Consider the following 50,409-nt stretch of genomic DNA (forward strand, 5'->3'; position numbering starts at 1 on the left):
ACTATTTCCCATCGATGCGTTATTTTTGAAATCACCCAAGTTTAGGATTTAAATACGAGAGGATATAACAACATTTCTATTCAGTCTTATCATCTCGTATACAAAGTCACTGTACTAGCATTACAAAGAAAACGAAGTCTGTTTAGACTTTGTCTACAATCTGAGAGACATCTTATAGATGTCTCTCAGATTGTAGCTAAAGTTGAATTCAAATTCGTTTCTCTTTAACACTAATTCAAACCCACTATTCAGGCTGATCTAAACACTTTTTTTTCAGTCGCTTTAGCGGGTGTTTGTAAATAGGCTTCAACCGCCTCTCGCATAAGCGATGAGGCCGTCTTCTGTTCTTTTTTCGCACGTGCAGTTAAGGTCGCTATTTCTTCCTTCGATAATGTTATCGAAACGACTGGCATCTTAAAAACCTCCCTATTTTGGTATTTTTTCAAACGCTAATTGTTTAATAATCGATTCATGTGCTGGATACTCCGCCAATAATGCTTGCTGCGTGAATAACTTGAAATCGCGGTAATCAAAACCGGGTGAAACCATACAACTGACGAGGCTATAACTATCCGGCGTGTTGACACTTGATCCAAAGATACTGCCCGCTTTAACGACGTATTGTAACACTTCTCCATCATTGGTATTCGGACCGATTTTAGTAGTCGTGTATGTGCCATTGTGTAACTCATGTACCGTTAACGGCTCGCCGGCATGATAATACCACACTTCATCTGACTTAAGCTGATGAAAATGCGATGGATTATTTGCAGTCAATAAAAAATAAATACTCGTGTACAGTGGTCTTTCGGCACCGTTCACCTTAGTTATATAAGATGACGCCAGCTTTTCAACATAATAGCCACCTTCAGGATGTGGTTTTAAACCTAATTCTTTAACCCATTCTTGTTCTGTTTTCATTCATTCTCCCCCTCAATTAACTCACACCCATTTTATCGCAATTTTCACATAATTGCTTGTAATCTAATTTAATAATTACAACTTAAGTTGCAAAAAAAGACAGTTATACCCAATGGTATAACTGTCTGACTATACTCAATACTATGCTTTTTCAACACGCTCTTTTAGTTTATCAGCCACGAATTCAACATCGGTACCGACAATGACTTGGAAGGCTGTTTCGTTAATCTTAACCACACCTTTAGCACCCGCACGTTTCAAAGCATCTTGATCAACATTATTAGTGTCTTTTAGTTGCAAACGTAAACGAGTCGTACAGTTATCAATGACGCTAATATTTTCTGCGCCACCTAAGGCTGCTAAGTACTTATCACCAATCGCATCGTATTTATCGCCTGTAGTTGGCGTTAGCTCTGCTTCATCTGCTTGTGCATTTTCATCAATATCTTCACGACCTGGTGTTTTAATATCGAATTTCAAGATAGCGAAGTAGAAAATAGTAAAGTAGACAGCTGCGAACACAAGTCCGACTAAAATCAAGAGCAACGGTTTTGTTCCTAACCCATAGTTTAAGCCAAAATCAATCGCACCGGCTGAGAAGGTGAACCCCATTTTGATGCCAAGGAAGTTGACGATAAAACCAGAAATACCCGCAAGAACTGCATGTACCACATAAAGTGGAAACGCAATAAACATAAATGAGAATTCAAGTGGTTCGGTAATTCCTGTTAAAAAGGCTGTTAATGCGAGGGATAACATCATCCCAAAGGTTGCTTTACGACGATGTTTCTTAGCAGTTGCTACCATCGCCATTGCGGCTGCTGGTAAACCAAACATCATAATTGGGAAGAACCCTGTTTGGAATGCACCTGCACTCGGATCCTTAGCAAAGAAACGGTTAATGTCACCATTAACAACGACACCCGTAGCGGCATCTGTAAAGCTGCCATAACCAAACCAGAGATAAGAGTTTAACACATGATGTAATCCGGTTGGAATAAGGAGACGGTTAGCAAAGGTGAACACACCTGAACCGACTGCACCTGCACCAACAATAAAGCTGTTTAAATGGTCTAAACCGACTTGAACAGTTGGCCAAATCAACCCAAATACAATCACCAAAATCAAGGTTGCAATCGCATTTAAAAGCAAGGCCAGATGACGTCCGTTAAAGAAGGCACCTTTATCGAATTTATCATATACGCGGTTATAAATAAGTGGTGAACATAAACCTGCAACAAACCCAGCAAACACACCCATGTTAATGCTGTCGTTAATGCCGATAACACCAAAGTTTAAAATAAAGTACATGATAGCACCACTAAGCGCCGCAAGACCACTGTTATCTTTGGCTAAACCAATTGCAATCCCCATTGCAAACATTAAGGGTAAGTATGTAAAAATAGCATTTCCACCGGCATGCATAAATGGAATATTTAACACATCGGCTGCACCTAAACGGTTAAGTAAGCCGGCTGCTGGTAAAACAGCAATTGGAAGCATTAAGGCTTTCCCTACTTTTTGTAATTGAGCTAACATTGTTTAATTTCCTCCTTTTTATAAATGCGGCAACATAATATTGGCAATAAATGAGCCAATAAATAAAGCAACAACACTTGTGATGATAGGTACAAAGCGACGCCCACCGAAGAATGCTAACCATTCTGGCATCTTAATGTTATAAAACTTGTTGTACATAAGTCCACTCGCGATTCCCATGACGAACCCACAAATGATAAAGAAGATTTGTGTGCCAAAGATACCGCCAAAGACAGCGATTGGTTCAGTAACCATAAAGGCTACTTTTGCATCGATTAAAATCGAAAACGACGCCCCAAATACAAGATACCCCACAGCGCCAGCCAAAGCTGCGGCCCCACTATGATCGAAGCCAATTCCGACTGCAAACGCAATTGCTACAATCAATGGAAAAATCAATTGATAGGCATTAAAGATTCCTTCTAAACCTGATTGACCAGTTAAGCTTGCTGCCCAAAAAAACACTAATAAGACAAGTGCAATCGCTACATATGATAGCGAAACACCTAAACGTTTTACTAAACTTTCTTTTTTCATAATCGTTCCTCCTCAATAATAAAATGCTTTTTTATAATTTCATGAACAACTCGTGCACATTTTTCAATCATACCATGACTTTTAGACAGAGTCTATGCTATTGACAATCAATTTCTGCACCAGCGACGTCTGAAATTGGTCTATATCAATCAAAAAAAGAGTAACCGACTTAATGGCTACTCTCCTTTTCAATAAAAAAGTGAATCAACGTATCTTAAAGCTTAGATTACCGTATTCAGTGAAATAAGCATGTCCTTTAAAACGCCACATAAATTTAGTCGGTATTAATCGACTCCGAACATTTCCAACACGATGACGTTGATAAAACTGTGAGGCATTTGCTGCAACAAATAAATCATAGGTTTCTCCTGCTTGCTTATTAGCAAAATCGAACGGAAATAGCAGTTCGATTTTGTCATCCTGTCGTTTCCTTACTTCAATCGGTACACTCGTATATTTAGCCGTTTCCTTATTAGACAGAGTAGAACGTAAATAAAAGGACGCTTCAAATAGTAATGCTTCTAACTGTACCGGCTGTTCGCTCGTTACTTCGACAGTACAGCTCAGTAAATAGCCTCGCCTCGTCCGTTTTACTTTTTCTAATTTAAAGGCAACATCTGTAATAGGGCTCAGCTGCATATCGGTCACCTGATTAAATAAAGTCACCCAGTTCATCACGAACATTTTTTCCGAAAAAGCGTTCATCTTCTCGAGTGCTTTGACTCTCATCTGTTCATATGTAGACTTATCTAGTTCCATCATTTCAACCATTCGCTTCGCTAAGTCCACTATATTACCATTTTGAACCAAATAGCCGTTACTGCCATTATCAATCATATCAGCAGGACCGTATTTAATATCGTACGCTATAACAGGTGTTCCCACAGCCAAACTTTCTTGAATAACCATGCCGAAACCTTCATATAATGATGTTAGAACTGAAAAATCAGCTGTTTGTAACACTTTTTTTGGCTCATTCGTATGGCCTTCAAGAAAAACGGCAGCCTCTAATTGTAAATCTTTAATTAACAGTTGCAGTTTTTTTTCGTTCAGGACCGTCACCATATATATGTAATGTGGCTTTGGGTTCTCGTATGACGACTTCTTTAAATGCTGTAATAGCATCTTCTAAGCGTTTTTCTTGATGCAAGCGCGAAAGGATCACCACCGCAGATGTCCGTTCTTTTATTGGCAACGATTCCGACGTCAACTTAATTGAATGCGGAATCACAAAGTAATTCGACCTGTTACCAAAGCGATGTTGAACATCTTTTTTTTGCTGTTTCGTTAAAAAAACAACACCATCAATTTGATTAAGTGCACCCATAACAACACGATTACCTGCTCGTATAATATCTGTTTCTGGTCGAATATGAATACTATGAGTCATAAAAAACTTTTTTTGATGTATGACTGCTTCATATCCAATAACAGGCGATCCTGCGATCGTGTTTCACTGACAATAATCGTTGGTTCTGTTTTCACGATTTCTTCTAAAATAAAAGCTGTTTTAAAGGCTTCTATGCTTTCGAAATTCCGAATGTTATCATCTTCTTGAAACAAACGTAGTTTTTGAATCTTATCTTTTTCAAATAGACGTTCAATAATAGCTTTTCCATCCGGACGATAGATTATTTGACGATGCACCTTCGTACTGCCCTCTTGATAAAAGCTCCGCATGGCAATACACCCATCTGTATCATAGATCCATTTTTCGTATAACCGTTTTGAATCAGTGAAAAATTCATCTTGCAACACACGGTTATCTATTACACTTCGTTTAACGCGTAATTTATCATTCTCATAATATGTCAATTTTTTCCCACTAGGACGTCCATTCACCAGTGCGCTCGCATCAAAAATAGCTCGTTTAACCTGATGGTTATTGGAAAGTTTACGACAATAATGTTGATTCATATTTATTATTTTCACTCTGTTGTCGAGTTGATAACGTTCTCGGATATTTTCAATCACATCTGGATAGTTCGCATCAAAATTAAATGTCAGTATAAGTATTTCTTCATTCATCTCTTGTGACAATATCCGTGCCTTATTGAGTAATGATGCGGTTAGTCCACCATGTACAGTCTTAATTTCAGAGGTAATAAAAACTTTTTTCATACCATCTACTTCCTTTCAGATTTATTTTTATATCTTTCAAAAACACCCCATCCAGTTGCTTAATTATATCTAATAATTAATTGAAACTAGTTTCAAAATCAGCACTCATTTCGGCGTTTTATGATTTCATTCACCATTAAGGCCTTAAACATTCTCCTTTTCAAGAAACACTTCACTTAAGTTCTGACTTCATTGATGTATCAAAAAAAGCCTTCAATCCGAGGATTAAAGACTTTTCCATGCTATCTTTTTCTTTATTGTTTCTTCACATTGCTCTGGTGTGCAGATATAAAGCTACCATCGCTCAATTTCAATCTTGGCGTCCAATTTGCGGAATAAGTCACCGCTGTAACATTTAAGACAGCCCCTTTTTTATGCAGCTTGCCTCGGGTCCCTGTGTTAAATTCGGTTGTTTTATAGGCATAGTCATCTTTGACCATAATAATTTTTTTAGGATTCGTTGTGTAGTAGTTCGCAATGTTTGACATAGCTTTCACAACATTACTCGTATGGGCACTGACAAATGTTCCATCGTTCAGTTTTAAACGCGGTGTCCAATTTGCTGAATACACAATCCCTGTCACTTTTAAAACAGTGCCTTTTTTCTGTAGTTTTCCACGTGTATTTGTGTTAAACTCGGTTGTTTTATAGACATAATCATCTTTTTTCATGATGATGGTGCTCGGATTAGTCGTATAGTATTTACCGATAGTATCCATTGCCTTCACAACATTACTCGTATGGGCACTGATAAATGTACCATTGCTGAGCTTCAATCGTGGTGTCATATTTGCCGAATACACGATACCTGTCACTTTTAAAACAGTGCCTTTTTTCTGTAAGGCACCGCGAGTACTCGTGTTAAACTCGGTTGTTTTATAGGCATAATCATCTTTTTTCATGATGATTGTTCCTGGATTACTTGTATAATAATTATCAATATTAGACAGTGATTTCACGACATTACTTTGGTGAGCTGACACGTACAAGCCGTTTGTCAGCAGTAAACGTGGTATCCAATCTGATGAATACTCAATTGCTTTAACATTGAGCAAAGTCGACGCAGCATATTGTTTCACCTTCGTTTTAGCGTTGAATTCTGGACTCGAGTAAGCATAATCCGCTCGTTTCATATTGATTTTTTTAGGATTAGTCGTATAGTACTTGGCAATCGTATCCATTGCTTTCACGACATTACTTGTATGTGCGGATACATACGTTCCGTTGCTTAGTTGTAAGCGAGGTGTCCAATTTGCTGAGTAAACAATTGCTTTAACAGTTAAGACCTGTCCTTTTTTCTGTAAGGCACCTCTCGTACCTGTATTGAATTCTGTTGTTTTATAAACATAGTCATCCTTTTTCATGATGATTGTCTTAGGATTAGTCGTATAGTATTTCGAAATAGTTGCCATTGCTTTGACAACATTTGACTGATGGGCAGTTAAATACAAGCCATTTGTGAGTAAGAGTCGCGGTGTGCCATTAGCAGAATAAGAAATACTTTTGACATTGAGCACGGCACCTTTTTTATACAATTTATTTCTTGTTCCAGTGTTAAACTCTGTTGTATTGTAAGCATAGTCATCTTTTTTCATGATGATTTTACTCGGATTAGTGGTGTAATAATTAGCCACATTTGATACCAGTTGCTGGACATTGCTGCGATGCGCCGTAAAATAAGTGCCATCTGACAATTGTAGACGAGGCGTACCATTTTTAGATTTTTCAATCGCTGTCACCGTCAAAATGGTACCCGACGCGTAATTTTTAACCCGATTAGCTGTTGTAAATTCAACACCCTTATAAGAGTAATCCGCTTTTTTAGTGACGACTTTTTTAGGATTGCTTGTATAGTAGTTGGCTAAATTAACGGTATCTTCAAACGCCTCTTTATCCCAAGCGACTAAGTTATTATATTCAATCGTACTTTGTAATTTACCAGGGTAATCTGGATCTGTTGCATAGCCCGCTTCCCAAATAAGTTGCGTCGCTTTTTTATAATCTTTTTGACCTAGCACTTTAGCATAACGACTATTGTCGACTAAAAACTTGCCGTGATCTTCCATACTTTCTTTCCAAGAAGGGTACTTTCGGAACTCTGCATTAACAGTCACCCATTGTCCATTAATGTATTCAGCAGTTGGCCATAATTCGTATTGATTATTGTAGCGGCCTTTAATGCCGAATAAGTTATTGGCACTCGTTGATAAGCCTGATGAGCCCCAACCACTTTCTAGTACAGCCTGTGACCCGGTTAGTGACGGCAGTACCTTATATTTTTTCCAGCCCGAGATGGCACCAGCTTTAATTTTATTTAAAAAAGCTTGCGTATTCGTGACGGCCGTTGCCGACGTTGTACTCACGCTTCGCTTAGAGCGACTGTTCGTTTCAACCTCATAATAGCCTGGCCCCCGTGTCGGGTCCAATTCCATCTTGGGTAAATCGCGCATCACATCTGCCACCGCTTGAGCGAGTGCATCTTCTGATTCCTCAGTCATCCGTGTTTCAGCTTGCGTGCTATTTTCTGACTCTGTACGTTCTGTCTGACTTGTTGTGGGTGGTTTTTCTACTTCGGTTGACTCACTTGTGACCTGGTTTTCCGAAGTACTACTTTCAGTTTCATTTTGTGAAACACTTTGTTCGCTCTCTGACTGACTATCAGAATCAGTCATTGAACTATTCGCATATACTGGTGGCATGACGGTTAAAGACATTGTCGTTACCATCGCCAAGAGCATAATTTTTTGTCGCATCCACTTCACCTCAACTTAATTTATTATCATACCGACCATTATACCATCGCCAATTATTCTTTTTCGTTCATCTTTTTCACTAGGATAGACTTTTTTGACCAATCCCCCACACCTCTTACCTATCATACAATAGATACGACGCCTTTAGCTATTTTTAATCGTTTTGTAATAAAGATGTAATACGCTAGAACTAGTCTTTTGTCAAACAAAGTGAAAAAAGAAGCCGCTGAGGCGGCTTCTTTCAGATTGTAGACAAATTCTAAACAGTATTCATTTTCTTTAAAATGCTATTACAGTGACTTTTCCTACGAGATGATAAGACTGAATAGAAACGTTGTTATATCCTCTAGTATTTAAATCCTAAACTTGGGTGATTTCAAAAATAACGCATCGACGGGAAATAGTCGAGACGTTATTTTCTCCAATCACTGCAGTTTAGAACGGCTTTAAATTCTTTTGTTCTAGGAAACACGAGTCTTTGAGGCTTTTTTTTATTTCTCTGTCAGCATTATTCGACTCATACTCACTTGTGTTAATAACATTAACTCCGTATTCACATAATGAACCTAATCTAACTCTAATGCGAGTTCTTTAATCAATGCTTTAACTTGGTGTTTAATTTCAGGATGATCCAGTGCAAAACGTAAAGTTGTGTCAACAAAACCGAATTTATCACCGACATCATAACGTGTGCCTTCAAACTCAAACGCTAACACCTGTTGTGTTTTGTTCAAACGATCGATTGCATCCGTCAATTGAATTTCATCACCCGCACCAGCTTCTTGTGTTTCAAGCAACTCAAAAATTGCCGGTGTTAATAAATAACGCCCTAAAATCGCTAATTGACTAGGAGCATCTTCCACCCGCGGTTTTTCAACAAAACCTTTAACACTGTAAAGATGTTCCGCAATTTCAGTGATTGGATTAATGATACCATAGCGTTGCGTATCTTCCTTTGGAACGGTTTGAACTCCAATAATTGAACGCTGTGTTTTATCATACTGTGTGATTAATTGTTTCACACACGGCTCCTCTGATTTAACAATATCGTCACCTAGCAACACAACAAACGGTTCATTCCCCACAAACCCTTTCGCTTGTAAAATCGCATCACCTAAGCCACGTGGACTTTTTTGACGAATAAAATGGATATTAATTTTAGACGTTTCTTGCACCATCGCTAACATTTCCAACTTGTTTTTATCTAACAAGTTTTGTTCTAACTCAGGTGCCGTGTCGAAATGATCTTCAATTGATCGTTTCCCTTTACCGGTCACAATTAAAATTTCTTCAATGCCAGAAGCAACTGCTTCTTCAACAATATATTGAATCGTTGGTTTATCAATGATTGGTAACATTTCTTTAGCGGTTGCCTTCGTTGCAGGTAAGAAGCGCGTACCTAAACCTGCCGCTGGAATAACTGCTTTTTTTACTTTCATGATGAATTCCCTCCTTATTGTCGGTCTTAACTTTTAAAAATAGCCGTAAATTCTTCACGTGATTGTGCTTTTGGTGCTTCAAAATCAAACGCATTCAAGTCGATACTAGCCCCTAAATAATCAGTTATGCCTTGAGTAATTCCCATTTCCGTATTTTCAACAATTAGTGCTTCATTATTTTGCAATAAGGTAATTGTCTCTGTCAAATTCACCGTTATGACATCAGTCCCCACTGCTAATGCTTCATAAACAACCAAACCGAGACCTTCATAATGAGACGATAACACAAAGGCATCAATCGCTTTTAATAAGACATAAGGGTTTCTCATCCCACCAAGTATTATTATGTTCTCTCGGGCACTGCTTTGTCGAACTTTTTCGATTGTTTCTTTTTTCAATACGCCATGCGGACACACCAATACAAGTGCAATTTGATTGTTCTGCTCATAATTTCGTTCAAAGGCTTCTATCAAGCGGTCGTGGCCTTTTTGATAATCATAACGGCCGATATTCATAAAGACTGTTATCTGCTCATCCGCAATAAATTCAAGCAATCGCAGTTTTGAAATACGCAACTGATCGACGATGAACTTATTCGGGTAGTGCAAATCGGGCTGCTCCTCTTTTAATGCTTTAAGCAGTTTGTTCTCAGGGTTTAAAATGGTCGGAAACGTCTCTGCTAAGGTCTTTTCAAGGCCTGTTAATGCCTGTTCTACGTGTGTGAAAATTGTTTGCTCATTAGCGGTTAACGCTGCTTGCCCATTGAGCAGTAACTGACCGTTCTGTACATTGGTATGTGTTCCGACTAAATCATTTAATAACACTGCCTTCCGGTAGTTATCCGTTGCCATACGCTCCTCATTAAAAGAGTAATCGACTGGTACATCGACCAAACTTGCTATCAAACTCTCAGCAGCAAAGCGACGTACGCGTTCTTCACCTAAAAAATTATTAACCACGATAACTTTGTCGGCAATACCTGCTATTTTCTCAACAAGTTCTTCCCTTAAATTTTCATGGACTAAAACAACTTTTGAGGCCGACTGATATGCGCCAAAAACGACTTTCTTACTAAAATTTTGTTTGGCCTCATATTCTTGAAACATATCCGTATGCACGTACATAACCGTCTTATGGTTCATGTGACGTACCATTTCAGCATACTTTCGTTCAAAACCAGTGTAATGAATGAACCAGTCCACTTTAAGAGTACCAAAGACACGCTGATACTCCGCTTGATATATTTTCGCTAATATTTTATTGATAAATGGAAATTTAAACCATTCTTTCCACATATATTGTGAATTGATGAGACGTTGTATTAACGTACCATTCATCGAACCCGGAACAGGATAAAATTGTACATTTTCAGGAAGGTTTTTCAGCTTATAAAAATGTTCTTTTTTCACTTTGTTTTTTCCAAAGAAGCAAATGTAATTACGTTCGCTCGTGTCAATATTTTCCAATGTATTTAACAACGCTGATGTAATCCCATTATCCCAAAAACCACCTGATAAAATAACGACTGTTTCTTTTCCGTTATGTACCTTCGAACTGATTATCTTAGGACTGGTCTTATTCATCAGTATATAGTTCATTAAATCATGGCTACCATGTTGGTAGTCAAACTGACAAAAACGTTGAGACATTGCTTCGTAATTACCGATTGTTGCTTGCTTACTGAGTCGAGCCATCACGCCCTCAATCGTTGCTGTCTGATAGAAAGGATAGCTCGCCACATCTTCATATAAGCCACGAGTCAGTTGATAGTCTAACAAGTCATGCGTATACAGTATGATGTCTTTCTTTGTGTTTATAAAATCATACATAATCGACGAATAATCTGTAATTAGTACATCTACGATGGCAATGAAAGCATATAATTCGACGTCAGTAGGTAACAATCTTATTTGTGGAAATTCTGAAATGTCGATGTCACTTTGGAACGGGTGTAATTTGACATAGAACATAGTATTTTCTTCTAAATGAGCTGCAATGTAAGCTAAGTCCGCGGCTACTTTTTGATTATCATTATTGACGTTACCGACATCACCTCGCCACGTTGGCATATAGAAAATGATTTTTTTTCGTTTTCAACTTAAGCTTCGTGCGTAATTCAGTCTGATGCATCTGATCAAATAAAATAGCATTTCGAGGCGAGGGTGCAATCACAAATTCACCGCTGTAAACATTTTTTAGATGGTAGGTTTCGACTAATATATCCTTAGTATATTCATTGCTCACAACAATTTGATCAGCCATGTAAAAATTTCGTTGGACATTTGCGACATCAGTTACAACCGCCATATCTTTCCCCATGTGTTTTAAGGGTGTGCCATGCCAGACAATCACATATTTTTGACCTTCCTTTTTATTGAAGAACGGGAAAAACGATGTGTCATTCACTAACAATTCAACGGTTGTTAATAATCGATGGTACTCCGCTGACAGATGTTCCACGACAATCACGCGTGTAAAACCATTGTTTTTCAGAAAGGATCGATCAGCTACGACATTTTGTGATGCCACATACACTTTATATTCAGGGTGATTTTTTTCGATATCTTTCATCATATAAAAGATATGTCCATGAATACTACGGCCATGTGTCGATTCAAACAAGACCGTCTTTTTCTCTATTTTTTTTGAAAAATACCACTTTGCATAATTATATTTCACTTTGTTTTTTTCTGTATTTTTGCAGTAGTTTAGTCATTGCACTCTCCTATAACTCATCATTTTTAGTAAAAACACTCGCAACCACTCGTGCGGTCGCTAACCCATCTTCTAAGTAACAAAAACGGTCATAAAACGCTGTTGACGGCTCTTTTTCCAAGCGAATCGCCCGAATGAGATCAGCCGTTGTTTGCACCATTATGCCTGGTAAAGCAGCACTAATTTCAGGATAGATTCCACGTATTTCATTTTGATAGGCATCCCAATCCGGTGTAAAAAAGATAATGGGGCGTTTTAAAATAGCATAATCAAAAAAGACGGATGAATAATCGGTGATTAGGATATCACTAATTAAGAAATACTCATTTATATCGATTGTTTGAGGTACCTTAATCGCAAACTGATCGTACTCAGCTGGAATGGTTAAGTGATCGGCAATCAAATAATGCCATTTAATTAAGACAATGTAATCTTTTCCTAGCTCAGCATGCATTGTCTTTAAATCAAATTCTAAAAAGGCTTTATATTTTCCTCTACGATAGCTTTGATTATCCTTCCATGTTGGTGCATATAAAATAATTTTCTTATTACAAGGTAATTTCAAACGTTCTTTAATCGCCTTGACTTCCGCTACTTTATAATTTGACAAACGATCATTACGCGGATAACCAGTAGTTATAATACGATTTGAATCAACTTGAAAAGCTCGTTCAAACACATTGGCCGCGTAGTCATTTTGCGCCAGTAATACATCCCATTTTTTTGTATCACGTGTGAAATTCACTCGATAATTCGCAGTTGTTGTACCTGGCATCGTCACTTCTTCAATATCCGTTCCTAATTTTTTGAGAGGGGTTCCGTGCCATGTTTGTAAATACGTTGTCTGGCTGTTTTTAACAAGCCAATCCGGTTGACGCGTATTATTCACCCAGTAACGTGCCCTCGCCATTAGCATTATCCATTTAAATGAACCACGACGAACAAATTCGCAACCAGAAGCAACGAATACCGGTTCAAATGAAGCTTTCACTGACCAAATTAAACGGTAGTGTTGGTAAGCTTTAGCATTTTTCATGTAGTCATAAAGTGCTTTAGGACTATCACTCAGTTGTTTTCCAAAGAAACTTTCAAAGATAATAACATCCTTTGCCGACAAACGTGCCATTATTTTCATAATAAAACACGCGATTTTTTTTTTTCATTAAACGTCCTCCTCGACACCATAACAAGCCTCTAAACTAATGTTATATTACCATATCTCTCATCTAATTTAATATTATAAGCTGCTTTTTTGTATAGACAAATTGACTATATTAAAAAAGGAGGATAGTGAGGAATAATTAATCCTCACTATTCCCCTTTTTTATACTTGCAAGTCTTTTTTTATCATCGAAGTCGAAATACCTTCTGTTCGATCGAGATAAATCACTTCACATTGTTCCACTAAGAAGTCAAACTTCCCTTTCCAATCATCACCCATTACAAAGACATCAATGTCATGTTTTTTAATGTCCGTCTTCTTTTGCTCCCAATTATCTTCTGGAATGACCTCGTCGACATATTTAATCGCTTCGAGTATGTATTTACGGTGACTGTAATTATGATAAGCCTCCTTATGCTTCAGTAAATTGAACTCATCTGTTGATATCGCGACAGTCAGATGATCGCCTAAACTTTTCGCACGTTCTAATAAGCGGATATGTCCCCAATGTAATAAATCAAATGTCCCATATGTGATTATTTTTTTCATCGTTCATTCTCCTTTTAGTAGGTTATCCTCAGTTTTTTGTCTCAGTAAATAATCAATTGTATTGACGCTTGCTTTGCCAGGGGTCTCAGCAAACCATTTCTCTTTAAAAGAAACCACATGTGAAGCTACTTCTACATCACATTTGCTTAACCATTCACAAAGAGCTGCCTCTGTTTGTAAAATTTCGCCTGGCAGTTTTTCTAAAATATCATCATAAAAGCCGCGCTCACTTTGATAGCGTTCAATGTCCGGCATAAAAAAAGCCATTGGCTTAGCCAGGAGACTGTAATCGAATAAAATCGATGAATAATCCGTAATTAAGGCATCACTAGCCACGAGCAATTCACTTGTTGTCATATGCGAGCGATTGAGCTGCAGACGCTTACGATATTCTTGAGGAACCTGCCATTGTTTTTGATTGTAGGGATGTAATTGTACGATTAAAATGAGATTGTTTTGTTCCAATGACGCATATAATGCCGCTATATTTTTAAATGGCAACGTAAATCGTTCACGTTTTCTATTTATTTCCCTAAATGTCGGAGCATAAACCACTCTTTTTGTTGCTTCATTTATTTTTTTTGAAAAAAACGATCACATTTTGCGATGCTCGTTGCTTTGAATTCAGGGTTTAATAATACATCAGTTTTTGGCGTCCCCAATGCTAACACATTCTCAGGTGGCATTTGAAAAGCTTCTGCGAACGCCGGGATGGCTGCTGGTGAACTCACGATTGCTTTATCATAATTAGAATGAGTTGAAATGAGCGCCTGTTCGTATTGTTGCAATGTTGTTGTCGGTATTTGTTTGAGACTGTGCCCGAATTTTTTCAATGCACCAGCTGCATGCCACACTTGAATAACTTCGACTCCCTGTCTTTTTTCAACTAAATACACAGGCAAACAGTAGTCATCGATAACAATGTAACGAGCGGTTGCAAGCTGATAGAGCATTTTCATAAAGAAAATTGGTGTTTTAATTAATTGCGTTAAGTTCGTTGCAATTTTACCATTATATTCAACGATACGTAGTGTTATGGTTCGACGCTGCAGTTCTTCTATTAGCGGTGTTAGATTCTCACTAGCACCCGTACTCCGCGTCGAGATAAAGACTGCTTTTTGTTTTAGAGGGAATAATGTCAGTACTTTATATAGCAGACCAACACACCCTCTAATTATCTGTTTTACACAAATTTTACTTATCGTTAATAATTTTCCCATCATAAACACCCTTGTCTATATTTGCCATTCCATCACTGTTTTACCCCAATACTGATTGAGGTCTTTTTCAAATGCCTGGATAATGTCCTCTGTTTTGCGGACTTTAATAACCTGACCAATTAAACGTTGCAATTCGTCGGCACCATCCGGGTGTTCGACAAAAAAGGCAACGACATTTTCAAAATCTTCCCGTTCAGAGCGGGTACTCCCTTGGAGCGTCAAACCTTTTTCGAGTACCATCCGTGTGTTGAGCGGTACTAAATCTTCCGATACACCTAGTAAACTGATGTAACCGAGCGGGTTAATATAATCAATTATCTGATTCACCGCATCGCCGCTATTATTACCTCCGACACATTCAAAGGCGTGATCAAAGCTAAAATCAGCAGGTAAATCATTGCTCGTGTATGCTTCATCGGCAAACGAAAAATAATCTAACTTCTGTTGTGTCCGACCGACAATAATAATGTTGGCGTCGGGATATTTTTTCTTCAAGATTAACGTCGCGATATAACCAAGCGACCCATTACCCCAAACAGCAATACGATTACGACGGGCATGCGCCGTTTTCTCAAACCGCGAGATGCCATGCATCGCAACGCTAATTAATTCTGAAAACGAAGCCATTCGCAAATCAATCTCATCGGGTAATACGACTAACCGGTCACGATTGATTGCAATGTAATCCTGCGTGAAACCATCGCTCGCACTTGAACGGAATTTTGAACTTGGCAAATAGTTTGCACCGATTAATTCGTCTTTTTCATACGGTGTATTTGGCACCATGATAACAGCTTGGCCCCGCTTCAACGCACCGGTTGGATCGTAAGACACCTCACCCACACTTTCATGTGTTAAGGCCATCGGTAACTTTTTCTTGAGAATTTCTTCGCCCCGTGTCCCGGTATAATACCGTTGGTCAGCCTTACAAATACTAATAAATTTCGGACGAACAATCACCTTATCCGTATTCAATGAAATATCTTCGTAACTGACCTCAATTCGGCGGGGCGCCACTAATTTATAGACTTGGTTGATCATCTTTGTCACCTTCAATCATATGGTTGGCCACGTTAAAGTCATACGGATTTGTGACTTTAATGTTAGACACTTCACCTTCGACTAGTTTCACTTTTTCGCCTGATAAAATAAACACTTTACAACCATCACTTAAAATCGCCTTAGCATCTTCAGACAAGTCATCAAATAAACGGACAAGTTTTGCGACATTGAAACTTTGTGGCGTTTGACCTTGATACATATGATCACGGTTAGGAATACTTTGGATGAATTCGCCATCCTCAGAAGCAACAATCGTATCAATCGCGCCGATCACCGTGTCTACGGCGTCATATTTCAAAACACTGTCGATGTTGTCTTCAATAATACGATGCGTAATAAAAGGCCGCACCGAATCATGTGTAATGATAACATCTTCAGCTGTCAACAAGCCTTCTGCTTGTAAATAACGCGGACCCGCTAACAATGATTCACTCCGGTCAGTACCACCCGACAAAATCATTAAGCGCTCATCTGTAAGTCCGTATGTTTTTAACAAATTTTTAGCATGTACAAGCCATTCTGGATGAACCACGATAAAGATTTTATCAAAGCGATTATTTAATACGAATTTTTCAATGGTATGAATAATTATCGGTTTATTTCCTAATTTCAAAAATTGTTTAGGCATATTGACGTTACCCATTCGCGAACCAATTCCACCTGCTAATATCTCTGCATAAATCATCTATAACACTCCTCTATTGAATTCTTTCACCTATTTAACGCGACCCCAAATAATTTCTTCTTCGACTACTTCTTCTGCTGTTTCAAAAGCATCGTTAACGATTAAATCAACGAATCGCTCACTGGCCTTACCATCGAGATCATCGAAGTAATAATTTTTAAATATTTCTAGTCGTTGATGATTGATTTTATTTTGTTGTAATTTTTCAATTAAAGTTGGTGTGTTTGACGCAAACGAACCAGGGATAAAATCAAAATAATCATAATAAAAATCGCGATCACTCATATATTCGCCTAAATCTGGACTAAAGAACACCATCGGTTTATCAAGCAGAGCATATTCGAAGCATACTGATGAATAATCGGTAATCAGTTGGTCACTGATGAGCAACAAATCATTGATTTCACGGTAGGCTGATACATCGTAATAGAACTCGTTATATTCGTACGGAATTTCTGGTTTATTTTGCACGAATGGATGGATTTTTAGTAAGAAAACATACTCGTCTTTTAACGCTTCATAAATTTGTTTGAAATCAATCATTCCAAATGGATAATGAGCTGATTGTTGCCCATTCCCTCTGAACGTTGGCGCAAACAAAATAACTTTTTTACCGTTTATAAATGGTAATTCTTCTTTTAATCGCTCGATAACCGCGGCCTTTTTAGCTTCATCGAAAAACAAATCAGTTCTCGGTGCGCCAATTGGCATTACAGTCTCAGGTGCAATCCCAAATCCCTCGGCATATTTATCGACAATATTGGTTGAACTAACTAACACACGTGTGTAATTCCGATGATTGAGTGAGGTTATTTTCGGCCCACCAGGCATGCCTACGCGGCTGTAACCAAATGTTTTAAAGGCGCCAACGGCATGCCAAACTTGAATTAGCTCACTGTCTTTACGAATTTTTAATGGATAGATTAACGGATAAAAATCATCAACCAATACATATTTACTCGTTGCAATTGCTTGCGCTAACGTTCGTAGCTCTTTTAAACTTTTTGGCTGTTTAATCGATCCTTTTAAATAAAACGAAATTTTATGATCGGTGCCGCGTTTTTTTAGTTCTTCATATATATATTCAAAGTTACCAGTAATATCGGTCCGGCTATCTGATAAGAAGGCTACTTTTTTAGCACTGACAGGTAAGGTGCAATAAAATTTATAAAACAGTTTGAAATACTTCCGTTTTAAGGCACGCATTAAACGTCCCTCAGTCACTTCGCCGCCTTCAAGTTGGTCAAGCGGATTGACATCCGATAATTTTTTCGAAACCACTTTGATTTCTTCACTCAAGCCATTATATGACACGGTTAATTTGAATTTTTTGTTACTGCGCGCCGAATAACTTTGCATCGTTGTTGAATGCACATAGTTCCCTTTGATTTCTGCTAATTTACCTAATGAAACAGTTTGTTTACGCCACTCGCCCTTAATATATTGCGACACTTCTATCTTCATTGTGTAATCGCCAATCGCTAATGGACTGCCTTCACTGATTTTTTGAAAATCAACTTCCCCTTCGTAACCACCTAATGGAAAACGGGCATCAGCTGTTGCAAGCTTGCTATTTCGCAAGGGGATTTCAATCGGTTCAACTTCTTCTGAACGCGAACTTAAAATGAGTTTTTTGCTAATTTTATATTTATCTGACTCTGGAAAACCAGGGAAATAAGCCGTCCCTTGGATAACTAAAAAAGAACCGTTAAAGTACATTTTTCCCATATAACGATGGACAAGTAATTCACTCTTATCTTCAAACTGATTCAACAGCTGTTTTATTTCGCCGTCTTTTTTTCCTAGTAACATACTCATCATACTGGTTACGACAAATTCTTTTTTATTTCCAATGGATTCAAGTTCCACTTGCTCAATTTCTGCTTCGGTCTCATCGAACCTTTGTTTTTCAGTTTTTTTATTTTCCGTCATGATCCCCTTAACCTTCCCTATCTATGTTTTTAGCCCGATTTTTCGGCGCTTTTTTTAGATTTACTCATGCATATGATACCATATTTCTACGGTAAACACACCGAAAAAAGGGTTGGATCCAACTACCATCCGTTGCTATTTAGTAACATACTGTTGAACAAAAGAAAGTGTTTTGGTTGCAAATAGCTTTTTATCCACTGGAAAAGCTTCCACATGATTGGCCCCTTTAGCAATATAAATTGCTTTAGGACCCTTCGTTGCCTCATATAACTCGTATGCAAATGCTGTTGGGACGAAGCTGTCTTTATCACCATGAATAACGAGCAAAGGTATTTCATTTGTTTTTAGCGCTTCTTTTGGATCTGCTTGTCCAAAGAAATAACCTGCTCTCAGTTTGGTTATACCGCTGGTGATTTGTAACAGTGGAAAACTTGGCAAGTGATAAAGTTCTTTCATTTGATGGCTTAATTCAGCTACTGCTGATGTGTAGCCACAGTCTTCGACGATGGCCTTAACGTTTTTCGGTAGATTTTCAGATGTCGCTAACATTACTGTTGCTCCTCCCATACTATGCCCATGTAGTACGATTTGCGAGGCTGAACCATTCATTTGTATCGTCTTATCAACCCAGCGCTTAAAGTCGTTTTTTTTCTAAATAACCAAACCCTACATACTTACCTTCGCTTTTTCCATGGGCACGCATATCAGGTACGAGCACGTTATAGCCCTGCTCATGGTACATTTTAGCAATACCTGCCATATCTAAACGTGACCCCATATAACCATGAGCAATAATGACTGTCGTATTGTTCTTTTTTTCTGCTGCTATATATGACGCACTTAATTTCAAATCATCTTTAGATGTAATTGTCCAATCCGCCTTCACAGCTTCCTTTTCAAACCATTGTTTTTCAGTATATAACTTATCCTTTGATATGTCTGTTTCCTCAGCTGCCAAAAAAGCTTTATCGCCTGGTACGACTGCTACATTAAAGAAATAATTACCCGCGACCAACAATCCTCCACTCACTAATAAAACGATTACGATTAACATAACAACCACTCTTTTCTTTGTCATAACTGCCTCTTTTCTTTGTCTGTTCTTAATTTTCATTTGCTGTTTGTATCCTCTTTATATTATAGATGAAATATCTTAAAAAAAAGAATCATTTTGAACAATTGTTGTGTAAATTATGAATAAAATAAAAAAACTTCAACTAATTGAAGTTTTTTCATTTATATTTACGCGCACGCTTAGTCTTTATTTGTTAAGTCTTCACCATTTGTAGCAATTACCTTTTTGTACCAATCGAACGATGCTTTGCGCGAACGTTCTAAAGTACCGTTGCCTTCGTCGTCAAGGTCAACATAGATAAAACCATAGCGTTTGCTCATCTCGCCTGTTGAAGCGCTCACAAGGTCAATACAGCCCCATGACGTGTACGCCATCAAGTCGACACCATCAATTTCAACCGCTTTTTTCATTTCGCTAATGTGTTGTTGGAGATAATCAATGCGGTACGTATCATTAATGCTGCCATCTGCTTCAACCTTATCGATTGCACCCAAGCCGTTTTCAGAAATATAAAGCGGTACACCATAACGATTGTATAAATCATTTAAGGCAATCCGTAAACCGACTGGATCAATTTCCCAACCCCATTCACTCGCTTTTAAGAACGGGTTTTTAGTCCCGCCGAAGAAGTTTCCTTGCACACCTTCTGAATGGGCAGGGTCAGACGAGTGAGCCGTTGACATGTAGTAACTAAACGAGAGGTAATCCATCGTGTTTTCTTTAATGACTTCTAAGTCGCCTGGTTGAATGTCTAATGTGACATTATTTTTAGCAAAGAAGCTATATGCATATGTCGGGTACTCACCACGTACTTGCACATCGTTGCAAAAGTAGTTGAACATACGGTTTTTTTCCATTGTTTCTGCCGCTGTTACCGGGTTACAGTCATACGCATACATTGTCGCATAAATACTCATACACCCCATTTGAACGTTTGGATTAATTTCACGGGCAATTTTAACAGCCTTCGCACTGGCCACAAACTGGTTGTGCAACGCTTGGAAGTTATTGTTAACCGACTCATTACGCATCCCCAGTGTAAAGAACGAACCCATCACACCCGTATTAATTTCATTGAAGGTCATCCAGTACGTTACTTTATTAGCAAAGCGCTCTAAAATAGTACGGGCATATTTTTCAAATAAACCAATCAGTTCACGGTTTTTCCAGCCACCATAACTTTTAACGAGGTTTAATGGCGTTTCATAATGTGAAATCGTAATCGTTGGTTCGATGTTATGTTTTAATAATTCATCAATCACGTCTTCATAGTATGCTAAGCCAGCTTCATTCGGTTGAGCATCATCACCATTCGGGAAAATACGCGCCCATGAAATCGACATGCGGAATGTTTTAAAGCCCATTTCAGCCAACATCGCAATATCTTCTTTGTAGCGGTGATAAAAATCAATCCCGAGATGATTCGGATACGTATAGTTTGCTGTATCGATTTCGAGCGGATAGCTATCATCGCGCAATAATTTCATACGGATTTTTCCACCTGGTGAAACATCTGCAATCGTTAGGCCTTTACCACCTTCGTTATAGCCACCTTCTAGTTGGTTGGCTGCGGTTGCCCCGCCCCATAAAAAGCCTGGTTTGAATCCTTTATTCATCTCTAACATTTGTCATTCTCCTCTGTTGTTTAATATAGTGATGCACCGTTTGATTTAATAACGTCTTTGTACCAATAAAACGAGTCTTTTTTACTGCGTGCTAAGCTACCGTTGCCGTCATTATCACGATCGACATAAATAAAACCGTAGCGTTTTTTCATTTCGCCTGAGCCCGCACTGACAAGGTCAATACAGCCCCAAGGGGTATAACCCCAGCACTCAACCCCATCTTCAATCGCATCGCCCATCGCTTTCACATGTTCGGCTAAATAAGCGATACGATAATCATCCTTAATCTTACCGTCAGCTGTTGGTGTATCAACCGCTCCTAAGCCGTTTTCAACCACAAATAACGGCTTTTGATACCGATCATACATCTCATTCATCGTTGTACGTAAGCCAAGTGGGTCAATTTGCCAACCCCACTCACTCGCTTTTAAGTAGGGATTTTTCAAGGTCGCAAACACATTGCCTTCGGTTGTTTTATTCACTTCTGGATCCGCGCTTACTAAGCGTGATGAATAGTAACTAAACGAAATGAATTCTACCGGATACGCCTTCAGGATTTCTAAATCACCCTCAGCGATGTCAAGCGTGATGTTATTTTCTTTAAAGAAGCGTTTCGAATAACTTGGGTACTCGCCTCGTGATTGGACATCGATAAAGAAATAATTTTCACGGTTGGCTTCAACCGCCTTCCATGCATCTTCCGGGGCACACGTATTTGCATACGAAACACCACCGGCAAGCATGCAACCAATTTTAAAATTCGGGTTGATGTCATGCGCTAATTTTGTCACCCGCGCTGACGCCACTAGCTGATGGTGAGCCGCTTGATACGTTGTTTGTTTCGGATTGGCGGTTTTCGTGACATCGATCCCACCTCCAAAAAATGGTGCGTGTAAAATCATATTAATTTCATTAAAGGTCAACCAGTACTTCACCTTGTCCTTATAACGTTTAAAGATGACTTCAGCATAGTTTTCATACAGTTCAATAACACGACGATCGGCCCAACCGTTACATTTTTTCATGAGCGCTAGAGGTGTATCAAAATGATTGATGGTCACGAGCGGTTCAATCCCGAGACGCACACATTCATCAAAAAGGTCGTCGTAAAAAGCAAGACCCGCTTCATTCGGCTCGGCATCGTCACCATTAGGAAAAATACGAGGCCAACTAATCGAGGTTCTAAATGTTTTAAAACCCATTTCAGCCATCAGCGCTAAATCCGCTTTATAATGATGATAAAAATCAATCGATTCATGACTCGGATAAAAATCATACTGCCCTTCTAACGCTAATTGCGGATTCATAATCGCTTCCCAGCGTCCGTGTGCTGCATCAGGCAATACATCAACAAGTGATAAGCCTTTGCCATCCGTTAAATAAGCACCTTCACATTGATTGGCAGCGACTGCGCCGCCCCATAAAAAGTCTTTTTGAAATGGTGTTGTCATAATAAATCCCCCTTTTATTTTGGTAGTATCATTACATTTAGCCAAAAGAAAAAGACCCAAAAAAACCGTAAACATTTAACTGTCTTGGTCTCTTGGGTCATGCCTAATTGAATAGTTACACGCCAATTATTCGCTGTAAGATACATCAGTAATATGTAGTGGCCTTACGTTTTTCTCGCTTAGCAGACAATAAAAAATACCTATCAAAATACAATGCTCCATTGCATCCACAATAAAGTCACTCTATTCTAATAGGTAATGCCTGCTCAATCAGTAACACCCTCTGAATATAATTTTATTATAACTAAAAATGTAAGCGTCGTCAAACAATAGCTGCTATTCTATCCGAATAGCCTCTGGCTACTAAATTAATTAGACACAAATAAAAAAAGCACAACAACTTCTCAAAGAGAGTTGTTGTGCCAGATTGTAGACAAAGTCGAATTAAACTGGTTTTACTTTGAACTTTAGTTCAAGTGACTTTGGCTACAAGATGACTTGACTGAAAAGAAACGTTGTTATATCCTCTCGTATTTAAATCCTAAACTTGGGTGATTTCAAAAATAACGCATCGACGGGAAATAGTCGAGACGTTATTTTCTCCAATCACTGCCGTTTAGAACGGCTTTAAATTCTTTTGTTCTAGGAAACACGAGCCGTTGAGGTGAGTGTACAGATGGTACTCGACTCCGAGAATGCGAGGCATTGACGACCTAGAACAGCGTTTATCTTCAGTTTGACACAACAACTTCTCAAAGAGAGTTGTTGTGCTACAGACTGAAACTCGCTGCGCATCGACTATCACCCTATCAATCTTTTGCTTTGCGGTCCATCACCAACGTTAACACAAACCCAATCACAAACGCGAGCGCAATCGCGATGAAAATACCATAAAAGGTACTATCGATACCGGTTTTTGGATTAATCATACTCGGAATCCCAAAAATACCAAGACCACCCGTAATATAACTTTTCGTTCCCATGAAACCAAGGATTGCACCACCAATCGCAGCCGCAATACAACTCGCAATAAACGGCTTTTTACGCGGTAAGGTAATCCCATAAATTGCTGGTTCCGTCACTCCGAAAACACCTGAGATAAAGGCCGAAATACCAAGACCCTTTGTTTTCTGATCTTTCGTTCGCAACACAACGGCTAATACCGCTCCAATTTGAGCGAATGATGCCGCAAAGGTCAATGTTAAAATCGGATCAAAACCTAAGGTCGTTAAATTAAGCAAACCAATTGGCACAAGGCCCCAATGTAACCCAAAAATAACGAGCACCTGCCAAATACCACCTAAAATCAATCCAGCCATCAACGGACTAAAGTGATACACAGCCAAACTACCTGCGCCTAGCGCCGTTCCGAGCCAGGTTGAAATGGGACCAATCACTAAAAAGGTAATCGGCACAACAACCAAAGTCGAACAAAACGGCACCAAGAAGGTTTTGACCACATCTGGAATAATCTGTTTGAAGAACGGCTCAACTTTGGAGGTGAACCAGATGGCTACAATAATCGGAATAACCGAAGATGTATAGCTCATCATCACAACGGGAATACCTAAAAACGTCAAATAAATTGGCGATTCAAACAGCGTTCCACTAAAAAGGGTATACAACGGTTCAGCTCCCGAGGCCATCATTGCCAACGGACTAAAGCCAACAATCGTCGGATAAACCAACGTTGCGCCGATGACCATCCCTAAGAAGGGATTGACACGGAACTTTTTACTGGCCGTATAGCCTAACATGATTGGCAAGAAGTAGAAGAACGAATCACCTAATGCTTGTAACACAATATACGTCCCTGAGGTCTCATGAAGCCAACCAAAGGTGAGCAACAACGCTAGCACACCTTTGATCATCCTGTTGCGGCTAACAGCCCTAGAGCAGGGGCAAAAATACCTGAAATTAAATCAATAAAACGATCGAGCAGTGAACCTTTATCATCATCTGGTACTTGTTCTTGACCCGTCAGTCCTGTTTGTTGCATCAATTCTTGATACACATCAGCGACATGGTTGCCAATGACAACTTGGTATTGACCGCCGCTTTGAACAACGGTCACAATCCCATCAGCAGCCTTTAAATAATCAGTGTTCGCTCGGTGTTCATCTTTCAATTTAAAACGTAAACGGGTGGTACAGTGTACAACACTGTTGATATTGTCTTTACCGCCAATATTTTCGATAATCATTGCCACTAGCTGTGCGTATTTCATATCTAACCCTCCACAAATTTATGTTGTATCTTGCCCCTTACTCTCAACTTAAACGACGTCAATAATAGCTTCGCCAACCTTGACGTCACCATCAGCCATCGCTTTAACGGTGGCATACTCACTTGTATTTGTCACAATGATTGGTGTGACAAGTTCATAGCCTGCTGCTTTAATTTGTTCAATATCAAAGGTCACAAGCAAGGTTCCTTTTGTAACGCGGGCACCTTTTTCAATATGTGTTTCAAAAAACTGTCCATCTAATTGCACGGTATCCATCCCAATATGCATTAAGATTTCTGCCCCTGCGGTTGTCTTCATCCCGACAGCATGACCGGTTGGGAACACAAGCGAAATTTCACCGTCTGTTGGCGCATATAACTTGCCGTCAGTCGGTAAAATCGCAACGCCATTCCCCATCGCGCCTGAAGCGAAAACTTCATCGCTAATACCACTTAACTCTTTTACGGTTCCAACTAAGGGACTGCCAATTGTTTCAGCTTTTACCACATCACTCACGTGTGTTTGTGTTGCTGGTGTTACATCTTCATCTAAATGTGATTTATCCATAATAAGCGTTAATACAAGACCTAACACAATTGCCACAGCCATGGCGATTAAACAGCCATAGAAACCGCCGTCAATTCCAGCGGGCGAAATTTTACTTGGGATACTAAAAATACCAATCCCACCAACCATATATGTTTTTGTTCCCGCAAAGCCCATAATACCACCAGCAATCGCCGAAGCAATACAACTTGCAATAAATGGTTTTTTACGCGGTAAAGTTATACCGTAAATCGCCGGTTCAGTTACACCGAAGATACCTGAAATAAACGCTGAAATCCCCAAACCTTTGGTTTTTTTTGTTTTTTTGTTCGTAATGTTACACCTAAAACAGCCCCAATTTGCGCAAATGACGCTGCGCCTGTTAGTACTAAAATCGGATCAAACCCGAGTGTCGTTAAGTTTAACAACGCCACCGGCACTAAGCCCCAATGTAAACCGAAAACAACTAGCACCTGCCATAACCCACCTAATATTACACCTGCTAAAATCGGACTGAAGTGATATACCGCGAGACTACCTGCACCAATTGCTGTTCCTAACCAAGTTGAAAGCGGTCCAATGACTAAGAAAGTTAATGGCACAACAACTAAGGCTGCACAAAATGGCACTAAGAACGTTTTAACAACGTCTGGAATAAGTTTTTTGAAGAACGGTTCCACTTTTGACGTTAACCAAATCGCTAAAATAATTGGAATAACTGATGACGTGTAGTTCATCATAATAACTGGGATACCTAAGAAGGTAATGTAAATGGGTGATTCAAAAATCGTACCACTAAACAATGTATATAGCGGCGTCGCATCCGAAGCCATCATCGTTAATGGTGCCATCGCTGAAATTGTAGGATAAACAAGTGTGGCCCCAATAACCATCCCGAGGAAGGGATTGACCTTGAATTTTTTACTCGCTGTATACGCAAGCATGATTGGTAAGAAGTAGAAGAACGAATCGCCTAAGGCGTTTAAAATAATATACGTTCCTGAATCAGTCGCTAACCAACCGAACGTTGTAAAAATAGCTAAAAAGCCTTTAATCATACCCGTTGAGGCTAATAAACCTAATGTCGGTGCAAAAATACCAGAGATTAAATCAATCGCTTTGTCTAACACCGAACCGCCGTTATCAACATTACCTGCTTCAGTTTGCTCTGATAAGCCGGTTTGTTTAACGATTTCAGCATATACATCAGACACGTGGTTGCCGATAACGACTTGGTACTGCCCACCACTTTGAACAACGGTAACGATACCATCCGCATTCTTCAAGAAATCAGTGTCCGCTTTTTGTTCATCTTTCAACTTAAAACGCAGTCGTGTTGTACAGTGAACGACACTGTTTACATTCTCCTTTCCTCCGATTTTTTCAATAATTAACTTGACGAGTTGTTCATATTTCATTTTTTTACCTCCGTTACTAACAACAGTTAGTGTATTTGATTAGCTTTTGTTTGCTCAGCACTATCACGGTGGTCGCAAACCACTTTTAGGACTAATAAAACCCTTCATTTAAACCTCTCCTTTCTCGATGAAAAAAGGCATGACTCAACCAACAGCAACCCACCTGTTATTGAATCATGCCTAATTTAATAGTCACATCTTTATTTAGTTAACTAAAATAATGTTATCGCCTGTTTTCACTTCGCCTTCTGCAATCGCACGAACTTGCGTATAGCTAGACGTATTCGTAACAATAACCGGTGTAATAATTTGATAACCGGCCGCTTCAATCGCTGCAATATCAAAGCTCACTAATAAATCGCCCTTTTCAACCTCCGCACCTTTTTCAACATGAACGGTGAAATACTTACCATCGAGTTCGACAGTGTCCATTCCTATATGCATCAATATTTCTGCACCAACGATTGTTTGCATGCCAATCGCATGCCCTGTCGGGAACACTAATGTTACTTCACCTTTCGCTGGAGCAACGAGCTCTCCTAGCGTCGGAATAATCGCTACACCATTACCCATCGCTCCTGAGGCGAATACTTCGTCACTAATACCACTTAACTCGCGCATTGTTCCTGTTAAAGGACTGCCAATTCGCTCTTCGTTCACGGTTGTTGCTGTTGTTGTACTTTCAGTTACTGCAATGTGTTCGTCTTTATGCGATTTATCCATAATAAGCGTCAATAACCAACCTAACACAAAGGCAACTATTACTGCGATTATAACGCCATAAAAACTACCATTAATACCTTCTTTAGGGTCAATCAAACTCGGTAAGCTGAAGAGACCTAAACCACCGACAATAAACCCTTTTGTACCAGCGACACCAATAATACCACCACCAACTGCCGAAGCAATACAACTTGCAATAAATGGCTTTTTACGCGGTAAGGTAATCCCATAAATAGCCGGTTCAGTCACACCAAAAATACCTGAGATAAATGATGAGGCTCCTAACCCTTTAACTTTTTTATCTTTCGTGCGCATCATCACAGCTAACACTGCACCAATTTGTGCAAATGTTGAAGCAGTCATTAACACGAGGATTGGATCGTAACCAATTGTCGATATATTAAGAATCGCAATTGGCACGAGACCCCAATGCAAGCCGAAAATAACCAATATTTGCCATAAAGCACCAATCGCAATACCCGCAAGAATTGGACTGAACTCATACACAGCAAGACTACCTGCACCTAAGGCATCGCCAACCCACGTTGAAATGGGGCCAATGACAATAAATGTGATTGGTACAATTACAAGTGCTGAACAGAACGGAACTAAGAATGTTTTAACCACATCTGGAATAACTTTCTTGAAGACTGGCTCAACCTTAGATGCAAACCAGATAGCTATAATAATCGGTATAACTGACGATGAATAACTCATCATAATAACAGGAATACCTAAGAATGTTATGTATACCGGTGAAGCAAATATCGTTCCGGCAAAGAGGGTATACAGCGGCTCTGCACCAGCTGCAGCCATCGCCATTGGACTTAACCCAACAATTGATGGGTACACAAGTGACGCCCCTATAACCATCCCCAGGAACGGATTAACTTTGAATTTCAAACTCGCTGTATAACCAAGCATGATTGGTAAGAAGTAGAAGAATGAATCACCTAATGCATTCAAAATAATATAAGTTCCTGATGAATCCGCTAACCAACCAAACGTTAAAAATAATGATAAAAGACCTTTAATCATACCAGTCGCAGCTAGTAAACCTAATGCTGGGGCAAAAATACCTGAAATCATATCAATGAAGCGATCTAAGGGCGAACCTTTTGATGTATCAGACTCTTCCTCTTCTCCTGTTATACCCGCAAGTTGATTAATTGCACTGTAGACATCTGCTACATGATTTCCAATTACGACTTGATATTGACCGCCACTTTGAACAACTGTCACTATACCATCAGCTTCTTTTAAAAAGTCAGTATTCGCCTGCTTTTCATCCTTTAACTTGAAGCGTAATCGTGTCGTACAATGCATCAGGCTATTAATATTTTCTTTTCCGCCGATGTTTTCGATAATCAGCGTTGCTAATTTTTCATATTTCATATGTATCGCCTCCGTTTTCTGTTGTTTTTTTTGTTCTATGTATTAAAATTTTGAAACGGTTAGATTTTCCGCATCACTCCCTTCACTGAAAAATAAAAAATGACCCAAAAAAAACACCCGCAATGGTTGCTTTTTGGGTCATGCCTAATTGAATAGTCACACGCCTGTTTGTTCATCTTCTTTTTTATTTGTTACGCGCCAAATATGAAGACAGAGGTATAAACGCTCATCTTGGGATAATTCCCAACCTTCTGTTTTGTTTAAAAAATAAGCAATCTTTTCGACCGTTTTATACGCATCCGCATATTTAAGTCGCATCATTTCAAGTAAACCAGAATCTAACGAGTTAATGCCGACCGGTTCATTATCCAGATGACGTAAAACAAAAAAACGTAAGTGTGAGACAAAGCGATCGTAATGGAACGACTCTTGATTAAGTAGTATTTGGTATTTTATTTGAATGATTTCAAGAATATTATGCACTATTTTTGACATTTTTAGCGTTTCTTGGAGTTTGCCTTCATTCAATTGCGCATTGACAAAATGATAGGTCAAAAAAACATCCTCACCGCGTGGTAGCTCAATCTTAAACTTTGCTGTAATAATACCCATTGCGATTTTGGCAGCCTCATATTCTTTCGGGAACAATTTCTTTACTTCCCAACGAATGGAGGTATTCGTCATCTCAATATTACTCATCGCTCTTTCGATTAAAAAACTAATGTGATCGGCCAAAATTAAGTAGTTGTTATTTTCGAATTGAATACCTAACTTTTCTTCAACAACAACTGTTATTTGTGAAGAGAGTTCTAATATCTTGGGATCCATTTGTAACAATGTTTCTACACCCTCATTTGTTTTTGCACTGTGAGACTCAGCAATGAAACGTCGCTCAATCTTTTCTTCATCAATCTCATCATTAATCTTTTTATTAAATCCAATCCCGCTCCCAATAACAATCCATTCTGTTAAATCGTTATCTTTAACCAAAACAGCATTATTATTAAAACTTCGGATGACCTTCATTCATGTCCCTCCCGTTAACTAAAAAATACCCATTGAAACACAAGCATACTGCGCGAACAATACGACATTGTATTCCAACAGGTAATGCCCGAACGTATCGGTAACACCCTCTTGCTTATACATGTAAGTTTAAACTAGTCTGAAAGCGTTGTCAACGAGTTTCGAAGCTTTATTTATTCATTTTGATGACTTCAATCGCTTTCAATCGCCTCTTTTTCTCAAAAAAAAAAAGAAAATAATGACATTTAAATCAGTTACAATTGATTAAAAAGACCCAGAACTACGATTGAGTAGCACCAGATCTTTATAATACATCTTATTTATGCACTGTGACAGAAGTCGACTCAGCCACTTGTTTGCGTCCCATATTAAAGACGATGTTTAACACAATGGCACAGACACTACCGGCGACGATACCATTGCTTGTGAACAATTGCACAAATTTAGGTAAGGTCGCAAACAACTCTGGCACCGTTGTGACACCTAGACCTAAACCAACCGAACAGGCAATAATTAATAAATTCTCCTGTGAGGCAAAGTTAACTGTGCCGAGCATTTTGATCCCTTGAGCGACAACCATTCCAAACATCGCAATCATTGCGCCACCTAACACAGGCGTTGGAATCGTTGTTGTTATCGCACCCATTTTTGGAATTAAACCGAGAATCACTAAGAACGCAGCCGCAACATAGATAACCTTGCGTGTTTTAATGCCTGATAACTGTACGAGGCCAACATTTTGTGAGTAAGCCGTGTAAGGGAATGTATTGAATACACCACCTAAAATAATCGCCAACCCTTCTGAGCGATAACCGCGAGCTAAATCGTTCGGTGTTAATTTTTTCTTTGTAATATCACTTAAGGCAAAATACACACCAGTTGACTCGACCATACTGACTAACGAGATAATAATCATCGTTAAAATCGCCGAAAAATTAAAGGTTGGCACCCCAAAATAAAACGGCGTTGGCACGTGAACCCAAGAAGCCTCCGCCACAGACTGGAAGGAAATTCCTTTGCCGATGAGTGTAAAAAGTGTGCCTGCTAGAATACCAATTAAAACAGCAATTGCTCGCATAAAACCAGAGCCAAAACGATAAGTTAAAATAATGACAAGTAATGTTCCGAATCCTAACGCCAGGTTATAACCTGACCCAAAATCAGCACTCCCTTGACCACCAGCCAAATTATTAATTGCTACCGGGATTAACGTCAAACCAATGACCGTTACAACTGATCCAGTCACAACCGGAGGGAAGAATCGCACAACTTTGGAAAAGAATGGTGCAATTAAAAAGACAAACAGGCCTGATGCAATAATCGCACCATAAATCGCACCAATGCTAATGTCCTGACCAATCAACACAATCGGTGCAATCGCTTGAACAGCACAGCCCAATACGACTGGCAAACCAATACCAATAAATTTACCCACACGTAATTGCAAGAACGTCGCAATCCCACACATAAAAATATCAATCGAAACTAAGTACGTTGTTTGTTGCACTGTAAATCCGAGTTGGTTGGCAATTAACAACGGCACAATGACTGCCCCCGCATACATTGCTAATACATGTTGCAAACCTAACGCAACGATTCTTCCTTTTTTAAACATTGATCAAAAATCCCCTCTCAGACTCTAAATAAAAGCTGCCCCTCTAAATGAGGAGCAGCTTAATCTACTTAGCAGTATCACTATTGCTAACCATTCATGCCTATGCCTCACTTATAGTCCGACTGTTTACGGCAGTCAGGTAGAAACGCGTCGTCCATATTACGACAATTATATAAGTGCTTGTTTATGATACAACCAATGATTCACGTCATCGCTTTCATCATCTTGCATATACTATTGCATTTAGTTTAGCCTTTTTTGGTTAAAAGGTCAAGCCTATCCGAACGTTTGACGTACGTTTAAGAAGAATTAACACATTATCGTTCGTGTTTTTAACCAGAAATGATTTATATGTCGTTAAAAATAAAAAAACAGAGGTGAAAACACCTCTGTTTCAGATTGTAGACAAAGTCTAAAGAGACTTCATTTTCTTTCGAATGCTATTACAGTGACTTTGTTTACGAGATGATAAGACTGAATAGTAAGGCTGTTATGTCCTCTAGTTTAATCAACCAGAAACTGTCAACTTTCAGAAAAATGGCAGCGACGGTAAATAGTCGCCTTCATTTCTCTTCCAAGCTGTATGCTTCCAACCGGTTGATTTCACTTTCGTTCTAGTAGGCACGACGAGCGAGTGACGGTGCGCGTACTGATGGTACGTAATCCCGAGCGAGCAAGTCGTAACGACCTAGAACAGCATTTATCTTCAGTCTAAGAATACACTTTAGTTCCTTATTAATAAAATAAGCGACTCCAACTTTTATTTTTCGCCACTTAACTCAACTAAAATTTTCGCCTGCGTTTTATCGTTCGTTAACGCTTCAAAACCGTTGCTGACAATGTCATCCAAGACAATCTGTGAAGTGACGATTCCTTGCGGTTTCAATTGCCCTGTTCCCATCAAGTCAACCGTTTGTTGGAAAGTTGTCGGTGTGTAGGCAATTGAAGATGTGATTTTAACACCCGTATTTGTAAGGTGGAGCGGATTCCATTCAATCGGACGAGCAAAGATGGAAACAATCACCATTGTCCCACGAGCGCGAGTTGCATCAATTGCTGCCTTGAAGGTTGGTGCGACTCCAGCCACCTCAAAGGTCACATCGACACCACCAGGTACGATGTCACGAATAGCTTGTATCCCATCAACTTCACCCGAATTAATTGCATGTGTCGCCCCTAATTCTAAGGCTTTTTCTAAGCGATTGGCTGACAAATCGAGCACAATGATCTTACTTGCCCCAGCAGCTTTTGCGGCAATTACTGTTAATAACCCAATTGGACCGGCCCCAAAAACAGCCACAGTGTCGCCAAAGAGCAGTTCACTCTCTTTAATCGCCTGCACAGCCACTGCCATCGGCTCGACTAAGGCACCATCTTGTAGTGTCATTGTTTCTGGTAACTTGTAGACTTGTTTTTCGGGAGCATTGGCAAAGGTTGTGAAACCACCATCGCCATGTAAGCCAATAAAACTAAAGCCATCATATGTATCAAGCGCCTCTGGTTTAATACCATGAGTCAGTGTCGGATTAATCGCTACACGATCGCCTACTTTAAAACGCGTAACCTCGCTGCCTACTTTTTCAATCACACCGGCAAATTCATGCCCCATAATTAAAGGTGCAACTTCACCAGTAAATTGATCCGGTTCATTCACAGGTACAAAGACAGGCCCTTCTTGATATTCGTGTAAATCACTCCCACAAATACCGGCCCAAGCAACGCGAACAGTCACTTCATCAGTCTTTAACGCCTTCAACTCTCGTTCTTCGATCCGAATATCCTTTTCGCCATACCAAACTGCTGCCTTCATTTATAAAACCCCCATTTAAAGTATTAAAAAAGTCGGCCACCACTAGATGTAACCGTTTTCTTTTCTCTTTAAGTATAGCTAATGTCACTGCACTTGTCTATTGAACGATACCTATTAAGTTATATCATGTGACAAATAGACAAACGAACTAATACTTTTACTTGTCGGTTGCACGCTCATTCGTTAAAATAGAAAAAGATAGACAAACGAATGAAGGAGGCTTATCATGAAAATTCTCGTATTAGCAACCGGGGGCACAATCGCTTCTGTTGAAACCGCTAATGGGTTGCTTCCTGGATTAAATGTTCAAGAATTACGCAACTATTTTTCAGAACAAAACAACACACGTCAACATAGTGACTTAACACTTGATTTCCATCTTTTAATGAACAAAGACAGTACAAATATGAGCCCGAATGACTGGGTTACTATTTCCCAGGCAATTGAACGCGACTATAACAACTATGATGCCTTTATTGTGACACACGGCACAGATACACTCGGATATACTGCCGCCGCCCTGTCGTACATGCTACAAGGCGTCAACAAACCGATTGTCTTAACTGGCTCACAAATTCCACTCAGCTTTCATAAAACGGATGCAAAACGGAACGTTCGCGACGCCCTCACTTATTGCTTAGAAGGCCAACCAGGCGTTGTCGTTGTGTTCGACGGCAAAGTCATTCAAGGTACACGAGCAGTTAAAATTCGCACCAAAAGTTATGATGCGTTCGCGAGCGTTAATCACCCGTATATCGCTCAGATTGAAGGCGGACATGTGACCATGACGACTTCTCCTGCGCAAACAGAGGAGACCATGCAGTTCAACACAACCATTTGCCCCGATATTTTCCTTTTGAAATTGTTCCCAGGCTTAAAAGCCTCTTTTTTCGAGGCAATCGCAAAAGATTATGATGGCATCATCATTGAAAGTTTCGGAAATGGCGGGTTGCCGTTTGAAGATGAGAACATCCTTGAACAGGTCGGAAAACTGACAGAACAAGGCGTGTCAGTTGTGATGACAACGCAATGTTTAGAGGAAGGCGAAAACTTACTGCTCTATGAAGTGGGCCAAAAAGTGGCGCAATACCCTGTCATTTTATCTGGCGATATGAATACTGAAGCCATCGTCCCAAAACTAATGTGGGTATTAGGCCAAACGAAAGATCCAATTGCCGTAAAACGATTGTTCGAAACACCGATTGGTGGCGACTTGTCAGCTGACTGGGCTTAAATACACCTAAAAGCAGGTTAATTGACTTTGGCTACAAGAACACTTGACTTAAAAGAAGCCACCCGCATAGCGGGTGGCTTCTTTGTTAAACTTATTATTTTGAAACTGTTACAATCGCATCATTCATTTTCACTGCGCCTGTTGTTTGCGCGAATGAGAAGTCTGCGTAATCTGCTGTATTTGTGACGATAACCATTGTTGTTGTATCGTATTCTTTCGATTTAATGCCTTCAATATTAAATTTACCAAGTACTTCACCACGTTTAACGTGAGCACCAGTTGAAGTTGTCATCTCAAAGAATTCGCCGTTCAACTCAACTGTATTAATACCGATATGAATTAATACTTCGATTCCTTGCTCTGATTTAATACCAATTGCGTGTTGTGTACCGTAAAGAATAATAACTTCACCATCAACAGGTGCTGTTACAACACCTTCACTCGGGATGACCGCGAAACCTTTACCCATAATTTCAGCACTGAAAACAGGATCGTTAACATCTTTCAATTCAACTAATTCACCTGTTAAAGGTGATGTGATTGTGTTAGCTGCTACTGCAGGCACTGTTGTTTCTGCTTTTGCTTGAGTTGTTGTAGCAGTCGCTGTTTGTTTCGGTTTTGGTAAACCAAACATAATCGCACCAATCATACCGATTGCAATCGTAATAACAAAGGCAATCACTAATGCTGTAAAGTTAGAATTTTCACCCATAAAGAAGTTAAAGTATAGTGGGTTTAAAATCGGTGAGAACGTATCTGACGTTACACCACTGTAACTTACAATCGCACCACCGACTGCTGACGCAATTAAACCAATGATAAACGGACGTTTGTATTTTAAGTTGACACCGTATAGTGCAGGTTCTGTAATACCAAAGAAACCAGCAATTGTTGCTGAAACAGCAACTTCTTTATCTTTACCTTTTAAGCGGAAAATCATCCCCGCAACTGCTGATACTTGACCAAATACGGCAATTAACATCACCGGTAAAATGGTATCATAACCTAATGAATCGATGTTGATCATTGCAATCGGTAAAATGGCCCAGTGCATACCGAAAACAACAAGTAATTGGAATAAACCACCTAAGATTAAACCAGCAATTAATGGATTTAAGTCATAAGCGTATGTGTAAACTTTTGAAATCCAATCACCAACAAGCGTGCCTAAAGGCCCGATGAATAAGAACGCTAATACGCCAGCTACTAATAAGGTGAAGAATGGTACAAAAACAATTTTCGCTGCTGCCGGAATGATTTTTTTGAAGAATCGTTCAACGTAAGACGTTACCCAGATTGCTAAAATCGTCGGTACAACCGCACCACCGTATTTATTAAAGTCGACATTGTAACCAAATGGTTTGAATACAAGTTCGCCGATTGATGGATCAACTAATGGATAAACCATTGCCGAAGCAATCGCCAAGGCGATAAAGCGATTCATCTTGAAGGCATCTGCCGCTGTAATCGCAATAAACAATGGAAGGAACTTGAAGATACCTGTTGAAATTGCTGTTAGCATTACATACGTTAATGATGTTTTAGTAATAACATCATACATTTCTAATGTGTTAACCAATGCCATTACGATACCAGCACCGGCAAGAACACCAATATACGGTGTGAAGAATGACGCAATCACTGCCAATGCGCCGCTTGCTGATTTTTTCTTCGGTGTGTTATCTTGAGCTGCTTCACCGTTACTGTTCACATTATAGTTGTTGTTGATTGATGTGTAAACGTCATTTACTTCTGAACCGATCACGACTTGATATTGACCGCCACCACGAACAACTGACATAACTTTGTCAACTGACTCGAGCGCTTCTTTGTTTGCTTTTGATTCATCTTTCAAGACGAAACGTAAACGTGTGGCACAGTGCACGACTGAATCAACGTTTTGTTCGCCTCCGACATTTTCAACGATTTTCGCTGCAATATCTTTGTACTTATCTGCCATTACAAATTCCTCCTATGTATGGTTCTTGTTATGATTACAAAAAAAATAACCAAAGACACCCGACAATAAGTCTAGGAGTACTTTGGTTATGCCTGATCGAATCAGTAACAAGCCATTATCTATATGAAACCGATTTCTCATGGTACCGGTTTCTTTTACTTCGTAATAATAACAAAAAAAAGGGGGTAAATCAAGAGACATTTCGATTTATATGAATAATTAAATAAAGTTTTTCATCTTCACTTAAAGTCCAACCGTACATTTCACCTAAGTATTGCTCAATTTTATGAATGCATTGGTCTTCAGCAACATAGCGTTCCTTCATCAATCCGTACATTTCATCGACTTTACCTTCAATCACTTCATTGCCTAAGTGTCGGATCACAAAAAACTTCAAATGCGTTATAAACCGTTGATACATAAATGACTCTTCGTCAAATTCAACATTAAAATGATACTGCACAATATTTAAGATATTTGTTAATATTTTCATGACTGATGTTGTTTCATGAAAATCAGAGCGACCGATTTCATCATTAATAAAATGCAACGCAATTGAACTCGCCTCATCCTTCGGTATTTTACGCCCCGTCTCTTTACTCAAGTAGGTAATTGCCTGGATACCAATTTCATAGTGGATTGGAAAAAAATGTTTAATTTCCCAGTTTAACGGGTTTTTTATATCCATTTCTGCCTCAAATCGTTGCAAAGCAAAATCGATATGATCTGCCAACGTGACAAAAACCGACATATTTAACGTTTTATTTAGAATTTGTTCACCCATTTTAACAACTGCGTGTGTGTATTCTATCACTTCAGCCGAATAACGTTGTAAGAGATCGACTGATGTATTTTGTGGAACACTATATTTTTTTTCAATTATGTTAAGGTCTGTTAATTCATAAGGCGTCTTCGGAAAGCCAATCCCTTTGCCCGTAACAATGAGTTCTACACCGTTATCATCGAGCGCCATTGCAAAATTATTATTGATTTTCTTCATTATTTTCATATATACACCGTCCTTTCTTCTCTAGTAAAAACCGTTAATGGCATAACAATCATTCTATACATCACCGTTTTTTTTGTCAATTAAAAAATAAAGCCTTTTCATGCATATAAAACAGCTAACAATTGGATATCTCACCGTTTTTTCATTATAATAGGAAGAAATAACCGTAAAATCCCATTATTACTGAAAGGACGTTTCTTATGCGCACACTCTTAAATAATAATTCCTTACGTCGCCTTAAATTTATGGAGCTGCTCTATAATACGAAGGATTGGCTAACCTTAAAACAAATCGCGACCGATATTGACTGTTCAGAGCGTGTTCTTCGTGTCGATATTAGCCACATTAACGAAACCTATATGCCCTTTTCAATTGTAACTTCACAAAAAAAAGGGGTTAAACTTGAATATCCGACCAACTATTCGCTCGAATTTGTGTTTCAACAAATATTGACCGATAGCATCGAGTTTACTGTGCTCGAAAAGATTCTTCTTGACGAGTCATTCGATATCATAGATTTAGCGAACACACTTTACACAAGTCCCTCAACACTCAACCGCATCATTAATAAAAATAATAAACTCCTATTAGAACGTGATATTAAAATCCATACTCAACCATGCTATATCGGCGGAAATGAACTGAACATTCGTAATTTACTGTCGCAGTTTTTACTTGAAAAATACGGTGCTTACAACTCACCTTTTACGACTCATCAAATTCAAACCGTCGATTACTTATACGAAATGATGTGCGAAACTGTCAATGAAACACCTGCGATGCAAGACCGCTTACGTCTTCGATATTGGTTCATGGCCTCAATCATTCGTATTAATAACGGTCACCATCTTACACTTGAAAGCAATGAGGTGCCTCAAGAAGTCAAACAACTCTATCAAAATGAACAACTACAAATAGCCTTCACTTTCTTACTAGACTGCGAATTCACGCCTACTATTTTAATGGAGTTACTTGTTATTTTTGCTGACATTAACTACTTCAGCAATACTTCTGCGTTAAAAACACATCTTAAGCAAACAACTACAGACAATCTACTTGCTCGAAACATCTATACTTTTTTGACAAACTTGTCTGAGAACACCCACATTCCATTAACTAATATTGATGAAGTCGCTTTGCAACTCTACAATAAACATTATCTTCTGGTCGGACCTAACTACATTATCTACAATCGTAAAGCACTTTTTGCTAAACGTATTCGTGAAGTTTATCCCTTTTTTGTTGCAAGTGTTCAACAGGAACTTTCAAAATTATCAAGTGCTCAAGATTTCTATTATAAAGACTATGCCGTTAATGAAATTCTTTATACCTTATTGATTCATTGGGAGAATTTCATTACCCTGCTAGAAAAGGCTTTACCGCCTCTAACTGTCGGATTGTATTCTGACTTCGACAATGCACATTCTCGTTTTGTCGAAGGCATTCTACATTACTATTTCGGTAAACATTTACAGTTCGTCCATATTCAAGATATTAGTGATATACCCGATATTTCTTTGTTAATCACTACTATTTCATCCTTGAACTTCTTAGAGATGCCTGTGATTTGTATCGATCCACTACCATCACCAAAAAATCTGTTAGAAATCCAACAAGCGTTGCAGTCATTCAATGACAGACCAAACTATCTTGCTTCGAAATATTTCTTGTAGTGAAAAGCGGTTACATCAGCTCGCTACAGCGCCGCTTATCTCGTAACCAAAGTCGGTTGACTTATTACTTCAAAATCAATTAAACTTTTCGACAATCTAGACCTTGCCGTTGCAAGGTCTTTTTTAGTCAAGAAAGTGACCAAATAGCTTCAATTATATAGCCAACCAGCATCATCATAAAAAAACTTACCATTACTAATATATTACCTAAAATGAGCAATTGTTTTTTTGTAGGTAGTGCAAAAAGGACACCTATAACACCAATAATGGGTGTAAATACAACGGCTGGATTTGAAGTTGCATTGAAAAAAAAAGGGCAGCCACAAACACACACCACCAACAAGACAAATTAAAGCGATATAATTATAAATTTTAAACATCATTTATTACCTCTCCTATAATTAGACATAAAAAAAGAGAATACTAAAGGGGATTAGTACTCTCATGGGATAAGGGATATTTCTAGGGATATAATTATTTTAGGGAAATAACTATATTGATAGTATACACCTTGATTGGCATAACTTGCCTATCAAAAAATGACGCCCTTACGGCTTTTTTTGATAGACTTTTTCTTCAAAAAAAAGAGAACGCTAAAGGGGATTAGCGCTCTCATGGGATAAGGGATATTTCTAGGGATAATTATTTTAGGGAAATAATTATAGCCTAAGTATACTATCTTTTTGAGGATGTGTGTTATCAAAAAAAACCTTTTGATGGGCATTTTTTGATAACCCCTTCTCCAGTTATAACTACATCATAAAAAGAAGCACCCCCCAAAAAGTTAGCTTTTTGAGTTTAACTTTCCAGGGGCGATACATGCCTCTTTTGAAATGTACTATTTAATTTTTCTTTACGAACTCAGATTTTAATTTCATCGGGCCGAAACCATCAATTTTACAATCAATATTATGGTCTCCTTCAACAAGGCGAATATTTTTCACTTTCGTTCCCATTTTCAAATCAGACTGAGCTCCTTTTACTTTAAGGTTTTTCATCACTGTGACAGAATCACCATCTGTTAGTTGGTTCCCGTTAATATCTTTTACAATTAAGCCTTCTTCTTCTAATGGACTGTTAGTTGCTAATGTCCACTCGTGGGCGCATTCGGGGCAAATAAAATTTCCACGATCCTCATACGTGTATTCAGAGTTACACTCTGGACAATTGGGTAAATTACTCATTCGTACCTCCTGTATAGTTACTTATAATCACTACTTAATTATTATTATAAACAATTTAATAAACGCAAGCAAGCATCAATAGCTCGATGATTGATACGTTTAAATAATTGTTTCCACTATCGTAATCGGATATGATTAAAAGAGATAGTTAAATCATGACAAAGGATGTGTTTTATTTGCCTTCATTTAAACAATTAACAGCACAAAAAGAAGCACTTACTGAACAACCTTGGTATTCATTCGACTCAATTGATGATAACCACATCACTACACGACCAGGTGTCTATTGTATCGCAAGCTCAAAGGATAAAGGGGCCTCGAAACAGATTATTTATATTAATCAAACTGATAACCTAAAAAATCATCTTACAAGCTATGTCAGCATAACAAACATAACTACTTCGAAGTTAGAAAAGGCACTGGTTAATGATCCGCATCTCACGGCTATTCGTAGTATTGAACAAGCACACATCTATCTGAAAAACGACTGTTATTACAAATTTTCACAAATTGATGATACACGTGAACGCCTTTTCTTAGAACACAGTCTTAAATTCACTCTATCACCACGTTATTTAACTGTCAGAGCAAATTAACGTGGTGTTTTTGAATATTGTACAAACTCACTTGGTAACAGATGTGTATACTTTTTAAAAATATCAATAAAATAACGATAGTTATTAAACCCCACATCTAACGCTATCGTGCTAATTTTGTCTTCACCTTTTTCTAACCGAATAATGGCCTGAGCAATACGATAACGATTCAAATAATCATTAAACGTGTAGCCTGTCAGCGCTTTAAACCGCTTATTCAAATGTGTCTTGCTACGATTTACCTGTTCCGCAACATCGGTGACGGTGATTTTCTCTGCATAATGTTCTTCAATTAAGGTGAGTAATGCTTGTACACTTTTTGAACTTATCGTGGTTTTTTCTGTTTGATTAAAGACAAATAATTCACGGTGGCTCACTTCTTGTATTTTTTGATTAAACAATTCGTATTGTTTTTGAACTGTCCGTCTATCTTTACAACGCGTCAGCACGTCCTCTAATTCATCGTGATTTAACGGCTTCAATAAATAGTCAGTGACACCGTATCTTATCGCCTGTTTCGCCTTATTAAAATCATTATAGCCTGATATAATAATCGTTAAGAACACAAATGCTTTCCCTTCAAAATACTTTAAGACATCCAACCCACTCATCAAAGGCATGTTGATATCAAGCAAAACAATGTCCGGTTTTATAGCTTCAATCTGTTGAACAGCACTGTGACCATCACTTGCCTCTCCACAGATGACACATCCTGCTTTTTGCCAATTAACACTCATCTTTAGTCCTTCTCTAATGATATCTTCATCATCGACCAGCAATACTTTCAACACCCTCATCACCCCCTATTAGTGGCAGTCTTAATTGAACACAGGTCCCTTTACCTCGTTCCGACTTAATCGTTAGTCCATAAGCTGCACCGAACATCAAATAAATACGTCGATGGGTATTATAGAGCCCCACGCTATTCGATTTGTTTTCCGTAGCTTCAAACCTCAATTGAATGTCTTTTAAACGTTCACTGTCAATACCGCCACCATCATCGATAACGGTTAATAAACAGTGATTCCCTTCACGTTCCACCCTAATTGTGATAGAGAGCTTCGTTTTTAGATGTATATTTCTCAAAGAGGTTTTCATCGGTCAATTTTGATTTGTTCAGTCCGCCAAACATGACATCTGCATAAGGTTTATCCTTTTCAGATGAAATTCGCTTGAGTAATTCACCAGTGCCTGCAGATACTAGTTCGACCTTAATACCTGTTTCGTCTTCGAACATCGGTATCAATGTATTAACAATATTTTCACTGTTTGGTGAATAGACAACTAGTGTTTTATCTTCTTTTTTATCTGATTCTTTTGAAGAACTCTCATTCCCACACGCTACTAAAACAGTCATTAATAATAATGCAACAACCAGTAAACCTGCCATTTTTTTCATTGGTAAATCCTCCTTAGTTTTGATAATTAAATCATATCACATACTAAAGCGCTTACAATGCTAATATAGAACACTTTTACGCACTATAGAACAGCTGTTAAAGTCTAATAACACCTCAATACAATTGACTTCTCACAACAGAAATGTTAACCTTAGACTCATCATTTAACGCGTTAAAGCGTGTTGGTTAAGGAGCTTTTATTTATGAAACATCGTTCTGCTATTATCGAGGCGTTATTATTACTCAGCCTCATTCTCATTATTTTAGGTGTTAGTGTTATTAAATACCACCTTGCGCCACAAGTACCTATCCTCGTTTGTATCGGCCTGTTGCTCATTTGGGCAAAAGTACATCGTGTCGCTTGGCAAAAAATCCATACCGGGATTACTAACGGGATTGCGACTGGACTCATTCCGATGATTATTTTCATTCTCATCGGTGCCTTGATTGGCGTTTGGATTGCTGCTGGCATAATTCCATCCATGATGTTTTATGGCTTTCATCTTATCAATCCGCAGTTGTTTATCCCCTCAGTGTTTGTGATTAGTGCCATCGTTGGTGTAGCAGTCGGCAGTGCTTTCACTGTTGTGTCAACCGTTGGGATTGCCTTCTTAGGAATTGGCTTGTCGATGGGCTTTTCACCTGCGATTATTGCTGGGGCTGTTATTTCAGGCGCTGTCTTTGGTGACAAAATGTCTCCTTTATCCGATAGCACCAATTTAGCAGCTGCCATTGCAGAAGTTGATTTATTTTTACATATCCGTAATCTGATGTGGACGACCATTCCAGCTTTTTTTATCGCCTTAATCGGCTTTTGTTTGCTCGGCTTAACCAAAACGGCCACTTCGTTCGATCAAATCACAACAATTTCAACAGCATTGGCTGCCAATTTCTCGATTAATTGGTGGGTTTTACTGCCACTTCTCCTCATCTTCTTATGTGCTCAATTGAAGTTACCGGCAATCCCCACACTTTTTTTATCGATTGGCGTTGGGGTCATCATCCTGCTACTGACCCAAAAACATTCCGTTCAATCCGTTGCTGCCATTATTCAAGATGGCTATGTCGCACGAACAAACAACGAACTGCTTAATTCTCTTCTTACCCACGGTGGCATCCAAAGTATGATGTGGTCAATTTCATTAATTATTTTAGCTTTAGCCTTAGGTGGGTTGCTCGTTGAACTCGGTATTATAAAAACACTAATGGACGCCTTAATTCGACAACTAACAACTACTGGGCAGTTAATTTTAACAACCGCCCTTAGTTGTATCGGCATCAATTTACTAATTGGCGAACAATATTTAGCAATTATTTTACCTGGAAACGCCTTTAAATCAACTTATGAGAAGGCTGGTCTTCATCCATTAGCACTTTCTCGTGTACTCGAAGATTCCGGTGCCGTGGTCAATTCACTTGTTCCGTGGAGTGTCAGCGGTGTATTTATGGCTTCGACCTTAGGCGTTGCAACGATTGAGTATTTACCCTATGCTTTTTTCTGTTTGCTCTGTCCCTTGCTTACTGTATTAGCTGGGTTCACAAATCTGAGTATTAAAAAAACTAACAAGTCAACTATCTAACTAAAAGATAGTTGACTTTAGTAATAGAAAAACTGTATCCTTGTATTATTATAAGTAATGTAAGGAGTGGCTCATTTGAGACGAATACTAGCACCGGCACGTCAGCGTCAACTACTTTTCATCGAAACATTAATTGACAACGATGATTGGATTACTCTAGCTTCAATCTCACAAAAAATCGGCTGTTCAGAGCGTATTTTGAAAAACGACATCACTGATCTCAACTTACTATTTGCACCGTTTTCCATTGATACGTCACGTAAAAATGGTGTACGCATCGAGTACCCCGTTAATTATTCGATTGACTATATTTATACCGTTTTTCTGCAAGAAAGTATCGAGTTTAGATTATTAGAAATGCTTTTTTCAGCCAAAGATGTTAGTGAATCTGATATTTATGAGACGTTATACATCAGTGACTCTAGTCTTAAGCGTTTAATTAACCGTGTCAATGTCATATTAGCTGAACATTCCATTTACATCTCAACTAAGCCTTATAACCTATGCGGTGATGAATTAGCCATTCGTAATTTCATCACACATTATTATGGTGAAAAATACCCTCGTGGTAACTTGCCCTATTCAACAGAGCAATTGAATTTTTTAACAGCTGTGTTCAAACGCTTCGCAAAAAAAAATCGATATCACGCTGAATTATCCAGATGTCAACCAGTTACGTTCAGCGACCTTATCTAACATTATTCGGATGCAGCAAGGGTACTCCCTTCCAAATATTACTGCTACCCCTTCGTTTGAATGGGTCATTACAAACATGTTAGAACAAACCGAAATAGAGCATCAATTTTTACACTTATTCGGCATTGTCTTAACTCCTGATACCGTGCGTGAAATATTATATGTGTTTTCAAAACCTGACTTTGTTTTTAATGCCTCTCATTTAAAACAAAAAGTCCTTTCACACCCTGACACAATTGGCGTTACCGTGACTTATATTGAATCATTTTTAACTGATTTGTCGAATGACTTAGACCTCCCAATTGATGACATCGAGCAGCTCACCTTTGAAATATTCAACATCACTGTTTGGTCAAGCGGCTTAAATTACATACTATTTAATAAGAAGGAATCATTTTTACACTATGTAACGACCGAATATCCCAATTTCGTAAATAAAGTCAAAGAAGCACTGCCACGATTGATTTTTATCTCTGATTATCAATGGAAAGAGGCCTCTTTTAACGAGTTTTTATATACTATTATGATCCATTGGCCTAACTTAACAAAACATCTCATTGAACAGATTAAACCGATTAGAGTCGGCGTGTTTTGTGATTTTGACGAAGAACATTCACACCTTATTATTGACATTCTTAACCATCATTTTGGTTCTCATGTTCAAAGCCAAGTACTCGAAGCACTTGAAGAAGCTGAAGCACTCGAAGAAAGCCGAGAATACGATGTCATTTTAACGACAATTTCAAATATGTCATTCAAATCAAACCATACAATCTGTATTAACTCGATTCCGACAATACATGACTGGAAAACAATTCAAAAAATCATCAGTCAAAATGATGTGCACACTAATGCTGTTGCTACAAAATTCATTTCTTTTGAAAACCGCTAAGACAATTAAAAAGAAGTCCTTCGATAGAGCCATTAGTAATGGTATCATTGAAGGACTTCTTTTTAGTTTATTTAAATACGAACCATTTACTTGCAACATAGTTAACCGCAATAACGACAACATTTGCTGCTATTTTAGCCACAAGTGTTGGCATTCCCAAATGGATACAACCAAACGTAACCACAATATCAATCAAAAGGGATGCGAGTCGAACACTTACAAATGACATTGCTTCAATCACGGTCGCTTGCCGTGTTTTGTTATGACTACGAAACACCCAATACTTATTACTGACATAGGCAAATAGTAACGCACAGACATTCGCTATCGTCACACTCCAAGATACATTTAAAACCGTTGTCTCATCCATTAAATAAAAAACACTAAGATTAACTAGTGTTGTTACACCGCCCATTAAAACATAGAGAATCAATTCTTTTTGAAATAACTTTACCATCATAATCTCCTTTGATTCATTGATTTATCTTAGTTTATCATGAAGTTTAGCTTCACGACCAGTTACACTCTCATTCCATCAGATGATTATTAGTTTCTTCCAGCTGTACTATGTGGTATAGTTCAGTTATCTAGTAATCGGTTACATTAAAACCAGTCCCCATGCTTACTTTAGTATAAAAATAAACTAACAAAGGAGTTTTTAGATGAACTTTTTCAAACGGGCACTCACGAGTATTTCTCGTAAAAAGGGTAAATCACTCTTGCTTTTTGCGATTGTTTTTATTTTAGGGAACGTGATTGCAGGAGCAGTTTCGATTTCACAAGCAACAAATAAGGTTGAACAAACCGTCAAAAATCAACTTGGCGCACAAGCAACGATTGATTTATCGAAAGAAAAGATGAAACAATTGATGGACGCCTCCGAGGATGAGGAAGTTGATTATCCAAAACCGCCTTCAAAAGATGTTATTACTAAAATTGGACAGCTTGATACGGTTAAATATTACGACTATAATATTTCCGATTACTATAATTCGAAAAAGGTGAAAGCTTATCTGTCGCCTGAAGATGAAAAATACGGTAATAGTAGCTCTTTGAGCATCCGAGGTGTGCAATATGCCCCTTTAATTGATGTGAAAGAAAACAAAATCAAGCTTGATAGCGGCACGACCTTTACAGATGACCAAATTAAAAATGGTGCTAATGTTGTCATCGTTTCTTCACAGGTCGCTAAGCTCAACAACCTCTCTGTTGGCGATAACTTTTTAGTAGACAATGTGTACCTTTCTTATGATGATGATAAAGAAAAAGAACTCTTTTCTAAGGAGTATTCTTACAAGGTGATTGGTATTTTCACACCAACAAAACTAGATACAGCAAAAAAACTCAGCGCAGATAAAAAAGCTGAACAAGAATGGCAAGCAAATGAACAAATTAACACCATCTATTTACCTAACAAAGTCGTTTCAAAAGCAAACACTGCTTTCCAAAAAGAAGCAATGAAAAAAGATAAAAATTCCGCTGAAGGTATGACCGAAGCTGAACTGGCAGAATACACTAAGAATATCGGTAACGAGGACGGATACGAGTCTGTTTTCGTAGTAAAAACACCTGAGGATATGCCTAACTTCGTTGCCGACGCTTCAACCATCTTACCAAAAGATTACGCGATTGTTTCAGCTCAAGATGACTACGACTCCATTTCTGGCTCGATGAACAAGGTCGCTAAGTTTTCAAAATACATCTTGTTGGCAGCTGCTGCAGCCTCGGTCATTATTTTGACGCTCGTTATCATTTTATTTATCCGCGATCGTAAAAAAGAATTAGGCATTTACCTGTCATTAGGTGAAAAGAAACTTAAAATCATCGGTCAAATTTTCATTGAAGTGCTACTCGTAGCTTTTATCGCGATTTCATTGTCGCTCTTCACTGGTAATCTCCTTGCCAAAAACGTGTCGACTTCATTGATTACGAATGATGCCAAGACTGACGATATGAACGGTGGCTCAATGTCCTATTCACACTTTAGCACAAACTCAACAGTGGACTTTGATTCGGTTAAAGATGCTTATGCGGTAACCATTGATGCCCCTTATATCGCACTCTTCTATCTCTTTGGTCTTGTCACAGTGATTTTATCAACCGTTCTACCCATGCTTTATATTTTACGACTCAATCCTAAAAAAATAATGATGTAAGGACGTGACTGCTATGAGTATTTTAACTGTCAAAGATGTCGATTATTTTTACCAAGACGGTGATCGTCAGCGCTATATACTAAAAGATACCAATCTCACCTTTGAAAAAGGCAAATTTTATACGATTGTTGGCCAGTCTGGCTCTGGTAAATCAACTTTTTTATCATTGATTAGTGGATTGGATACCCCTCATAAAGGTGATATTTTATATCACAATGAAAACATCAAAACAATCGGCTATGAGCAATATCGTCGCAATGATATGAGTATTATTTTTCAAAGTTACAACTTAATTCCTTATTTAACTGCCGTCGAGAACGTGCTTGTTCCAATGTCAATTACAACCAATGAGATTCCCAGCGACCATCAAGAAGTTGCCTTAAATCTCCTTGATTATATCGGTTTAAATCGCGACAAGGCGACGCGTGTCGTGACACAATTATCTGGTGGAGAACAACAGCGAGTTGCGATTGCCCGAGCATTAGCGACCAATGTCGATATTATTTTAGCAGATGAGCCGACCGGAAACCTCGATGAAGAAATGGAACAAGAAATCGTAGCGATTTTCAAGGAGCTCGCCCATCAGCATAATAAGTGTATAATTGTTGTAACGCATTCATCAGAAATCGCAGAATTGTCTGATGAAACGTACTATTTGCACAAGGGGGCTTTTAGCAAAGATGAGTGATTTTTTATCTAATTTTGAAAATAAAAATTACCAAAAACGCAATGGTGAAACGCCTAAGAGTGACCCACCTAAACAGACACCTTCTCCCAATACGGCAAAGGTTAAAACTAACGAAACCAATAAGCCTAAGGTCTCAACTGGTTCAAGGTCGACTAAAAGCACACGCTCTACTTCAGCAGATGATGTCAATCCGAATGAAAACATGATGATTGACCCGACTTATCAAAAGAAGAAGCGTAAAAAACGACTTATAATTACTGCTATTTGTGTTATCACAATTGGTTTATTATGGTGGTTATACTTCAGTATGACACATGTGCCTTTACCCAATTTTGTTGATAAGAATATTAGCGAGGTTCGCACCTGGGCGAATACAAATAATATTACCATTGAAACGGAGCAAAAATACAACACTAAAACTGACGCAAATATCGTCTTAGCACAAAATAAAAAAGTTAAAACACAGATTAAAAAAGGCAGTGTGTTAACGGTGACGCTTAGTATTGGTCCCAATCCAGATGAAGTGATTAAGCTGCCACAATTTAAAGAAATGACCAAAAGCGAGGCCCAGCAATGGATTGATAGTCAAAAAGCTGAAAACATTTCGATCACAGATGAATTCAGTGCTAAAATCGCCAAAAACAAATTTATCAAGCAACGTTTTCTAGCTGATGATGTGTCTGAAACGAACTACAAGCGCAAAGATCAATTACTGCTTTACTATTCTAAAGGTGTCGAAGTATTCGAAAAAAACATCGATGTTCCTGATTTCAGCAAGAAAACAAAAGATGAAGTGACTCAGTGGGGTCAAGATAACGATGTCAAAATCACGTTTGAAAATGGCACCAGTGATTCAATTGAAGTCGGTACGGTTATCTCACAAAGTTTAAAAAAAAGGCACTAAAATCGCCAAAAAATCACAGGTAACTGTGACAATATCGACCTTACAAGTACCAAACTTCAATGACTATACCCTTGAATCAGCGGCTGAGATTGAAGGGATTTCGACCAATATTAAGAAGCGCTTCTCTACGAGCGCACCTTATGGCTCGTTAATCTCACAATCACTCGAAGCTGGTACTTTCATCGATGATAAGGCGAATGACAAAGCGATTACGGTCGTTTATTCAGCGGGTAAGCCTTATTTAAAAAGCTATTTTGGTAGTTTAGAGGGGGAATTGGCTGAATCCTTCTACAATGATTACACCGTTAACGGCGCCAATATTAACTATACGATTCATAGTGTCGATTCGGCTGAAGAACGAGGCACAGTCGTCGAAATGAGTAATTACAACGCCTATGTGGCGATGGACTACACTGTTTCAATTGGCATTAGTAATGGCAGTGGCTACACTCCAACCGCCGACAACACACGTGCTGACGATGAGTCAGACGTTGTTGGGGATACTGAAGAAGCCGTTCTTCCTTCTGATACGAAAAAAACAGCTTCTTCTGATTCAAACGACTAGCAAAAAAGCGGTTCTATAATTTATGGTGTTGGTGAATTTTCACTGATGCCTATTTTTTCGTAAAAAAATAGCAACATTTTCAAAATCCCTATAATAATTAAGTCACCACAACAAATTTATAAGGGGGATTCGACAATGTCAGCTATCACTTTTAACAATATCGCGAATTTCCTCATGGAATTACAGAATGAATCTATTTCTTTTCCAAAAACATTGGTGTTTAACTCAGTTAATTAAAGGTGTTTTAAGCTACTTTGTTTATTTTGGCATCACTCTTCTTACACACCTCACGGTGTGCTGAATTGCGGCTTCAATAATAAAACAGA

General features: G+C 38.6%; 42 protein-coding genes, 3 pseudogenes and 1 riboswitch. Of the genes and pseudogenes, 10 read left to right on the forward strand and 35 right to left on the reverse strand.

Annotated features, from left to right (window positions below):
* Window positions 1-248: 248 nt before the first annotated feature.
* From BCAMP_RS13185 to BCAMP_RS09100, 28 genes and pseudogenes are all read right to left on the reverse strand, one after another.
* A complete protein-coding gene (locus BCAMP_RS13185) occupies window positions 249-413 on the reverse strand; it encodes a ribbon-helix-helix domain-containing protein (RefSeq protein WP_084038747.1) in 165 nt (54 codons plus the stop codon).
* A 13-nt stretch (window positions 414-426) separates the two neighbouring features.
* On the reverse strand, window positions 427-921 hold the full coding sequence (locus BCAMP_RS08980; protein ID WP_035315099.1) for a cupin domain-containing protein: 495 nt from the start codon (window positions 919-921) through the stop codon (window positions 427-429).
* A gap of 141 nt (window positions 922-1,062) precedes the next feature.
* A complete protein-coding gene (locus tag BCAMP_RS08985; protein WP_035315101.1) occupies window positions 1,063-2,460 on the reverse strand; it encodes a PTS transporter subunit EIIC in 1,398 nt (465 codons plus the stop codon).
* Between the two features lie 18 nt (window positions 2,461-2,478).
* A complete protein-coding gene (locus tag BCAMP_RS08990; RefSeq protein ID WP_035315103.1) occupies window positions 2,479-2,997 on the reverse strand; it encodes a PTS transporter subunit EIIC in 519 nt (172 codons plus the stop codon).
* Window positions 2,998-3,201: 204 nt separating this feature from the next.
* Window positions 3,202-4,062: a glycosyltransferase gene (locus tag BCAMP_RS08995; RefSeq protein WP_035315104.1), complete on the reverse strand. Its 861-nt coding sequence runs from the start codon at window positions 4,060-4,062 to the stop codon at window positions 3,202-3,204.
* Window positions 4,019-4,387, reverse strand: coding sequence for a glycosyltransferase (locus BCAMP_RS13910; protein ID WP_035315105.1), 369 nt, complete (start codon window positions 4,385-4,387; stop codon window positions 4,019-4,021). Before BCAMP_RS13910 ends, BCAMP_RS08995 begins: the two co-directional genes overlap by 44 nt.
* On the reverse strand, window positions 4,384-5,118 hold the full coding sequence (locus BCAMP_RS09005; RefSeq protein ID WP_035315106.1) for an alpha-glucosyltransferase N-terminal domain-containing protein: 735 nt from the start codon (window positions 5,116-5,118) through the stop codon (window positions 4,384-4,386). Before BCAMP_RS09005 ends, BCAMP_RS13910 begins: the two co-directional genes overlap by 4 nt.
* 254 nt (window positions 5,119-5,372) lie before the next feature.
* On the reverse strand, window positions 5,373-7,871 hold the full coding sequence (locus BCAMP_RS12680) for a glycoside hydrolase family 73 protein (RefSeq protein WP_051456999.1): 2,499 nt from the start codon (window positions 7,869-7,871) through the stop codon (window positions 5,373-5,375).
* A 566-nt stretch (window positions 7,872-8,437) separates the two neighbouring features.
* On the reverse strand, window positions 8,438-9,310 hold the full coding sequence (gene galU / locus BCAMP_RS09015) for a UTP--glucose-1-phosphate uridylyltransferase GalU (RefSeq protein ID WP_035315107.1): 873 nt from the start codon (window positions 9,308-9,310) through the stop codon (window positions 8,438-8,440).
* Between the two features lie 26 nt (window positions 9,311-9,336).
* Window positions 9,337-10,959 (reverse strand): glycosyltransferase, encoded by a 1,623-nt coding sequence (locus BCAMP_RS09020; RefSeq protein ID WP_408605190.1) that lies wholly within the window; start codon window positions 10,957-10,959, stop codon window positions 9,337-9,339.
* Window positions 10,954-11,989, reverse strand: a pseudogene (locus BCAMP_RS15100) (CDP-glycerol glycerophosphotransferase family protein); the annotation flags it as partial. The pseudogene BCAMP_RS15100 and the gene BCAMP_RS09020, both read right to left, overlap by 6 nt.
* A gap of 46 nt (window positions 11,990-12,035) precedes the next feature.
* Window positions 12,036-13,160, reverse strand: a complete 1,125-nt coding sequence (locus BCAMP_RS09025) for a CDP-glycerol glycerophosphotransferase family protein (RefSeq protein ID WP_051457002.1) — start codon at window positions 13,158-13,160, stop codon at window positions 12,036-12,038.
* Between the two features lie 189 nt (window positions 13,161-13,349).
* The gene (gene tagD / locus BCAMP_RS09030; RefSeq protein WP_035315108.1) at window positions 13,350-13,736 is read right to left on the reverse strand and encodes a glycerol-3-phosphate cytidylyltransferase; all 387 of its coding nucleotides are present in this window, start codon (window positions 13,734-13,736) and stop codon (window positions 13,350-13,352) included.
* Between the two features lie 3 nt (window positions 13,737-13,739).
* Entirely contained in the window at window positions 13,740-14,291 is a 552-nt protein-coding gene (locus BCAMP_RS14775; protein WP_198015759.1) for a CDP-glycerol glycerophosphotransferase family protein, read from the reverse strand.
* A gap of 17 nt (window positions 14,292-14,308) precedes the next feature.
* On the reverse strand, window positions 14,309-14,959 hold the full coding sequence (locus BCAMP_RS14780) for a CDP-glycerol glycerophosphotransferase family protein (RefSeq protein WP_084038753.1): 651 nt from the start codon (window positions 14,957-14,959) through the stop codon (window positions 14,309-14,311).
* A gap of 12 nt (window positions 14,960-14,971) precedes the next feature.
* Window positions 14,972-15,997, reverse strand: a complete 1,026-nt coding sequence (locus BCAMP_RS09045) for a ribitol-5-phosphate dehydrogenase (RefSeq protein ID WP_035315111.1) — start codon at window positions 15,995-15,997, stop codon at window positions 14,972-14,974.
* Window positions 15,978-16,703, reverse strand: coding sequence for an IspD/TarI family cytidylyltransferase (locus BCAMP_RS09050; protein ID WP_035315113.1), 726 nt, complete (start codon window positions 16,701-16,703; stop codon window positions 15,978-15,980). Before BCAMP_RS09050 ends, BCAMP_RS09045 begins: the two co-directional genes overlap by 20 nt.
* 30 nt (window positions 16,704-16,733) lie before the next feature.
* A complete protein-coding gene (locus BCAMP_RS14415; RefSeq protein ID WP_051457003.1) occupies window positions 16,734-18,635 on the reverse strand; it encodes a CDP-glycerol glycerophosphotransferase family protein in 1,902 nt (633 codons plus the stop codon).
* 135 nt (window positions 18,636-18,770) lie between these two features.
* On the reverse strand, window positions 18,771-19,244 hold the full coding sequence (locus BCAMP_RS13915) for an alpha/beta hydrolase (protein WP_198015760.1): 474 nt from the start codon (window positions 19,242-19,244) through the stop codon (window positions 18,771-18,773).
* Window positions 19,245-19,269: 25 nt separating this feature from the next.
* Window positions 19,270-19,713 carry an alpha/beta hydrolase gene (locus BCAMP_RS13920; RefSeq protein ID WP_198015761.1) on the reverse strand — a complete coding sequence of 148 codons (444 nt, stop codon included), beginning with the start codon at window positions 19,711-19,713 and terminating at the stop codon, window positions 19,270-19,272.
* Between the two features lie 176 nt (window positions 19,714-19,889).
* On the reverse strand, window positions 19,890-21,335 hold the full coding sequence (locus BCAMP_RS09065) for a glycoside hydrolase family 1 protein (protein WP_035315114.1): 1,446 nt from the start codon (window positions 21,333-21,335) through the stop codon (window positions 19,890-19,892).
* A 20-nt stretch (window positions 21,336-21,355) separates the two neighbouring features.
* Window positions 21,356-22,786, reverse strand: coding sequence for a 6-phospho-beta-glucosidase (locus tag BCAMP_RS09070; protein ID WP_035315115.1), 1,431 nt, complete (start codon window positions 22,784-22,786; stop codon window positions 21,356-21,358).
* Window positions 22,787-23,607: 821 nt separating this feature from the next.
* A pseudogene (locus tag BCAMP_RS09075) lies at window positions 23,608-25,013 on the reverse strand (PTS transporter subunit EIIC); the annotation flags it as partial.
* A 48-nt stretch (window positions 25,014-25,061) separates the two neighbouring features.
* A pseudogene (locus tag BCAMP_RS15105) lies at window positions 25,062-26,977 on the reverse strand (beta-glucoside-specific PTS transporter subunit IIABC).
* Between the two features lie 204 nt (window positions 26,978-27,181).
* Window positions 27,182-29,095 carry a beta-glucoside-specific PTS transporter subunit IIABC gene (locus BCAMP_RS09085; RefSeq protein WP_035315116.1) on the reverse strand — a complete coding sequence of 638 codons (1,914 nt, stop codon included), beginning with the start codon at window positions 29,093-29,095 and terminating at the stop codon, window positions 27,182-27,184.
* Window positions 29,096-29,251: 156 nt separating this feature from the next.
* Window positions 29,252-30,121 carry a PRD domain-containing protein gene (locus BCAMP_RS09090; protein ID WP_035315117.1) on the reverse strand — a complete coding sequence of 290 codons (870 nt, stop codon included), beginning with the start codon at window positions 30,119-30,121 and terminating at the stop codon, window positions 29,252-29,254.
* 316 nt (window positions 30,122-30,437) lie between these two features.
* Complete coding sequence (locus tag BCAMP_RS09095) at window positions 30,438-31,736, reverse strand: nucleobase:cation symporter-2 family protein (protein ID WP_035315118.1); 1,299 nt, start codon at window positions 31,734-31,736, stop codon at window positions 30,438-30,440.
* Window positions 31,737-31,830: 94 nt separating this feature from the next.
* A riboswitch (purine riboswitch) is annotated at window positions 31,831-31,932 on the reverse strand.
* A 564-nt stretch (window positions 31,933-32,496) separates the two neighbouring features.
* Window positions 32,497-33,546, reverse strand: a complete 1,050-nt coding sequence (locus BCAMP_RS09100; RefSeq protein ID WP_035315119.1) for a 2,3-butanediol dehydrogenase — start codon at window positions 33,544-33,546, stop codon at window positions 32,497-32,499.
* Between the two features lie 223 nt (window positions 33,547-33,769).
* Between BCAMP_RS09100 and BCAMP_RS09105 the strand changes: the two genes are divergently transcribed.
* Window positions 33,770-34,780, forward strand: coding sequence for an asparaginase (locus BCAMP_RS09105; RefSeq protein ID WP_035315120.1), 1,011 nt, complete (start codon window positions 33,770-33,772; stop codon window positions 34,778-34,780).
* 94 nt (window positions 34,781-34,874) lie between these two features.
* Here BCAMP_RS09105 and BCAMP_RS09110 read toward each other — a convergent pair whose 3' ends face one another.
* Both BCAMP_RS09110 and BCAMP_RS09115 read right to left on the reverse strand, forming a co-directional pair.
* On the reverse strand, window positions 34,875-36,740 hold the full coding sequence (locus BCAMP_RS09110; RefSeq protein WP_035315122.1) for a beta-glucoside-specific PTS transporter subunit IIABC: 1,866 nt from the start codon (window positions 36,738-36,740) through the stop codon (window positions 34,875-34,877).
* A 190-nt stretch (window positions 36,741-36,930) separates the two neighbouring features.
* Window positions 36,931-37,749, reverse strand: coding sequence for a PRD domain-containing protein (locus BCAMP_RS09115; RefSeq protein WP_035315123.1), 819 nt, complete (start codon window positions 37,747-37,749; stop codon window positions 36,931-36,933).
* Between the two features lie 200 nt (window positions 37,750-37,949).
* Here BCAMP_RS09115 and BCAMP_RS12695 point away from each other — a divergent pair, with 200 nt between their 5' ends.
* Window positions 37,950-39,422: a helix-turn-helix domain-containing protein gene (locus BCAMP_RS12695; protein ID WP_051457006.1), complete on the forward strand. Its 1,473-nt coding sequence runs from the start codon at window positions 37,950-37,952 to the stop codon at window positions 39,420-39,422.
* Window positions 39,423-40,264: 842 nt separating this feature from the next.
* On the opposite strand, the gene BCAMP_RS09130 is transcribed toward BCAMP_RS12695, so the two are convergent.
* On the reverse strand, window positions 40,265-40,606 hold the full coding sequence (locus tag BCAMP_RS09130) for a zinc ribbon domain-containing protein YjdM (RefSeq protein WP_035315125.1): 342 nt from the start codon (window positions 40,604-40,606) through the stop codon (window positions 40,265-40,267).
* A gap of 155 nt (window positions 40,607-40,761) precedes the next feature.
* Here BCAMP_RS09130 and BCAMP_RS09135 point away from each other — a divergent pair, with 155 nt between their 5' ends.
* Complete coding sequence (locus tag BCAMP_RS09135) at window positions 40,762-41,202, forward strand: GIY-YIG nuclease family protein (RefSeq protein ID WP_035315127.1); 441 nt, start codon at window positions 40,762-40,764, stop codon at window positions 41,200-41,202.
* Here the strand turns inward: BCAMP_RS09135 and BCAMP_RS09140 are convergent.
* The 3 genes from BCAMP_RS09140 to BCAMP_RS09150 are packed head-to-tail and all read right to left on the reverse strand — an operon-like array spanning window position 41,199 to window position 42,601.
* On the reverse strand, window positions 41,199-41,993 hold the full coding sequence (locus tag BCAMP_RS09140; RefSeq protein WP_035315129.1) for a response regulator transcription factor: 795 nt from the start codon (window positions 41,991-41,993) through the stop codon (window positions 41,199-41,201). The genes BCAMP_RS09135 and BCAMP_RS09140 overlap by 4 nt on opposite strands.
* The gene (locus BCAMP_RS09145) at window positions 41,968-42,243 is read right to left on the reverse strand and encodes a sensor histidine kinase (protein WP_035315131.1); all 276 of its coding nucleotides are present in this window, start codon (window positions 42,241-42,243) and stop codon (window positions 41,968-41,970) included. The genes BCAMP_RS09140 and BCAMP_RS09145 overlap by 26 nt, the downstream gene beginning before the upstream one ends.
* 1 nt (window position 42,244) lies before the next feature.
* A complete protein-coding gene (locus tag BCAMP_RS09150; protein WP_035315133.1) occupies window positions 42,245-42,601 on the reverse strand; it encodes a type 2 periplasmic-binding domain-containing protein in 357 nt (118 codons plus the stop codon).
* Window positions 42,602-42,805: 204 nt separating this feature from the next.
* Between BCAMP_RS09150 and nhaC the strand changes: the two genes are divergently transcribed.
* From nhaC to BCAMP_RS09165, 3 genes are all read left to right on the forward strand, one after another.
* Window positions 42,806-44,182: a Na+/H+ antiporter NhaC gene (nhaC, locus tag BCAMP_RS09155; protein WP_035315134.1), complete on the forward strand. Its 1,377-nt coding sequence runs from the start codon at window positions 42,806-42,808 to the stop codon at window positions 44,180-44,182.
* 75 nt (window positions 44,183-44,257) lie between these two features.
* Window positions 44,258-44,878, forward strand: a complete 621-nt coding sequence (locus BCAMP_RS09160; RefSeq protein WP_051457007.1) for a helix-turn-helix domain-containing protein — start codon at window positions 44,258-44,260, stop codon at window positions 44,876-44,878.
* A gap of 76 nt (window positions 44,879-44,954) precedes the next feature.
* Window positions 44,955-45,770 carry a hypothetical protein gene (locus BCAMP_RS09165; protein ID WP_035315135.1) on the forward strand — a complete coding sequence of 272 codons (816 nt, stop codon included), beginning with the start codon at window positions 44,955-44,957 and terminating at the stop codon, window positions 45,768-45,770.
* A gap of 67 nt (window positions 45,771-45,837) precedes the next feature.
* On the opposite strand, the gene BCAMP_RS09170 is transcribed toward BCAMP_RS09165, so the two are convergent.
* On the reverse strand, window positions 45,838-46,230 hold the full coding sequence (locus tag BCAMP_RS09170) for a GtrA family protein (RefSeq protein ID WP_051457008.1): 393 nt from the start codon (window positions 46,228-46,230) through the stop codon (window positions 45,838-45,840).
* 202 nt (window positions 46,231-46,432) lie between these two features.
* On the opposite strand from BCAMP_RS09170, the gene BCAMP_RS09175 reads away from it, so the two are divergent.
* From BCAMP_RS09175 to BCAMP_RS12700, 4 genes are read left to right on the forward strand one after another with little or no spacing between them, the layout of a single operon-like run.
* Entirely contained in the window at window positions 46,433-47,926 is a 1,494-nt protein-coding gene (locus BCAMP_RS09175) for an ABC transporter permease (protein WP_035315137.1), read from the forward strand.
* 13 nt (window positions 47,927-47,939) lie between these two features.
* Window positions 47,940-48,614 (forward strand): ABC transporter ATP-binding protein, encoded by a 675-nt coding sequence (locus BCAMP_RS09180; protein ID WP_035315138.1) that lies wholly within the window; start codon window positions 47,940-47,942, stop codon window positions 48,612-48,614.
* Window positions 48,607-49,518, forward strand: a complete 912-nt coding sequence (locus BCAMP_RS09185; protein WP_051457009.1) for a PASTA domain-containing protein — start codon at window positions 48,607-48,609, stop codon at window positions 49,516-49,518. Before BCAMP_RS09180 ends, BCAMP_RS09185 begins: the two co-directional genes overlap by 8 nt.
* Window positions 49,519-49,543: 25 nt before the next feature.
* Window positions 49,544-50,083 (forward strand): hypothetical protein, encoded by a 540-nt coding sequence (locus BCAMP_RS12700; RefSeq protein WP_051457010.1) that lies wholly within the window; start codon window positions 49,544-49,546, stop codon window positions 50,081-50,083.
* Window positions 50,084-50,409: the final 326 nt, after the last annotated feature.

Origin of the sequence: Brochothrix campestris FSL F6-1037 (assembly GCF_000525915.1) — a bacterium.
GTDB lineage: Bacteria > Bacillota > Bacilli > Lactobacillales > Listeriaceae > Brochothrix > Brochothrix campestris.

Bases quoted from the DNA above. Each gene is read 5' to 3' on its own strand.
- BCAMP_RS09005 (WP_035315106.1), bottom strand. From the start codon at position 5,118: ATGAAAAAAGTTTTTATTACCTCTGAAATTAAGACTGTACATGGTGGA.
- BCAMP_RS09115 (WP_035315123.1), bottom strand. From the start codon at position 37,749: ATGAAAATAATGAAGAAAATCAATAATAATTTTGCAATGGCGCTCGAT.
- BCAMP_RS09050 (WP_035315113.1), bottom strand. From the start codon at position 16,703: ATGATTTATGCAGAGATATTAGCAGGTGGAATTGGTTCGCGAATGGGT.
- BCAMP_RS09180 (WP_035315138.1), top strand. From the start codon at position 47,940: ATGAGTATTTTAACTGTCAAAGATGTCGATTATTTTTACCAAGACGGT.
- BCAMP_RS13910 (WP_035315105.1), bottom strand. From the start codon at position 4,387: ATGACTCATAGTATTCATATTCGACCAGAAACAGATATTATACGAGCA.
- BCAMP_RS12695 (WP_051457006.1), top strand. From the start codon at position 37,950: ATGCGCACACTCTTAAATAATAATTCCTTACGTCGCCTTAAATTTATG.
- BCAMP_RS14780 (WP_084038753.1), bottom strand. From the start codon at position 14,959: ATGATGGGAAAATTATTAACGATAAGTAAAATTTGTGTAAAACAGATA.
- BCAMP_RS09130 (WP_035315125.1), bottom strand. From the start codon at position 40,606: ATGAGTAATTTACCCAATTGTCCAGAGTGTAACTCTGAATACACGTAT.
- BCAMP_RS13920 (WP_198015761.1), bottom strand. From the start codon at position 19,713: ATGACAAAGAAAAGAGTGGTTGTTATGTTAATCGTAATCGTTTTATTA.
- BCAMP_RS09150 (WP_035315133.1), bottom strand. From the start codon at position 42,601: ATGAAAAAAATGGCAGGTTTACTGGTTGTTGCATTATTATTAATGACT.
- BCAMP_RS13185 (WP_084038747.1), bottom strand. From the start codon at position 413: ATGCCAGTCGTTTCGATAACATTATCGAAGGAAGAAATAGCGACCTTA.
- BCAMP_RS14415 (WP_051457003.1), bottom strand. From the start codon at position 18,635: ATGACGGAAAATAAAAAAACTGAAAAACAAAGGTTCGATGAGACCGAA.
- tagD (WP_035315108.1), bottom strand. From the start codon at position 13,736: ATGAAAAAAATAATCACATATGGGACATTTGATTTATTACATTGGGGA.
- BCAMP_RS09045 (WP_035315111.1), bottom strand. From the start codon at position 15,997: ATGATCAACCAAGTCTATAAATTAGTGGCGCCCCGCCGAATTGAGGTC.
- BCAMP_RS08995 (WP_035315104.1), bottom strand. From the start codon at position 4,062: ATGGTGACGGTCCTGAACGAAAAAAAACTGCAACTGTTAATTAAAGAT.
- BCAMP_RS09085 (WP_035315116.1), bottom strand. From the start codon at position 29,095: ATGAAATATGAAAAATTAGCAACGCTGATTATCGAAAACATCGGCGGA.
- BCAMP_RS09175 (WP_035315137.1), top strand. From the start codon at position 46,433: ATGAACTTTTTCAAACGGGCACTCACGAGTATTTCTCGTAAAAAGGGT.
- BCAMP_RS09165 (WP_035315135.1), top strand. From the start codon at position 44,955: ATGTTAGAACAAACCGAAATAGAGCATCAATTTTTACACTTATTCGGC.
- BCAMP_RS13915 (WP_198015760.1), bottom strand. From the start codon at position 19,244: ATGAATGGTTCAGCCTCGCAAATCGTACTACATGGGCATAGTATGGGA.
- BCAMP_RS08980 (WP_035315099.1), bottom strand. From the start codon at position 921: ATGAAAACAGAACAAGAATGGGTTAAAGAATTAGGTTTAAAACCACAT.
- BCAMP_RS08985 (WP_035315101.1), bottom strand. From the start codon at position 2,460: ATGTTAGCTCAATTACAAAAAGTAGGGAAAGCCTTAATGCTTCCAATT.
- BCAMP_RS09100 (WP_035315119.1), bottom strand. From the start codon at position 33,546: ATGAAGGCAGCAGTTTGGTATGGCGAAAAGGATATTCGGATCGAAGAA.
- BCAMP_RS09185 (WP_051457009.1), top strand. From the start codon at position 48,607: ATGAGTGATTTTTTATCTAATTTTGAAAATAAAAATTACCAAAAACGC.
- BCAMP_RS08990 (WP_035315103.1), bottom strand. From the start codon at position 2,997: ATGAAAAAAGAAAGTTTAGTAAAACGTTTAGGTGTTTCGCTATCATAT.
- BCAMP_RS09025 (WP_051457002.1), bottom strand. From the start codon at position 13,160: ATGAAAATAATGGCACGTTTGTCGGCAAAGGATGTTATTATCTTTGAA.
- BCAMP_RS09170 (WP_051457008.1), bottom strand. From the start codon at position 46,230: ATGATGGTAAAGTTATTTCAAAAAGAATTGATTCTCTATGTTTTAATG.
- nhaC (WP_035315134.1), top strand. From the start codon at position 42,806: ATGAAACATCGTTCTGCTATTATCGAGGCGTTATTATTACTCAGCCTC.
- BCAMP_RS09065 (WP_035315114.1), bottom strand. From the start codon at position 21,335: ATGTTAGAGATGAATAAAGGATTCAAACCAGGCTTTTTATGGGGCGGG.
- BCAMP_RS09020 (WP_408605190.1), bottom strand. From the start codon at position 10,959: ATGTCTCAACGTTTTTGTCAGTTTGACTACCAACATGGTAGCCATGAT.
- BCAMP_RS09090 (WP_035315117.1), bottom strand. From the start codon at position 30,121: ATGAAGGTCATCCGAAGTTTTAATAATAATGCTGTTTTGGTTAAAGAT.
- BCAMP_RS09070 (WP_035315115.1), bottom strand. From the start codon at position 22,786: ATGACAACACCATTTCAAAAAGACTTTTTATGGGGCGGCGCAGTCGCT.
- BCAMP_RS12680 (WP_051456999.1), bottom strand. From the start codon at position 7,871: ATGCGACAAAAAATTATGCTCTTGGCGATGGTAACGACAATGTCTTTA.
- BCAMP_RS09095 (WP_035315118.1), bottom strand. From the start codon at position 31,736: ATGTTTAAAAAAGGAAGAATCGTTGCGTTAGGTTTGCAACATGTATTA.
- BCAMP_RS09135 (WP_035315127.1), top strand. From the start codon at position 40,762: ATGACAAAGGATGTGTTTTATTTGCCTTCATTTAAACAATTAACAGCA.
- BCAMP_RS09110 (WP_035315122.1), bottom strand. From the start codon at position 36,740: ATGGCAGATAAGTACAAAGATATTGCAGCGAAAATCGTTGAAAATGTC.
- galU (WP_035315107.1), bottom strand. From the start codon at position 9,310: ATGAAAGTAAAAAAAGCAGTTATTCCAGCGGCAGGTTTAGGTACGCGC.